Below are 57,671 nucleotides of genomic sequence, written 5' to 3' on the forward strand. Positions count from 1 at the left end.
ATAACCGTGTTGAGTTGCTTGATAACACTAATCTCATTTAGCCGGTCGCCGATTTTATCAAAGCCTACCCGGCTCAGCACGCGGCCCACTACTAATGCAACCAATCGGGCAACTAATACACCGATGAGCATGATGAGAATGGCTCCGAGAATGCGCGGAACAAACTCAACAAACTGATCGATTAGGGTTTGAAAAGTATTGATTAAGACTTGGGTGAGATTGGGGAGTTGTTTCATGATTCAATGGTAGAGAGTTATTCCTGCGGCTGATGCGGGAAATCGGCCAGAGCAGAAGCCATACTAAACAGTTCACCTACGTATAGCTGAATGATTGTCATGGTGTTGCGAATCGTATCGATCTCCGACACGATCTGCTCTTTCATGTGGGGCGGACAGGTATCTGTCGGCTCTAAAGCTTTGAATGGATTCGTTTCCATTATCGTTCAGCGAAACGGCCCAGCATCGACATCGCGGCTTTGAAGGCCATTAACAGCCAGAAAACTGCTCCTTCGAGGTAGTATTTGCGCAACTTATCGCGTGAACGTTTCAGCCGCATTTTCACCGCGCTTTCGGTTAACCCATTTACGTCGGCGATTTCACGAATACTGATATCATCCTGATACTTCATCAACAACATCATCTGCTCATCGGGCGGTAGCTGATACATGGCTCGTTGCAATTGTTGTGCTTCATATTCAGCCATTTCAGCCAAATCATCGCTGTCGCTAACATCCTCCATATGCTCCCAACCCTCATCGACATATACCTCCCGGCGTTGGCCAGATGCCCGAATCTGATCTGTACAATGATTATACGTAATTGAATACAACCAGGTCGAAAAACGGGCCTGTTCACGAAAGCTACCTAATTTGATGACCACCTTTAAAAAAACGTCGTGAGCCAGATCTTCGGCCCGCATAGGATCTTTAGTAAACGAAAGGCACTTTCGGTATACTTTATCGCAGTAACGTTCATATAGTCGCTCAAAATATTTATTCTGCTGCGTCTCAACGTATAAGCGAACCAAATCCTCGTCCGAATAATCTTTCATGTTTCTCCCTGATGGTCGATTTGACAGGCAAAAGTGAGGAAAGTAACGGTTGTATAGCCAACAACTGCAAAACTTACGCCAAACATTGGTTTCGCAGCCAATACATCACAATTAACCACTTCCGCCCAAATGTTGGGGACTTGCCCCTGAAACCGAAGTCCCGAGACGATAAGCCGATGGACTTGCTACGGATAAGAGAGGTATTTCTTGAGTCAACCAATGTCAGCGTGCCCCCACAGAGTACGCTTTTGTAGATGAGAAACTGGCGAAGCTGATTGAACCGCATCAGCGGACCGGTCCAATTGGAGTGCTTGCTATGCTGAGACTTCCAAAGCCGTTTTTCTTCCTGGCGAATATACTTACTGATTCCTGTCAGGTCTTCAAGAGCGATTGCGCGACGGGTTGCATTAGCCTTCGTAACAAGCTGTTTGGAAATTAGGTGGTTGGTGCTGGTCTGGAAATACTTCTGTTTGCCAGCGAGTTTTTTGAGTCGTCGTTTAGCCGACTTCGTGCCAGGCCGATTGAAGAACACCTCGGCGTTTGGCGTACCATTGGCGCCGGACCTCAAGCTCAGAACCGGAGAACAGTAGTACCGCGCTTTGCGAAAGTCAGATTACTTAAATAAGAATGGTCGCTCAGTAGTACGCTTATTGATTGGCGACCTCCGGGATTTCGGCAATCCGCAGGCGGGTGGCTCCAACGGGCAGCAACGTCACAGTCTCAACCGGCTCCGTCGAAGCAACTGGACTTTGGGGCAGCGGGTCGGTCAGGCCGAAGTTATTGGGTTTCCAGTTCAGGATTCGCCGACCGTTGGCGGTGAGCCGGACGGGGCAGAAGTCCGGGTCCCAGGGCAATTGCCCGGCCCCGATGGGTTTGCCCGCAAACTTGAAGGCTTTCGTCGCGTCGCTGCCCAACACTAAGCCGTAGTTCCAGGGCGATGACGCCCGGATTTCGTAGGAATACCAGCCGTTCGGAGTCGGTTTGGGGGTGTGCATACTCGTAAAGGGCTTCCAGTCTTCCTTCACGGCGAGTGCGTAAACAAGCGGCCCCCGTTCCACCGACAGCGCGTTGTTTTGCCAGCGCGTTATCTGCGGAGTCATCGGCAGGCGCAGCGTCACGCGGTCGCCGGGTTTCCAGGTCTGGTTGAGGGTTAAAAACGTGTCGGGGCTGGGGTGTCCGGCTGGTTTACCGTTGACTCGCACTTCGGCGTTTTTGCACCAGCCCGGAATTCGCAATTGCAACGGAAACGCCATTGGCCGGGCTGGTTGCAATACCAGTGTAATCTGGTCGGAGAATGGATAATCTGTTTCTTCCCGAATCGTGATGGCCTGACCGTTAGCGAGTCTGGTAGTCAACACCGAAGGGGCGTACACAGCAGCGATGAGGCCGTTGCCATCCGCTGTTTTCAGCCATAGGTGTTCGGTCAGCAGTGGGTAGCCCATGTGCATATTGACCGTACAGCAGGGGTAACCTGAAATCACGCCGTAGGTCAGTACGTCGCCGTTGTGGGGGTTCGGGAATGGACGCGGTTGCACCGTAGCTGACACCGAATTGGGCAGGATATAGTACGGATGCGTCTCAAACTGCGGGTCGAAAAAGGCAGGCAGCGCGTTATAGGCGGCCCGTTCAAGTACGTCGCCCAGTGCAGCATCGCCGAAGACGCGCAGGTTATACTCCATCGAGTGCATAAACTCGACGGTCTGACAGGTTTCGGAGCCTTTCGAGCAGCCCATTGCCCGCACTTTCTCGTCGCCGACGGGAACGCCCCATACCTGCCAGTGGTATTTTTTCAGATTGTTCAGCCCTGTGTAAAACGCCTGTTTGTCGCTCGCTCGCCCACCCGATAACTGATACGCTAAGGCCGGGAACTTCAGTCCATGCGCGATATTGACGCCGTGAATCGGGCTATCGTCGAGCCAGCGGGTCGTGTCGATGTCGGTTCGTTGATCGACAGGGCCGGTTTTCTCAAAGAACGACACCCAGGGGTTTGTCTGGCTTTCGACCAGCCGGGCCAGAGCGAGTAGTTCGGGCTGTTTGGTTTTGCGGTAAAGCCACAGGATACTGCTGATGTCTTCGCCCCCCCGCGCCATCGCCCAGCTTTTCAGCGGTTTAGCTTTCAGGTGCCCGGCCTCGAAAGCGTAGTACTGTTGCAGGAACGGAATCACGCGGGCATCGCCGGTGGTCTCGTAGTGCGAAATCATGATCTGCGCTACTAACCAGCGCGGCCACCAGTCCTCGTCTTTCTGTGGCCCAAAATAACCATCGGCTCGCTGGCTTTTCAGAATCGCTTCGATCCACCGATTAGTTTTGGCAAGCATGGCCGGGTGTTGCGTTACGTAGGCCAGTGACTGAATACCACGCAGGTAGTACGGCCCCCGCTCCCAGGCTTCGCCGGTGCCGCCGAGCCAGGCCGAATTAGTGCCAACGTCGTCCCAAATCTCGTCTAAATGCCCCGACAAGCCCGAAATCTGGCGGTTGAGTTGCGTTTTGAGCCAACCTTCGGCCCGAATCTGCCCCGCAGGAATTTTTTCATAAACGGGCGGTACAAGAGTTGGTTGGGCCAGCCCGGTCAGCGGCAGCAAAGGCAGGCAGGCCAGCAGACAGTTTGACAAAAGCTGGTTTATGGGTTTCATGAAAATTGGATGCATAGTTGATTATTGATCGCTCAGTAGTGGTTGAATGGTCAGCCCGTTGGCCATGACGACACGGCAACCGAATACGCCACTGGCAATGGCTCCCCGTTGCGGCTGGAAGCGTACAGTCAGTTTGCCGTCGGGTCGGCGGAACGCATCGGGAATGAGGATGACTTCGTCGTAGAAGAGTGTTTCGTGTCGTTTGTCGCCGAGATTTTTGGTAGCAACTTTTACGTCATTGACATAAATATCGAGCAGTCCGTCTGGCTGCGGTCCCCAGGCTCCTTCCCACGTACCGCCCCAGAACTGGCACACCAGAAACACCGGAGCCAAACCGCCCGCTTTCAAATCGTAGCTGAACCAGCCCGTTGGCCCCGCCGTGCGGAAGGTTCGGAAGTTGGTCGTACTACGTCGGGTGTCGGCACCGCGCAGCCCATGCCGCACTTCGTCGGTGCTATCACCGGTTGCGACCGCATCGAGCAGATTCGTATAGCGGCTTTGCTGATATTGCTGCCAGTCGGCGGGCGAAAACATATCCCAATAGATAGAATACCGCTGACGGTTGACCCGGTAAAAAGGCAGCAGCGTGATGGGTTCGGCATTGGCGTCGGGCCGCGCCCGAAAACGCACGTCCGGCCCAGTCATCGGCTCAATCCAAGTTTCAGGCCGGGTTTTGTCGGCCACGAAGCGGGGTAGCTGGCGGAGTTCGGGCTTGTGTTCGTAACCTAAGTGATTACTGTTGAACGGGCTGATACCTTCGTCAGCCAAGTTACCCAACGTTCCGGCCAGCACCAGCGGACCATACAGAATAGCCGCTACGTTAGGATTGTCGGGCGTGGTTTCGATTCGGAGCTGGCGGGGTAGCACCAGTGTCAGGCGGTCGTTTTTGCGCCACCGACGCGTCAGGCTCAGGTAATCGGCTTCGGTATCGACGGCAACGGGCTTTCCGTTGAGCAACAACGTAGCGCGGCCTCGCGCCCAAATCGGGTTTCGCAGCGAGAGCGTAAATGACTGTTTACCAGCCTGCTCGATGGTAAACCGCATAGTATCACTTTCGGGAAAACGGCCTTCCTGCCGAAGTTGAAAGCCTCGCTCGGCCCACGTCAGCCGCGACGGCACGTAGAGGTTTACGAACACATCGCGGTCGGTATGGGCGTAGAGAGCCGTTTCGTACTGACCGGGATTTTCCATGCCCGACCCAACGCAACACCAGTTCGACTCATGCGGAGTGCTGAAGGTTTTGAAGAAGCCCGGCTTGGTCGAAAGGTAATAACAGAACATCCCGGTTTCGGGATCGATGGCGGCTAAGATGTGGTTGTACAGCGCGCGTTCGTAATAGTCCATGTAGCGCACCTCGCCCGTTCGACGGTAAAGCTGGTGAGCCAGTTTGAGCATGTTGTACGTATTGCAGGTTTCCGCCGAACTCGCCCCGATACGCCGGGATACTTGCCGGGCCGGGCCAAACCGCTCGTACTCGCTGTTACCGCCAATGACTAACGTATGGTCGCGCAGCACAATGTCGAAAAAATTAGAGGCCGACCGTCCGGCTGCTGTGTCGCCCGCTACTTCGTTGAGCCGTTCGTAGCCGATAAACTTCGGCACCTGCGCGTTGGCGTGGTGCGGGTACAGCATATCGCGGCCTTCGAGCAGGGGCCGGTACACGCGCTGATGGATAAACTTCCGGGCCGCCGTGAGGTATTTCGTATCACGATTGAGGGCGTACACGTCGGCCAGCACTTCGGTCATGCCAGCATGTTCAACGTCGAGCGATTGCTGAAACGTGCTGTCGGCGATGGGCAGAACGAGGTCATAAGTCCAGTCGGCCAGCCGGATGAGCGTTTGGCGGGCCTTTTCGTTACCCGCGTAGTGGTAGGCATCGCGCAGCCCGGCCATGAGCTTGTGGACACTGTACCAGGGATTGCCGCCATTGACAAACGGAAACTCCGGCCCCGCCGACTGGTAGCGGAACACCCCCCGGCGCATGAGTTCAAACTGTTCGATCTGGTCTTTATTGACAAAAATACCGCCATCCTGTCGCTGTTGCTGGCATAGTGCCAGTTCATCCACTACGTCGTTTACACGCTCGCGCAGGGCTTCGTTGCCTGTAGTGGCCCACATCATCGAACAGGCCGAGAGGTAATGCCCCGGCAAAATGGCCACACCCGATTCCCAGCCACCGTAGTGGTCGCCTTTGGGCAGCAAACCAACTGCCTGCCGGGGCCAGTGCATCAGGCGGTCAGGGTTGAGCGAGAGCAGGTAGGCCGCATCTTTCTGCTTCGCTTCATAAAATCGGCTGAACTGCCTTTCGCCGGGCAGTAGCCGAACGGCGGAGAGCGAAAACGCCTGTCGGTTAGCCGGTTGCAGTGTCCGCGTTTGGGCCTTAGCCGGAACAATCAGAGCCAGACAACTCAGGGCTATCAAATAAATTTGAGGTAAATGCATGACGAATCGGACAAAAAGACCCCCTCAACCGAGAGGGTCTTTGCATTACTAACCTATGATTGTTTTGTGGCTCAGTAGCCGGGATTTTGCTTCAGCAGTGGGTTCTTGGACAACTGCTGATCGGGAATGGGGTACAGGTCGCGCTTTTTGTCTTTGACCGTTTTAAACCGCCACGTACCGTTACCAAACTTATCGAAGCGGACGAGGTCATTGCGTCGCCAGTTCTCGAAATAAAACTCCCGGCCCCGCTCGGCCAGAATTTCGTCGAGCGTTAGCGTTGCAGTGGTGTAGGCTGGTAGCCCGGCACGGGCGCGAACGGCGTTAAAGTTGGTCAATGCACCGCTTATGTTACCCGACCGGAAGGCCGCTTCGCCCCGCATCATCAGTACGTCGGCGTAGCGCAGTACCGGAAAGTTATTATCCTGCAATCGGTATTTATTGCCCGACTGCATCCCAAATTTCACCATGCGGGCACCGTCGTTATCGTCGGCCTGTTGCAGGCTGGTCCAGTTGGCGTTCAGGATCAGCGGTTTGCCGTTGTAAATAATGGGTTGCCCCGATGCGTCGTACTGAGGCCCGGCAATCCACCCCTGTTTACGGATGTCTCTGTCATCGAAGGAGTTATAGAAATCGGCGATGGCACTAAAGCCGTTCCAAGGCGACTCCGACAGCCCGTATTTGTCTTTCAGGCCGGGGTGCATCGTAAACAGGTTCGGACTCATACCCGTGAAATCGTCGTAGCGGTAGTCGGTTTTGTCGTAGGGAATCACGAAGATGTTTTCGATGTAACTCCCATTGGCTCGATTGTCGGGCGAGAAGTCGGCGAAATAGTTTTTGTTCAAGGCGAATTTGCCGGACGCAATGACCGCGTCGCACTGCGTGAGTACATCGCTCCAGCGGGCCGTGCCGGTATATACCTGTGCGTTAAGGTACAGTTTCGCCAGTAGCGTCTGGGCCGTTTCGCGGGTAAATTTCGAGTACGTCTGCGGATGATTGGTCGGCTTCAGTACCGGAATAATGGCTTTCAGTTCAGACTCGATAAAGTTGAACACCTCCGTGCGGCTGCTTTGCGCTACGTCGCCAGTGGCCGTCGTTTCGGTCTTGATAGGTACGTTTCCGAAATTGTCGCAGAGCAGGTAATAGAAAAATGCCCGCAGCCCGCGCAGTTCGGCCAGTGCCGACTCTTTTCCCGCTACCTGTGTCTGCGACGCGTTCAGAATGCTCAGCGTGTTGTTGCAGGTGGCAATGCCCGTGTAGCACCAGTCCCACGTATCGTTCAGGTCGGGGGCAGTGGCGTTCCAGGTATGGTTGGCTAAATAAATCCAGCGGCCATTATCGAACCAGGCCCCTCCGCCCCGCGTCGGAGCCGTAAACTCGTCGGTGCTCGCATTGAGCGGCATGTAGATTTCCCGGTCATAATACAGCAGCAATCCCCGGTACGCGTTGCCGATAACGGTCTGGAACTCATCGTCGGCGGTGGGGTATTTCTGAGCATCCAAGCTATTATACAGGTCCGACTCCAGGCTACAGGCATTGATCATAACCGTCAGCACAGCCACCGTCAGCAGTGAAAATATTTTTTTCATGAGAGTAAAGTCGTTGTCGGTTAGAAAGATGCATTCAGGCCCACCGAAACGGTACGGGCGCGGGGATAGAAGAAAAAGTCGTCGAGACCAAAGGCAAGGTTGTCCGACGCATTGCTGGGCGAACCGTAGGTATTGGTCGTAGTGCCTGCCCGTACTTCGGGGTCTAAGCCCGAATACTTCGTAATCAGCAGCAGATTCTGCCCGGCAGCATAGAACCGCACCGACCGAATCCAGGTCTTTTGCAACCGCAGCGTGTAGCCCAGATTCAGGTTGTCGAGCCGCACGAACGAGCCACTCTCTACGTATCGGCTCGATACGGCCCCGGCTACTTTCAGGTTAGCATTGTCGCCCTCGAACGCCGACCGATAGACATTGGTAGGGTGCAGGTCGCCCGCCCGGAACGTAGTCGGGTTGTCGAAGACCATCCTGCCGGCGTTATAGACCTTCTGACCGAGCGACGAGCGGAAGAACACCGTCAGGTCGAAGTTTTTGTACGTAAAGGCATTGGTCCAGCCGAGCGTTACTTTCGGCTGGGCATTGCCGATGTTCTGCTTGGTAGCCTGACCGGGATCGGTCGTCGGGGCCAGTGTATTGCCCTGTGCGTCAAATCGTTCGTAGAGTGGCTGGCCTTTATCGTTCAGCCCCACTTCTTTCGGCGCGTAGAACGTACCCACCGGCAAGCCTTCTTTCAGCACAGCATAAGGGCCGTAGCCGTTCGTACCGCCATAGATAACCCCGTATCGAATGCCATCTGCCGGAAACGTCAGCCCATCGCCCGACAACCGCACAATTTTGTTGACGTTATGAGCCATATTGAACGAGGTACGCCAGGTGAAGTCGCTCTTGTCGATGGCGGCAAAATCGAGCGAGAGTTCAACACCCCGGTTGTTCATGGTGCCAATGTTGGCTAAGAAGCTGTTGGTGATGTAAGTTAGCCCATCGCCGTAGCGGTCGCCCGGATTCACTGAGTAATTGAACAGCAGATTGCGGGTGTTTTTGTTGTAGAGTTCGATGGCACCCGTCAGCCGATTGTTCAGCAAACCAAAGTCCACGCCGATATTGGTCGTAGCCGAGGTTTCCCATTTCAGGTTGGGGTTGGCATTCTGCGAAAAGAAATACGCCGTTTTGAACTGAATCGGGTTGTTGGGGTCGGTGGTGGGGCTGGCGTAGTTGCCCGATGCACCATACAGCAGCCGCGACGCGTAGTCGGAGATGCCGTTCTGGTTGCCCGTCACGCCGTAGCCAACCCGCAGTTTCAGGTTCGAGATGAGCCGGTTGTTCTGTAAAAACGGCTCATTCGTCAGGTTCCAGCCTACCGACACCGACGGAAAATAGCCGTAGCGGTTGTTGTTGCCAAACCGCGACGACCCATCGCGCCGGAAGTTGGCCGTCAGCAAATATTTGTCGCGGTAGCTGTAGTTGACCCGCGCCAGCAGCCCGTCGAGCTTCGATTCCGACTTGTACGAATAGATGTCGTTCTTAGTCAGGGTCTGATTGGCCGAACCGAGGTTATTGAACGAAAACTGGTCGGGAAAATCCTGCGCCTGCAAACCAAAACCTTCGGTTGTCAACTGCTGATACGTATAACCCACCAACGCCCCGATGGTATGCGACCCAGCCGTTTTGTTGTAGGCCAGCGTGTACTCAACCAGTCGGTCACTCACTTCATCGCTGCTCTGCCGACCATACGACACCTGCGTGTTGGTTTGCCCGTTGATGGCAAAAAACGTTTTGGGTCGGAAATAGCCGTAGGTGTTGTTATAGACACTGTACGACGTATTGACACCCGCTTTCAGGCCGGGCAGCACTTCCAGTATCACTTTCAGGTTGCCCAGCAACTGTGTTTCGCGCCCCTGATTGGTTGGTACGGTCAGGGCTTTGTACGGTGTTACGTTGTTGAAGCTGATGGGCGGGGCATTCAGGCTACCGTCGGCATTATAAACGGGTTCGGTCGGGAAATAGCCCACCGCGCTGGTAAAGGCTGCGTAATCGACAAACTGTTTGTTGTACTGATTGGCCGACAGGTTTAGCTGTACGTCGAGCCGGTCGTTCAGGCCGCGCTGCGTGAGATTGAGCCGGGTGTTCAGCCGGTCGAGTCCCGAATTGAGCGCGATACCCGGCTGCTTCAGATACGCTACCGACCCCCGATAATTGAATGTGGAGGAACCGCCCGAAACGCCGAGGTTGTGGCTCATGCTCACCGCCGTGCGCGTGATGGTCTTGAACCAGTCGGTGCGGGCCGTTGACGTGTTGGGATTGCCGGGATTCAGCTCGTTGTATTTCGCTACGTATTCGTCGGGGCTGAGTACGTTGGGCAGTTTATAAGGCGAATCGAAGCCTATGTAAGTGTTGTAATCAATCGCAGTACGCCCCGAACGACCGCGCTTGGTGGTGATGATAATCACGCCGTTGGCCCCTCTCGACCCGTAAATAGCCGAGGCCGATGCATCTTTGAGTACGTCGAACTTTTCAATGTCTTCGGGCGCAACGGCATTGAGTGAAGCTCCCAGTACGCCATCAATCACAATCAGCGGCTCGGCAGAGGCCGTCAGCGACGCAATGCCCCGCAGCCGAATCACGGGTCGGTTGTTGGTCGGGTCGCTGTTGTTGGTAAAAATATTCAGCCCGGCCACGCGCCCCTGCACCGCCTGAAGCGGGTTGTTAATAACGCCCGTGTTGAAATCTTTGCTGGTAATGGTGGCCGTAGCTCCCGTTACATCGGCCTTGCGCTGGGTGCCGTAGCCTACCACAACCACCTCGTTCAGGGCCTGATTCGTTGGCACCAACTGTACGTTCAGGCTCGTCTGACTGTTGATAGCCACCTCCTGCGTAGCGTAGCCGATGTAGGAGAAGATCAGTGTTCCCTCGCTGTTGGGTATAGTCAGCGAGTATCGACCCTGCGCGTTGGTAGCCGTACCAATGGTAGTGCCTTTCAGCAGGATATTCACGCCCGGCAACCCATCGCCGTTTTCGCCCGTTACCGTACCGCTGATGGTCAGGGCCACGTTGTTGGTAGTAGTGAACGAGGGTACAGGGCTGTTTTCGATCAGCCCCATACCAGGATCGCGGGGCTTCACCACAATCTGGCGGCTGTAGGCCGAGTAATACAGATTGAGCGGAGTCAGCAGCCGGTCGAGTACCTGCCCCAGCGGTTCATTGGTGGCTTGAATACTGACCGGGCGGCCGACAGGTATTAGCCGGGTGTTGTATGAGAAGCGCACGTCGGCCTGTCGGCTCAGTTGTTCCAGAGCCGCTTCCAGATGAATGCGTTCCACCCGCAGCGTTACGCGCCGGTTGAGTAAACCCTGATTTTTCTGGGGGTAGGCTGTTGTGATGCCCGTACACCAGATTGCTATAACGAGCTGAATCACAGAAACCTTCATGATTCGGTACAGACAATCCCGCGACTGTCGTCGGTTTTTTGTAGTATTGTGCATGTTTTTGGGAATTTAGACGAGACTCGAAAACAGGCCCTTGGCGGGGCCATTCATTGGCCGGTGGTGTTGGCGCACTCCCGGCCTTTTTTGTGTTCGCAACGGTTAAGAGCAGAGCATGGGCGATTAGGGTTGTGTGAGATAAAAAGTTCTGGCTTTACGTTCATGGGCAACCGCGTCCACTAAACCGGATTCGGTTGCCATCCACCTCGTAGCGGGCATCGGGACCAATCACTTCGGCCAGCACCGAGAGTTTTTCGGTCAATGGCTCGTCGCCCAGTGTGGTTGTTACACGGCAGTTGGCAAAGCGAACAGCATCATAGTCAATGCGTATGCCATAGGTTTGAGCCACCTGATCCAGTACAGTCGTGATCGGAGCATCGTTGAACGAAAACGACTGCTGGTTTAATTTCCGGGCAAGGGCCGAAGGTTGTTGCACCGTTTCGGGTTGCAGGGTCTCGTCGGCAGGGCGAACTGTCACCTGCTGGTTAGCCTGAAGCGTAACGATACGTGGACTGGGGGCGGTCAGAGTCTGGTTGGCATACACCACTACACGTCCTGTTCGTACCTGAACAGAAGCCTGTTGGTCCAGCGCACGCACCAGAAAGCTGGTGCCCACTACGCGGGTGGTCAAGGTTTGGGTACGGACGAAAAAGGGTTGGTTGGGGTTTTTAGCGACCTCAAAAAACGCTTCGCCCACGAGTTCCACCTCCCGGCGGTCAGCCGCAAAACTGACCGGATGCCGCAGACTGCTGTTGGGCCGTAGATAAACCACACTGCCATCCGAAAGACTGATAAGCTGATCGGCTGCCGTTCGGTTGGCCTCCTTTATCCAGGCCGGGCCGCGTTCGGTCGGGCCGCGTTGAACACTCTTGTTTTCCGATTCTTTTTGTAAGAAGCCAATTGTGTTGTCAGCAGAACCAGCTCTTTCAGAGTTTATTAGCAGGAGCCAACTCACCAGCCCACCGACTACTGTAATAGCAGCCGCCACCCGCCAGTGGGTAAATGTTCGATGCCAGAGCGAAATCAGTTTGGGGTCTGCCCCAATAGGGTCTGTTTCGCGTTCGCGGATGGTATGCCAGGTGTTCGCAATAAGTTGCTGTACGTCGGTGTCCGCAACGGGCTGCTCGTGGAGGGCAGTTGCAGCCAGAAATTCAGCCCCCTGCCGGGCGGGTATCAGCAAAGCGGGGTGTTCATTCAGCCAGTGAGTGAATGGATGGTCCGGCTGCATAAACGCGCCAGACCGGACCCAGTCCCGAAATGTCTCGTCGGCCAGAAACTCGTCGGCGGTTGAATAGTAGGCCCAGGCTTGCATGGCAAACTGCTTTGGTTTTATCCGTAGGAGTCAGAGCCATTAATCATGTACCCATGCCGGGCGAAAAAATTTTATGACGCAGGGGCAATACCTGACGCCACTAAGCCGAAGAGACAACTGAACAGTTCGGCAGAAAGGTTGTTGCGAAGCGAGGCTAACGTCCGCTGGAGCAGGTTCGATACCGACTGATACTGAAGGCCCATTACCTCGGCAATCTGGCTTTGGGTAAGATTCTGGTGGAATTTAAGATAAATCACCTCCCGCTGCCGGGCCGGTAGCTGATTGATGTATCGGTTTAGCTGGTCGATGCGGTATCGGCTTTCTTCATCAGCAATCCACTGCTGTTCAGCCGAAAAAACAAGCGTAAACTCGTTGGTCATTCGCTCATCCAGCGATTTACCAAATTTGGCATTTCGTTGTGCCAATCGCCCAATCCGGTGCCGCACAGATGCCAGTAGGTAAGCCTGTATAGATTCGATTGGTTGTGTTCGGTGTCGTTGGTGCCATAGCTCTATAAAAACATCCTGCACACTGTCTTTTACCAATTCGTCATCCAACGACCACTTCCGCCCGTAATTGATAAGTTGCCCGGTGTACCGTTGCATGAGCCGTGTAAAGGCTGACTCCTCATCCTCGCGAACCCATTGCCAGAGTTCATCGTCCGTAGCAGAATAACGTATCAGTTTGGGCATAGGCGCGTTCGTAACCGAAAGACATGGCCGAAGAGCCACCAGTTCTGCTCAAAAGTATAAAATTTCTGGACAGAGTACTAAACCTAAAAACAACCATATATTTTAACAAAAGCAGGCTTAAGAATATTCCTGAATAACTACGCGACTTTCTACTCCGCTTCTGGTGATTGTTTGACACTCCCCCCGCTAAAGCAGGGGAATTCTTACGCAACGCCCAGCCGCAAAGGTTCTGACCAGTCGCTTGTCGATGTGTTGGAGCAATTGGTCTTGTAAGGGCTGGAGATATTGCTGAATCTTAGCCTCGAGAAAGTCATTAATGGTTGGCTTTACAGCAGCCGTGGTGTTATTTTGGGGACATGGCTTGAGCATAAAAAAGACCTCCTTTCTGGCTTTGGCGTTGTGGTGATGCTCAAAGCTAAGAAAGGAGGTTCTCTTTTTGGGCCAGCCCTTAAAATTCGGAATGACTCATGTTCACAATCAATTTAACAGCACGTACTAACCAATAGCCACCCGTTTGAAGGCCGACACGGTCAACCCTTTGCTGGTTTTCTCTAACAACTGCGAAATCGTCAATGAGTTGTCTTTTACGAACTCCTGATTTAACAGCGTATTTTCTTTATAGAACTTATTCAGTTTACCCAGTGCAATCTTCTCCAGCATAGCCTCGGGCTTGCCTTCCTGACGAGCCTGCTCTTTGCCGATTTCAATTTCACGCTCGATCACCGTGGCATCGACTCCGTCTTTATCCAGTGCAATGGGTTTCATGGCGGCAATCTGCATAGCAATATCTTTGCCAACTTCCACCACGTCGGTGCCGTTGGTATTGCTCAGGCCGACCAGTACGCCGAGCTTACCATTCGAGTGGATATACGACACCACTTTATCGGCTGATACGCTCTCAAACGAAACGACATCGATCTTCTCGCCGATTTTACCCATCAGATCGGTAATATGATCCTGCAAGGTGCGGCCATCGGCCTGTGGGGTTGCCAGCAAAGCCTCTTTGTCGGTGGCGTGGGTTGCTACAGCCGTACTCATCACAGCCATTGCCAGGTTCTGAAAATCGGCTACTTTCGATACCGGCTCGGTTTCGCAGGCCAGGGCAATCACTCTGCCACTTGTGCCGTCTTCGCTTACGTGCGCCAGTACAATACCTTCGGCGGTCGCGTTATCGGCCCGCTTATCGGCTATTTTCTGACCCTGCTTACGCAGAATCTCCTTTGCTTTGTCAAAATCACCGTCGGCCTCGGTCAGGGCTTTTTTACAGTCCATCATGCCGGCTCCGGTCTCTTGCCGAAGTTTGTTTACGTCAGCAGCAGTAATTGCCATTGTTGAAACAGGTTTCAGTTGTTAAGTTTTCAGTTGTCTATAGCAGACTGATGTTCACGTTCGCATAACACCAGTCATATGTATTCACACAATAGCCCATAGCGGCTGCTACGGGCTATTATATAGTTGAGTTGTAAAGTTGTAGGGTTATGTAGTTGTAAAGTTGTTCGGCCCTATCTGGCGGGCGGATGCCAACTTTACAACTGTATAACTCTAAAACTCTATAACCTTATTATGCTTCCTGCTCGTCTTCAGCTACTTCGGCTACAGGAGCCGTTGCTTCAGGGGCAGCGGTTTCACCTTCGGCGCGGGCCTGAGCAAGGTCTTCAACCCGCTTGGCTTCTTCCTCCTCCTGAACGCGCTGATCGTCTTTATCCTGCTTACGCTCCATAAGGCCCTCTTCGATGGCTCGCCCAATAGCCAGCGTGATGAGCGCGATGGATTTGTAAGCATCGTCGTTGGCGGGAATGGCGAAATCTACCTCATCGGGGTTCGAGTTGGTATCGCACATAGCAAACACAGGAATACCCAGCCGATGCGCTTCGGCTACGGCAATGTGTTCACGCTTCACATCCACCACGAACAAAGCAGCAGGCAGGCGGGTCAGGTCGGCAATACCGCCCAATACGCGCTCCAGTTTCTCTTTTTCGCGGCTTCTGGTCAAACGCTCGCGCTTGGCAATGCTCTTGACGGTCTCCTCGTCTTTCAGCATTTTGTCAAGCGTCTGCATTTTTTTCAACGACTTGCGGATTGTGGCGAAGTTGGTGAGCATACCACCCTGCCAACGGTCGGTAACGTAGGGCATCTTCAGGCGACGCGCTTCTTCCGAAACAATTTCCTGCGCCTGTTTTTTAGTTGCCACGAACATCACCTTGCGGCCCGAGCGTACAATGCCTTTAATAGCATTGCAGGCTTCATCGAGAGCAGCAACCGTTTTGTTGAGGTCAATAATGTGGATGCCGTTTTTCTCCATGAAGATATACGGAGCCATCCGGGGGTCCCACTTACGCGTTAAGTGTCCGAAGTGTACACCAGCGTCGAGGAGGTCTTTATATTCGATTTGTGCCATTTCCGAAAAATGAACAATGTGAAATGAAAAATGTGTGTTACGCAGCACCGCGCATCGGCATCATCTAAGCGCAGTCTGGACTTTTACCGTGAACAGTCATCAGTAAGCAGCCAACAGTTGTGTACCTGTAGAGCGCATCGCGCAACTGTTGGTTGTTGACTGATAACTGAAATTAGCGTTTCGAGAACTGGAACCGACGACGGGCTTTGGCGCGACCGTATTTTTTCCGTTCTACCATACGCGAATCCCGTGTCAGGAAGCCTTCTTTCTTGAGGGCCGGGCGGAACTCAGCGTTGAGTTCGACCAATGCGCGGGCAATTGCCATGCGGGTTGCTTCGGCCTGACCGGCCACACCCCCACCACGAACGTTTACCTTCACATCGTAGCCACCTACGCCATTTACGGTCGCAAAGGGCTGGTTCAGAATAATTTGCAGTACTTCGGTAGGGAAATATTGTTTGTAATCTTTCCCGTTTACCGTGATAGCCCCGTTGCCTGCCGACATATAAATGCGGCTAATGGCGGTTTTCCGGCGGCCAATGGTGTTAATACGATCCATTCGTCTGTGCCTTAGAATTTAACGACTGTGGGTTGCTGTGCATCGTGGGGGTGTTTTTCACCGGCGTAAACGTGCAGGTTGGTGAACAACCGGCGACCCAGACGATTTTTGGGCAACATACCGCGCACGGCATGTTCGATGATCCGCTCCGGGTGCTTTTCGAGCAGCAGCCGGGGCGATGCGAAACGTTGACCACCGGGATAGCCCGTGTGCCGAACGTACACTTTGTCGGTCATCTTCGAGCCGGTCAGGCGCACCTTGTCGGCATTGATGACGATCACGTTATCCCCGCAATCAACGTGGGGCGTGAAGTTGGTTTTGTGCTTGCCGCGAATCAGGCGGGCAATCTGGCTGGCTAACCGGCCAAGTACTTCGCCTTGTGCGTCAACCACAACCCAATCCTTCTGCGCCGTTTCTTTGTTGGCAGAGATAGTTTTGTAACTGAGCGTATTCACTGTTATGGAGACTAATTGGTTGATTTCTACTGATTTATGCGTACAGAGAACGCACCCGTCCTCAAACGGGAGTGCAAATATAGGGGGTATCACGCTGAAAAACAAAGCAATGCCCCAAATTGTAAAAGCATTCAGACAAAGCCGGTTTCACACAAAAAAATGTTCATACCCTATGTAGGGTAGTTTTGTACAAAATTGTCTGTAAATCATTATAGACGACTTTGTACGAACCCTTCCCCATGAACCAACCGGCCAACGCTTCCGACGTACCCGTTCTGCTGCCGGCATCTGACCCAACGGTATCGTCGGTGCGTATGATTGACGACGAAGCCTTAGTGCGCCAACTGTTTCAGACCAATCCCGAGCAGGGCTGTAGCTGGCTGTTCAGGCGGTATCATGCCCCGCTCTGCAACCACGCTCTGCGGTTCGTTTATACAAGGGAAGTGGCCGAAGACATTGTGGGTGAGGTCTTTTGTAACTTCTGGACCGAACGGGCGTTCGAGCGTATAACGACCTCATACCGGGCATATCTGTTCAAAGCCGTGCGCAACCGGGCCTACAATTACCTGCGCTGGGAGTTTGCCCGCCGGGGCGACGAACTCGACACCGCCGGTTCGTTTCCCGATGGCGCGTCGGCTGCGCTGAAAGATACCGACCCGACTTCACCCGCCGACGCCCTCCAATTCGATGAACTCTATGCAACCATCAATCAAACCATTGCCGACCTGCCCCCGCAGTGTCGCCGGGTGTTTCTGATGAGCCGCTTCGAGCAGAAACCCTACCGCGACATTGCCGACGAACTGGGCATCAGTGTAAAAGCCGTCGAAGCTAACGTCAGCCGGGCACTCACCACCCTGCGCCGGGTACTTAAAAATGGATTTCTTGCCTTCCTCTTTTTCCTAAGTATGTATTGATGTAGGGTGAAACGGTGCTGGCTTGTCTCTGATAAGTAGGCCGCTTATCCCATTCATCCTTCTAATTATCACCCCATGACCCCCGCTAATCTGGAATACATCCTCTATGAGTTGTTTGCCGGTCGGGCAACGCCCCTTCAAAAGAAATTAATTGAAGGCTGGCTGCGCGAACCGGGCAACGAGGAGGTGTATTATTACTACGTTGCCAAATGGGAAACCGAACACCGGCAGTACGACCCCGACACACCCACGGCCTTGAGCGACTACGAAGCGTTCATAGCCGGGCGAAAACCGTTTGCCTACCAAAGCCAATCCGGCAATCAACAGCCCGTTGTTCGGCAGCTCAACAGCCGCTGGGTCTGGCGTATTGCGGCATCTATACTGCTCGTGGCCGGGCTGTGGCTGACCCGCGCAACCTGGGCCTATGAACGCTACAGCGTTCCGTTCGGACAAATGCGGGCCGTGCCTTTGAGGGATGGCAGCACCGTTACGCTCAACGCCCATTCAACGCTGCGGGTGCCGCGTTTTGCCGCTCTTCGGCGGATGCTGGGCCGTACTGATCGCGAAGTGTGGCTCGACGGTGAAGGTTTTTTTAGCATTGCCCGCACAACTGATAATCAGCGATTTGTAGTTCATACGTCGCGGCTGGACGTGCAGGTGCTGGGTACGAAGTTCAACGTCAGTACACGCCGGGGCAAAACCGAAGTGGTGTTGAACGAAGGTAAGGTTCAGCTTTTTACTCGTCCGGGAGGGCAGGAGAAACCGCGTTCGTTGCTGATGCAGCCGGGCGATCTGGCGAGCCTGACGCCCGGCGATACGCTCTTCCGTAAAACGACCGTGAAGCCCGAAGTCCGCACGGCCTGGCGCACGAATCGGCTCGTTTTCGATGAAACGCCCCTCAGTCAGGTGGCCCAGCAAATTGAAGATTACTACGGTATTCGGGTCGTTATCGGCAACCGCGAACTGGCCCGGCGCGAACTGACCGGCACCCTGCCCAATAATGATTTGAACGTAGTGCTGAAAACCCTCTCGGTATCGTATAACCTCGCCGTCGACCGGCAGGATGACCGAATTATTCTGCGGTGAAACGCCCTTTTAACCAACCTGTATGAACTACTATTATCGAACCGGACTTTGGTGCAGCGTATTGACATTGGTACTTTGCCAACAAATACCTGCACTGGCCCAGGAAACCGTTTCGACCCGACACCGGCTCGAAACGGCCCCTGGCAATAAACAGCGGCCCCTGCGCGACGCCCTGCTTGACCTTGAACGACGCTTTAAGGTGTACTTTACCTACGAAAGCCGCCTGATTCGTAGCAAAACCGTGCGGGCCGACCTCCAACCCGAAGCAACGCTCGACGCCAGTCTGCTACAGGTGTTGCAACCGCACGGTCTACGCTACGAACGCATTAGCCCCACGTACTACTCTATCGTAAACGAAAGTGCGAAAACACCTGCTCACCTCAACCGCAAAACCGCCGACATTGGCGTTGGACCGCTGTTAAATACCAGCGTTGTTCGCCCCACCGAATTGGGCCGGACAACCGATGCGCTGACCTTACCGGGGCGCATAGCCGATATGACGCAACAGACGGTTTCGGGTGTAGTGACAGATGAAAACAACGCGCCCATGGTGGGCGTAACAGTAGCCGAAAAAGGAACCACAAACGGTACCGTTACCGACAACCGGGGCCGCTACAGTCTGAGCGTTCGCGACGAGCGGGCTACGCTGGTGTTTTCGTTTATCGGGTATGCAGCCCGCGAAGTAGTTGTTGGTAATCAGACGGTTATTAATCCGAAACTTGCCCCCGACACCAAAGCTCTTAACGAAGTGGTCGTGGTGGGCTACGGCACCCAACGCCGGGCCAGTGTAACGGGCGCGGTCGATCAGGTGGGGCAGGAGGCTATTCAGGGGCGGCCCGTCATCAACGTATCGCAGGCATTGCAGGGTATTTCGCCGAACCTCGTGGTGCAGCAAAATTCTGCCGAACCGGGGGCACCACTCAACATCAACATTCGGGGAATCAGCACATTAGGCAACAACAGCCCGCTCATCATTATCGACGGTATTCCCGGTTCGCTCGACGTGCTGAACCCGTCGGACATTGAAACGATTTCGGTGCTGAAAGATGCCGGGTCAGCCGCTATTTACGGGTCGCGGTCGGCCAACGGGGTGATTTTGGTGACGACCAAGAAAGGCTCGAAAACGGGCCGCACCAATGTCAGCTACAACGGCAGCTACGGCGTTCAGACGCCCGCGCTGCTGCGTCGGCCCGTGGAGTCGTGGGAATATGCCGTGCTGAAAAACGAAGCGTTGGTCAATTCCGGCCTGCCCGCGCCCTTCACACCCGACCAGATTGCCCAGTTCAACCGGCAGGGGTCTTACGGCTGGTACTTAGACGAGATTCTGAAGCAACAGGCTCCGCAGCAGAACCACAACCTGAGCGTGTCGGGTGGCAATGCGCAAACTACGTACCACATTTCGGCGGGTTATCTGAACCAGAACAGCCAGTTTAAAGGCCCTGATTTTGGTTTGAAACGCTACAACTACCGCCTGAATCTGACCCACCAGACCGGTCCCGTTCGGCTGACGAGCATTCTGGCCTACTCGCGAACGCAGATCAAAGAACACGCCTTCGACACGGGCTTCATTGTGGCCGATGCCGCCCGGATGCCCCGCACCTACCCCATCACCGACTCGCTGGGCCGCTACGTGCTGTCGCCGATTTTGTCGGAAAGCAACCCGCTGGCCCTGCTCGAAAAAGGCGGTACGCGGCAATACGACAACGATAACGTGTATGGCAACGTATCGGCAGAATGGGAAGTAGTGAAAGGCTTTAAACTGCGTGGGCTGTTCGGGGGCGAACTGAACGCCAACCACCAGTATCAGTTTCAGCGGGCCATCAACTACCTGCCCTACGTGGGCGGCACGGCCAACACGGCCAGCATCAAAGACGAAAACCAGAAGTCGCTGTTTACAAACCTGCAACTGATGGCGCAGTACGACACGCAGGTGAAACAACACGCCATCAGTGCCTTGCTCGGCTTCTCGAACGAAGGCTACACCAGCCAGTTCAACCGGGTCGAAAAACGCGACGTCGACAACGATCTTGGCACCGACCTGTCGCGCACGGTGGTGCTGCCCAGCACGGTAAATACCAACGCCAACACGGATTTCCGCACGGGTCAAAACGCGCTGTCGAGCGTATTCGGGCGGGTGAATTACTCATTTGCCGACCGCTACATTGCTGAATTTAACTTCCGTTACGATGGTTCGTCGCGCTTTGCGGCTGGCAACCGGTGGGGCTTTTTTCCGTCGGTGGCAGCAGCGTGGCGGCTGACCGAAGAGAGCTTCGCACGCGGCCTGCGCGACCGTTTCGGCGACTGGAAACTGCGGGCGTCGTTTGGGGTGCTGGGCAATCAGAACGTGGGCGATTTTCAGTACCAAAGCACTTATTTCGCTGTGCCAAACGTGTATGCCTTCAACAACGCGCCAGTGGCTGGCACGGGCATCAGCCTGGCAAACCCCAACATTACCTGGGAACGGGCGCAGACGTTTAACCTCGGTTTAGACGCGGCTGTGCTGCGAAACCGGCTGACGTTCTCGCTCGATTACTTCGACAAGCTGACCCGCGACATTCTTATCAACCCCTCGGTGCCGGGCCTGTTTGGCGGCAATCAGGGCACCATCAACGGCGCGTTTCCCAATGCCGTGCCCGACTTCAACGCGGCTCAGGTACGCAATCAGGGTTGGGAAGTGTCGGCTACGTACCGGCAAACCGTTGGGCAGGCCCGCCACAGCCTGACGCTGAACGTGGCCGACAGCCGCAACCGCGTGGTTCGGCTCGATGGGCAGACCAACATCAACCAGATTGGCGAGTTGGCAATCATTTTGAAAGAGGGGTTGCCGGTGCGGTCGTATTTTGGGTATCAGACCGATGGCTACTTTCAGAACCTCGAACAGTTGCAGACCGGGCCATTTCCGTCGTTCGTGAATCAGGCCGATTTGCGACCGGGCGACATCCGTTACAAAGACCAGAACGGCGATGGCATCATCAACGAAAACGACCGGGTGGTGCTGGGCAATCCGTTTCCGCGCTACACCTTCGGGGCCACCTACAACGTGACCTGGAAAGGCTTCGACCTCAACCTGTTTGTGCAGGGCGTTGGTCGGCGGGCCATGTTTTTGCGGGGCGAAGCGTTCCAGCCCTTCCACGGTCCCTACGTCGATGCCATTTTCAAGCACCAGACCGATTACTGGACACCCGTAAGCCCCAACGCGGCTTACCCGCGCCTGACTATCGGTTCGGCCTCGAACAATAACTACGGCGTTGGCTCTAATTTTTTCCTGCAAAACGCAGCATATGCCCGGCTGAAAAACGTGCAGTTCGGCTATACGCTGCCGGGTACGCTGACCCGCAAAATCGGCCTGAGTCGCGCCCGCATCTATTACACCGGACAGAACCTCGTGACGCTGACCCGGATGCAGGTGGGTATCGACCCTGAATCGTCGGAGTTTAACAGCAACCTCGGCTATGCCGATGGCAAAGCCAACAGCGGTCGCATTTACCCGAATCCCATGTTCAACGGACTTGGCCTGGATTTAACATTTTAAACCCCACCCCAACCCCTCCCCAGAAGGGAGGGGCCAAAACCATCCGGAGGCAAAGCCCCTCCCTTCTGGGGAGGGGTTGGGGTGGGGTAACTGACAAACGAACCATGAAACGAACCTACACATACATAGCCCTGCTAACTGGCGCGTTGTGGCTGGGGGGCTGCAAAGACCTCGACCTGGCTCCGGCTAACCGCTTCACCGAGGCCAATTACTGGACTTCTGCCGACCGGGCGTTGAGCGTTCTCAACACGGCCTATGCGGGCCTGTTCAAGAGCGACTATTTTTTCTATAACGAGGCCCTGTCCGACAACGCCTTCAATCAGTTGGGCGATGCCGCCGGAGCCAACTCCATCGGGCGCGGCAGCTACAACGCGGCCCTGCCCCGGCTCAAAGACGAGTGGGATTTCCACTACGCGGGTATCAAAACGGTGCATATCCTGCAAGCCAACATCGACCGCGTACCGAACCTCGACCCGACTCTAAAAGCCCGGATTCTGGCCGAAGCGCGGGTTATTCGGGCGCATCACTATTTTCAGTTGATGACGTGGTTTGGCGACGTGCCGCTTCTCAAAGAAGATGTCTCGATTGAGCAATCGCGGTCGCTGACCCGGACGCCCCGCGCCGAAGTGCTGGCTTTTGTGCTGAGCGAATTAGATGCCGCAGCCGCAGCCTTGCCGACCAACGTACAGTACGCAGCCGCCGACAACGGGCGCATCACCAAAGGCGCGGCCCTTGCCCTGAAAGCGCGGGTGCTGCTCTACGAAAATCGCTGGCAGGAAGTAGCCACCACCTGCGAACAGCTCATCAACAACACCACCAATGGTACATACGGCCTGTTTCCGTCGTATAGCGGGTTATTTTTGCCGCAGAACGAAAACAGTCAGGAGTCGATTCTGGCGATGCAGTTTGCGCCAAACCTCGTGACCTGGAGCAACTTCCGCGACTTTGTGCCACTCACCATTGGCGACCGGGTGAACAACCTCGCGCCCACACAGGAATTGGTCAACGATTACCTGACCATCAACGGGCGCACCATTACGGAGGCCGGTTCGGGATTCGTAGAAGCCGATCAATACAACAACCGCGACCCGCGTCTGACCGCCACCATCGTGTATGACGCGTATCAGTGGACCAAACCTGACGGAACCACGAGTACCATCTTTATCCGGCCCGGCAGCACGCCCGTGGGGCAGGATGCCCGTAACGAATTCGGCAAACAGAACGCATCAACCACCGGCTACTACGTTCGGAAATACTACGACCCAACGTCGAACGCCAATTTTCAGTCAGGGCTGAACCTGATGCTGATTCGCTACGCCGACGTGCTGCTGATGTATGCCGAAGCCAAAAACGAACTGAATCAGTTGGATGCGGGCGTCTGGAACACCACCATCGGTGCACTGCGTCGGCGGGCGGGCTTCACCGATGCCAACGCGCTGAACTTCCCGGCGGGGGCCAATCAGGTTGCGCTGCGGGCAGTTGTCCGGCGCGAACGGCGGTCGGAACTGGCGATGGAAGGGCTGCGGATTTTCGACATTCGGCGGTGGCGCATCGCCGAAACGGTATTGAACGGCTTTGCGCGCGGAGCCAAATTTGGCGATCCCACCGTCGACAACGGCTACGCCCGCGTTGACCGGCGCAGCTTCGACCCGGCTAAAAACTACCTCTGGCCCATTCCGCAACTCGAACGCGATCTCAACACTAACTTGGCCCAAAATCCGGGCTGGTGATTTTCAGTAAACAGATAAACCGACAAACAACAGTCATGAAACGCATACTTACCTTTCTCCTTTTAGTTGGTGGCCTGGCGGGGCTGCTGACGCAGTGTACCGAGCCGGGCCGCGACCTCGACGTTACAATCAGCGACGTTGGTAACTTCTTCAGCCCCGACGACAACCGATTCGTGAAACTCCAGCCCGCTACGCCCGCTGCGGTGGTGTTCGAGTGGGGGCAGGCCCGCGCGCAGGATGGTACGCTGGTACTCTACGAAGTGGCTTTCGATAAAGAAACCGGCGATTTCTCGAAACCCATTTATAAAATTACGTCCGACAACAACGGCGTGTTGAACAAAGCCACTATCGCCCACCGCGACCTCAACCGAGTGGCAGCTTTGGCAGGCATCGGATCGCTGGGAACGGGCAAGCTGAAATGGACGGTGCTGGCGTCACGGGGCGTCAACGTGAAGCAGGCTGGTGCGTCGCGGATGTTGCAGGTTGAACGGCCAGCCGGTTTTGCCGATATTCCCGCCGATATTTTTCTGACCGGCGATGCCACCGAAGCCGGGGCCGATCTGGCGAAAGCCATTAAACTACGGGCCGTCCGTCCGGGCGAGTTCGAGGTTTACACCTCGCTCAAAGCGGGTACGTACCGCTTCGTCGACCGCACCACCGGCACACCAAAAGCGTTCTACATAGACGGCGTCAACATCAAGGAAAACGGCACGACAACCGTTACGGGGCCCTCGAAGGTGTACAAAGTAACGCTCGACTTCAACAACGCAGCCGCCCGCCTGACCGAAGTAAAATCGCTGGGGTTATGGTACAGCAACGACAACGCCGTGCGGTTTCCGCTCACCTACACGGGCAACGGCACCTGGACGCTGACCAACACCAAAATCGACTTTCCGGCAGTGCCCTGGGGCAAAGAGGAACGCTATAAATTTCGGCTTACCGTGGTAGGCGCCGATGGTAAAGACGCGTATGAGTGGTATGGTAGCAGCAACTCCGACAACTCCCGCGCCGATGCCAACAGCCCGGCAAGTTATTTTTATCTGTTCCCCATCGCTGAAAGTCAGTGGGATTACTCGTACAAATTCAACGGGGCCGTTGACGGCAAGAACGTTGATCTGCTGGTGTCACTGACTCCCACGGCGCAATATTTTCACCGGGTAACGATTAAGTAGTGAAAAATGTATAATGAAAAATGTGCAATGATGAGGTGATGGTGGCTATCTGATTGATTTCCGGCACTTTCATTATACGTTATACATTTTTCATTGTACACTTTGCATTATTCATTTACGTAGGTTGGTAGTGTATGAAACGTCCGGCACCGATTCGGGCGTTTCTTTTTCGTAACCGTCGCTCAACAATGATTCGTACCATGCTTTCCGCTTTCCTGATTATCTGCACGTTATCCAACTGCAAAGACCCGTCGGTTGGGCAGGGTGCCCTGCCGCCCACGCCCGCTTACGTGTTCGGGTGGGCAAACATTGCCGACAGCAGTACCGCCGTACTGAACACCGCTTTCTGGAACGCGGGCAGTCGCTATTACAACACCGACAATCGGGGCGATACGCAGTTTCAGTACTGGCCGCAGGCCCACGCGCTGGACGTACTTGTTGACGCCTACCAGCGCACCAGCGACGCCCGCTACGTGGCACTAATGAACGACTGGTTTGTGGGCGTAAACCGCGCCAATGGCAACACGTTTCTGAACGAATATTACGACGACATGGCCTGGAACGCGCTGGCGATGCTGCGGGCCTACGACGCCACGAAAGACCAGAAATGGCTCGATGCCACCCTGCGCGTCTGGGACGACATAAAAACCGGCTGGAACACCAGTCAGGGCGGGGGCATTGCCTGGCGGAAAGGACAACGCGATTACAAAAACACGCCGTCCAACGGCCCATCGGCCATATTGGCAATCCGGCTGTACCAACGCCTGAAACGCCCCGACGACCTTGCCTGGGCCAACCGCATTTACGACTGGCTGAAACGAACGCTCGTAGACGAACAAACCGGACTGGTGTACGACGGTATCAACCGAACCGGCAACGGGCAGATTGACCTGAACTGGAAATTCACCTACTGCCAGGGCGTCTGGATTGGGGCGGGGCTGGAACTCTACCGCCAAACCGGCAACGCCGTGTACCTGAACGACGCCCTGAAAACCGCCAACAACGCCCTCAGCGATCCGGGCCTGACCACGGGCGGGCTAATGCGCGACGAAGGTGAAGGCGATGGCGGTCTGTTCAAAGGAATTCTGGTGCGCTACCTGACGCTGCTCGCCCTCGAACCCGACGCACCGCAAACCACCCGGAGCCGCTACGTTAGCTACCTGAAATTCAACGCCGAAACGCTCTGGCGCAACGGTACTACCCGCCCGGCCCTGCTCTTCGGCCCGAACTGGAACGCCCGCGTCGGCAACCGTACCGAACTCAAAACCCAACTCAGCGGAGCCATGCTGATGGAGGCAATGGCCCTGCTCAAAAGCCGAAATGCGCTGTGATAAATGAGTTAAACGCAGAGGTGCAGAGAATAACGCAGAGGACGCAAAGATTTCTCTGTTTTCTCTGCGTCATTCTCTGCACCTCTGCGTTTCATCTCTCCTGTCAGCACAAACTATTCACCGAACTGCCTGCCACTGAAACGGGCATTGCGTTTCAGAATGAAGTGCACGATACCGACTCGCTCAATATTCTGACCTACCCGTATTTCTACAACGGCGGTGGCGTGGCCCTCGCCGATTTCGACCGCGACGGGCTGACCGATATTTTTTTTACGGCGAACCGGCGGGGTGGCAACCGGCTATACCGCAACCGGGGCAATTTTCGCTTTACCGACGAGACAGCGCGGGCGGGCGTTTCGGGCATGGCACACTGGACTACCGGCGCGACCGTGACCGACCTAAATGCCGATGGCTGGCCCGACCTGTACGTTTGCGCCGTGAACCTGTCGGGCTTGCCGCCGTCGCGCAATCAACTGTTTATCAACCAGAAAAACGGCACCTTTCGCGACGAAGCAGGCCGCTACGGACTTGATTTTCAAGGCCATTCAACGCAGGCCGTTTTCTTTGATTACGACCACGACAACGACCTCGACTGTTTTCTGCTGAACCACACCATCGACCTGCGCGACGACTACCGCGATGCCTCGGCCCGGCTTACGCCCGATGCACAGTCGGGCAGCAAACTGTTTGAAAATCAGAATGGTCGGTTCGTTGACGTAACTGAGCGGGCGGGGCTGTATCCGGGTGCTTCCTACGGCTTAGGCGTGGCTGTGGGCGACCTCAACAACGACGGTTGGGACGACATCTACGTTGGCAACGATTTTCGCGAGAATGATTATTGTTATATAGCGAACCCCACCCCAACCCCTCCCCAGAAGGGAGGGGCTTTGCCGCCGGATGATTTTGGCCCCTCCCTTCTGGGGAGGGGTTGGGGTGGGGTCACGTTCGCCGAGCAGGGCCGCACCTTGTTTGCCCATCACAGCCGGTTTTCGATGGGCTGCACCATCGGCGATTATAACAACGACGGGCGCAACGACATCGTCACGCTCGATATGCTGCCCGCCGACGAACGGGTATTGAAAGCTTCATTAGGCGACGACGAGGTGGACACCTACACCTACAAACAAAGCTTCGGCTTCCACGACCAACTTTCGCGCAATACCGTTCAGACCAACCTCGGCAACGGCCTGTTCAGCGACCGTGCGCTGCTGTTGGGCGTGGCCGCTACCGACTGGAGTTGGGCACCGCTGCTGGCCGATTTCACCAACGATGGCCGCGCCGATCTGCTGATTACCAACGGCATCCAACACCGAACCAACGACCTCGATTTCATTAAATTCATTGGCGATAATCATCGAACGACACAAGTAGCCAATCGGCAGCGGCTGACGGAGTTAATTGCCCAAATGCCGGAGGGCCGCGTGGCCGACTGTTTCTTTGAAAACACTGGCAACCGCTTCACTGACCGCTCTGCCAATGCGGGTTTCGACCGGCCCACGCTCAGCAACGGAGCCGCCTACGCCGACCTCGACAACGATGGCGACCTCGACATTGTTATCAACCGCGTGAACGAACCGGCAGGCATCTACCGCAACGACGCACCCAAACGCAACTACCTGCAAATCAATCTACAAGGTCTGGTAGGCAATTCGATGGGTGTCGGTACGCGGGTCGACGTTTGGAGCCGGGGGCAGTGCCGTAGCGTACATCAGATGCCGACGCGCGGGTTTCTGTCGTCGGTGTGGCCGGTGCTGCACATTGGTTTAGACACGGCGACCGTGGCCGACAGTGTGGTGGTGCGCTGGCCGGATGGCAACCGGCAAATAGTGCAAAACGTGAAAGCCAATCAGCGCATCGACATTCTCTTTGCTGAACAACCGCGTCAAAGCAAAGTCATTTCAGCAAGGCCATATCCTGGAGCTATGGCATTACGGGCGGATACGCTCTGGCAGCACCGCGAAAATATGTTCAACGACTTCGCCGTGAACCCGTTCATCCCACACAAAGTCTCGACGCAAGGCCCCCGACTGGCCGTGGGCGACGTGAACGGCGACGATTTAGACGACTTTTACGTTTGCGGAGCCAAACAGCAACCCGGTGCCTTGTTCGTGCAATCGCCAACGGGCGGATTTCGCCAAACCAATCAGGCCGAATTTCTGGCCGATGCGATTCATGAAGACGTTGACGCGCTGTTTTTCGATGCCGACGCCGACCGCGACCTTGACCTGTATGTGGTCAGTGGCGGTAATGAAGCGTTCGGCACCGACAGCGCACTGGCCGACCGGCTTTACCGCAACGACGGGTGTGGTAACTTTCAGAAAGACAATAACTTACCACCTATGTACGAAAACAAAAGCTGCGTTCGGGCCACCGATTTTAACCGCGACGGTGTGCCGGATTTGTTTGTGGGCGGGCGCGTAAATGCCCGGCAGTACGGTGCCATGCCAACGTCGGTGTTATTGACGAGAGCAAGGAGTAAGGTAAAGGGGTTTACGGTGAATGCGTTGAATCTGGGGATGGTGACAGACGCGCAATGGACCGACCTGAACGCCGACGGCTGGCCCGATCTGGTGGTGGTGGGCCATTGGATGCCCGTTACAGTGCTGATGAACGAACGCGGGCAGCTCGGTCAGCCAACGCCCCTCGCCAACAGCAGCGGCCTTTGGAACTGTCTCGTACCACTCGACGCCGACCACGATGGTGACACCGATTTTCTGGCGGGCAACTGGGGTCTGAACAGCAAACTCAACGCCCTGCCCCTGCGGCTCTATCTGGCCGACCCCGACCAGAACGGCGAAACCGACGCCCTGCTGACCGTTACGCGCAACGGTCGCAATTACCCATTTCTGGGCAAAGACAAACTTGAAAGCCGGTTGCCGTACCTGAAAAAGAAGTACTTGTACTACCGCGAACAGGCGGGCCTGACCGCATCCGAACTATTCGGCAGTACCTTGACCAACGCCCGACAACTGAGCGTAGAAATGCTGATGTCGTGCCTGTTGCGGAATAAAAACGGTAGGCTCGTGGCCGAGCCGCTGCCCAACGCGCTGCAAACCGCGCCCATTTTTTGTTTTGCCCCACTCGAAAAGGGATTGATGCTGGCGGGCGGCAACTTCTACGACGTGCTACCTTACGAGGGCCGTTACGATGCCCTGCCTCCTACCCTGTTTTCGCCCCAAACCGGCCTTGTTCGGAATTATCTGCCCCTGAGCGGTCAACTGCGCGATGCCAAACGTATTCGGCTTGCCAACGGTCAGTATGCCCTGTTGCTGGCGTTCAACAACGGCCCGTTGCGGTTGGTGCAGGAGAAACTCATTTTCCCGCAGGTAGTAACCGAATCACGAAGTTTTTGAGTGGATTCTTTTTGATGACTTTCACTAACTGACCATTTTCGTAGGTGTATTCATCTGCGCGACCATCACGCCGGGCAGCAAGGTAGCTGCCTTTGGGTGTGCGGCTAATCGCGGAAAAATCACCGAAATACTCGGCATAGGCCCGCTTGTGGTGGGTTGGTTCGGTGAAATAGAGGTCTGTGATTGTATAATCGATCAGGGCGCGTTCGGTGGTTGTCAGGTCGTGTTTGTACTGCTGCGCGACGATGTCGTAATGATCGCCTTTCCACTCCGTGCGCGACACATAATCGCCCCGGTTAGTATGCGTTTCTACCGTTGACCGCATCAACTGACCCTGCCGAACCAGATTATCGACTTTGTAATAAATTTTCAGCTTGTAGATCAGAAAGTTAACCTTTACGTCGCTGATGAGCGTGTAAAACCATTGACCATCAGGCTGTATTTTCCGGGTGGCGGTCAGAGTGCCGACCTGCGCCCCCGCTACCTCAATGGCGTACCGGCGCGTTTCGGCAGTTTCTTTTTGTGCATACGTTACGGATGGGCAAATAGTTAGCAAAAGTAGAAGACACGCAACTACGAGATGGTTAATCGTCACAATGAAACGTTTTCTGCAAAGCTACAAACTCTGCGCTACTTCCGTATTCCCGGCGTTTAAACCCCTCTCACATGCACGCCATCGTTCCCCAGAATAATCGGCATAGGGTCGAGAACGCGGCTACTGGGGTCGGCGGTTTCCAAGTTCAGCACCCCGCGCGGGCAAACCGACGAGCATACGCCACAACCCACACACGACGACCGCACGATGTCCTGACCGCGCTGCGCGTACCAGCGCACGTCGATACCCATTTCGCAGTAGGCCGAGCAGTTGCCACACGAAATGCACTGCCCGCCGTTGGTAGTAATCCGAAAGCGCGACTTAAACCGCTGAACCAAACCGAGATAAGCCGCCAGCGGGCACCCAAACCGGCACCAGACGCGGTTGCCCAAAAGCGGGTAGAAGCCCGTACCGACTACGCCCGAAAACAACCCGCCAATCCAGAATCCGTAGGTTGAGCGCAAACTATACGAGTCTAAGAAACCAAGTAAACTCGACTGCCCGGTTGCGTAGGTGTACACCACGGCCAGCGTCATCACTACGGCAAACACCAGTACACTATGCACCACTACGCGTTCTATTTTCCAGGCAACCAGACGTTTGTCAGACAGTTGGCGGTAGGGGTCGCCGAGGGTTTCGGCCAGGCCACCGCAGCCGCATACCCACGAGCAGTACCAGCGTTTGCCGTAAAAATAGGTCAGCACCGGCACACCGATGAGCCACAGGGCCGTACCCCAGACAAGCAGAAAAATCCCGAACGTACCGGCCTTGATTTTTTCGTCGATGCGGTAATCGAAGTAGAACGAATAATCGAGCGGCCAGATGTTTTTCAGGTCGATGGCGGGTTGGTGCAAAAAGGCCAGCAGTTCGGGAATCAGAAACGCGAAGCATGTCTGGAAAAACATGACCGACACTGTGCGGAGTTGCTGGTAGCGGTTGTGCCGGTATTTGATGAGCATCCGGACGCCCATCACCAGAATAGCAGCCGTGTATAAGGTGCCGTACACGAACCACTGACTGGCCGGTTGGCCGTTGAGGGCACGGCTGAGCGGGTCGAACAGAATAAGCCAGTTGGTCAGGTATTCGGGGAAGAAATACAGCAGCACGTAAAAGCCAATCAGAAACGTACCGACGATGATGCCAATCCAGCCGCCGTTCGTAGCTGGGTTTTTAAAAATGCCGTTGTTACGTACTGTCGGCACGGCCCGATTTAGCTCTTTTTTACGGTTGGGAAGAATATAAAGCAACGCCCCCACGATGCCCAGCAATACGCTCAGCGCAAAAAACCAGCCGCTGTTTGCCGGGAAAAAGCCAGTGCTGGCGGCCCGTGCAATCGAAAACGCGTAGTTGTCGCCGATGACCTTGTCCCACTCCTTCCGCTGCCGGTAGCCTTCGTTCAGTTGATTGATGCGGGCTTTCAAATCGCTCACAAACCCAAACGAGTACGGGTACGTTTTGCCCTGCATGTCGGCGGTGGCCTGCCGCAGCAGGTCGAGGTGTTCCTTTTTGACGGTCTGCGTCAGCACGGCGTCGGTTAGTCGGTACTGACTCAGCGTGAGTGTACCGACAAACGCGAGGAGGCCAACAATAAAGAGCGCGAGGCCGATGCGTTGAATAGGTTGCATAGGAGTTGTGGGTTGGGCTACGCAAACAACCGCGCCAGCCAGTTTCGTGAACGGTCTAACCGGAGTGTGTTATCGCTTTCGGCGACTACGAAATCGGCGAACTCCGGGTTAAAATTGGCTTCGCGGAGCCGGGCCAGTACATAACTCAGCGGCTGTTTGTCGCGAATCCAGCGGTCGACTACGGCGTGGCGCAGCCGCAGACCGAAACCGTGCAGGCCAACAACACGCTGCCCATCGGCTAAGTAATTAATCCGCAAACATTGTTCGCCGTTGGTGGCTTCCCAATACAGTGTTTGCTCACCCTCAGCCAGTTGGGCGTTTACGGTGCCGTAGGTCTGGTATTCAATATCGAAGAATTTGGCTGAGTTGAAAAAGACGCCCGGCTGGTAAGCGGTTCGCTTTCCGCAGAGAGTCTGGGCCAGCGTTTCGCCGTGCATCCGACCTGTGTACCAGATTTGCTCATTGGCTTTGCGCGGGGCACCGTCGCTGCCAAACACCGGCTCCCGAAACTCGTTGCAGTCGCCCACGGCGTACACGTTGGGAATGTTGGTCTCGAAAAATTCATTGACTAAAACGCCCCGCTTCACGTCGATGCCCGCTCCATCCAGCAACGAAACGTTCGGCGTTACGCCAATCGCCAACCCCACAAATTGACACGGCATCTCCCGCCCATCGGTCGTCACAATAGCCCGAACGCGACCCTGACTGTCGGGCAAAATCTCGCGGAGTTCGGTCTGCAACTGCAAATCGACACCGTGCCGACGCAGGTGCCGCCCAATTAACTCGCCCTCCTCAGCGGGTAGCACCGACGACCAGTAGGTTCGTTCGCGCACGAGCATCGTAACGGAAATATGCCGCGAGTGCAGCATTTCGGCCATTTCAACACCAATCAGGCCACCGCCCACCACTACGGCGTGGCTGATTCCCTGCGTATTGCGCTCCATCGCGTCGAGGTCGGGAAGACCATATAAACCCTGAACACCAGTCAGATACTGACCCGGCCAGCCGAAAAACGACGGTTTAGAGCCGGTAGCAATCACCAACTGATCGTAGCCCAGAAACGAGCCGTCGTCTAACCGAAGTTGTTTAGCATCGGTCTCTACAGCTTCGACCCGCGCCCGCTTTAAATCAATACGGTTTTTAGCCCAGAACCAGTCCTCGTAGGGCTTGGTGTGTTCGTATTTCAGGTGGCCCATGTAGATATACATCAGGGCCGTTCGCGAGAAAAAATGGTCTGACTCCGCCGAAATTACCGTAATGCGGTGGTCGGGGCTTTGCTGCCGAACGTGCCGGGCGGTGGTGATGCCAGCAATGCCGTTTCCGATGATGACGAGGTGCGACACACTACTGTTCGTTCAGGTTCCAGTTGTAATCCAGAAACGAAATCTTCGTGCTGGGGCTAATCTTGGTGTTTGCGTATTTATTCACCCACTTCACCACCGACTGCCCGTTGTCGTTCCAGTCGCCTTTGTACCAGTCGAAATACTTGGACAGTTGGGCGGCATCTTTACCGATTTTGTTTTTGCTCGCATTATTCAGAAAATCGCTGCCCTGATCGTCTAACTGCTTATCGAGTTTGTCGGCGGTAAAGGCTTCGTTGCGAAGGCGTGGGCAGGAGATAGACGCACACACGAGGGCGAAGTGAATGCGCGGGTCGTCGAATTTTTTCCGCAACGTGCCATGTTCGATGTTATCGAGGCTGATGGTCTCGTTGCCGATTTTGATGAATTTTTTAGCCCAGGGCGTTGTCACGAACGGAATTTTGATGCTGGAGCCGATGTCTTTGATACTTTTGAGCGGATAATGGTCCAGAATGAGCCGAATCGTGTAGGCGTTATACGCGTTGATCCAGTACGCCATCTGCTCGTTTTTGGGCCACGACGCCGTTGGCGGGTTCTTACTCAGCATATCCAAATACTGGTTAAACGCCTTCTCGTCTTTCTTAAAGCCCTTATAATCAACGAGTCCTTTGGCATCGACGTGTTTTCTCAGCAGTTGGTCGTAGGCTCCGTGATCGACTGGCGCGGCTGCTGGTTCGCGAAACGCCGTTAATGCGCTGAACAACAGCACAATCAATGGTAGCGTAATGATGGTCTTCGTTTTCATAATCGATTTTATGTTCACCTTTACTTACGACAAACAAACATAGATGGTTTTGCGGGTATCTTTTGTCGCGTAACCGACAAAACCCAACGGCTTGTTTCGTCGTAGGTACTTAACCCCACCCCCGTCCCCTCCCCGTTAGGGAGGGGTGAAGCTTGTGAAGCTTCGCGCTCCTCACCCCTCCCTAACGGGGAGGGGACGGGGGTGGGGTTGCTTTCTAAAGTTATGCTTACAGCCGCTAACCTGCTCGTTTCATTATCCCTGCTTGCTATGCCCGACAGCGTACCGAAGCGATTTAGTTTGCTGCCTTTGCCGCTTATTTACTACACGCCGGAAACCCGGCTGGCCTACGGCATTGCCGCTACGGCTACCTTCCGGTGTCGGCGCGATTCGCTCGACAGCCGCCCGTCGCAAGTTACGCTGGGCATTGCTCACACCCAGAACAATCAACTGCTGTTTTACCTGCCGTTTCAGGTTTTTTACGACCACGACCGCTACTACATCAACGGTGAAGCGGGCTACTACCGATACAATTATTTTTTCTACGGGGCCGGTCAGCGTGAAGTACCCGAAGAGCTGTACGGCGTCAATTTTCCGCGTATCCGGGTCAATGCATTCCGGCGGGTTGCGCCCCGGCTCAAGCAGGGTAAACTCTACGCCGGGCTGCGCTATCAGTACGAAGATTATCACGTTACCGATGTTAACCCCGACGGGCTGCTGGCTACCGGCACCGTGCCGGGCGGGTTGGGCAGTCGCCTGAGCGGGGGCGGGCTGGGCCTATTTTTCGATAGCCGCGACCGGGTCTTTTTCCCAACCAAAGGCATGATTGCCGACCTCACGTTTCTGTACCGCAACCGCGCCGTTGGTACAGGCCGCAACGCCACTGCCGAACCGCTGGCATTCGACCGCTACGTGGCCGACGTGTCGTCGTATCACGAGCTGGGGCGGTGGGCGGTGCTGGCCATCAACTACTTTGCAAGTTTTACCAGCGGCACGTCGCCTTTCAACGCCATGTCGTTGCTGGGCAGCGGTCGTCGGTTGCGTGGGTATTATGAAGGTCGGTTTCGCGATCAGAACGCGGCCCTCCTGCAAACCGAAGTGCGGTTCGACCTCTACAAACGCTTCGGCGCGGTGGTGTTTGGTGCCGTGGGCATTCTGGGCGATAGTCGGCAGTTGCTGCGGCCCAACGATCCCAAAGGAGCCTACGGAGCCGGCTTGCGGTTCACCATCAACCGGCGCGACCATGTAAATATCCGGCTCGATTACGGATTAGGCAATCAATCGAGCGGCCTGTATTTGACCATCGGCGAAGCTTTTTAAAGGATGAAACTCAGTATAATTATTCCTACCCAGAACGAAAGCGGCCACATTGGTCAGGTCGTTCGGGATTTACGGCAGCACGGCGGCAATCGGCTGACCGACATTCTGGTCATTGACGCCAACAGCACCGACAACACCGCCGACGAAGCCCGCTGCGCCGGAGCTACCGTAGTCGTAACCAACCAAACCGGGCGGGCGGCTCAGATGAACCTCGGTGCCAAACACGCTACTGGCAACGTGCTGTACTTTGTTCATGCCGACGTGGGCATCAACCCCGATTTTGTAGCCGACATCGAACAGGCACTACAAGCCGGTTATGAAGCAGGCTGTTACCGGTTCCGGTTCGATTCGGCGCACCCAATGCTACGGGTCAACAGTTACGGCACCCGGTTTTCGGGGCTGATGAGCCGGGGGGGCGACCAAACGCTGTTTATCACCCGCTCGCTGTTCGACCGGCTGAATGGCTTTGATGAACACTACGTCATTATGGAAGACTTCGATATCATCCGGCGCATTCGACAGGTGACGCGGTTTGCCATTATCCCGAAAGACGTACTCGTGTCGGCCCGGAAATACGAAACCAACAGTTGGCTACGGGTGCAACTCGCCAATCTGACGGCTTTTTTGCTGTTTTTTCTGCGCGTGGCTCCTACGCGTATCGCCCGCACCTACAAAGCTATGCTCAACTACCGCTGATGCCAACCGTTTTGCTTACCGGCGCGACTGGCTTTCTGGGTAGCCACCTCCTCGGCGAACTGCGTCGGCGCAATTACCATGTCCGGGCGTTGGTCCGAACAGCGACTACGCACCTGCCCGCCGATGCACGTACAGCACTCATCACGGGCGACATGACCGACCCTGTAGCCGTAAAGCAGGCAATGGACGGCTGCGACGCCGTGATTCACGCGGCTGCGCTGGCACAGGCAAACCCCGCCCGCAACCCGGCCCTCTGGACTGCAAACCTCACCGGCACCGAAACGCTGCTCGAAGCCGCCCGGCACGTTCCACTCACGCGCTTTGTGTACGTCGGCACGGCCAATTCATTTGGTTTCGGTACCCGCGACCAACCCGGCGACGAAACCCGCCCTTACGTGGGACACCGCTACGGGTCTGATTACATGGACAGCAAACGGGCAGCCATGGAGCGCGTTGAACAGGCCGTTCGCCACTGGAACCTGCCCGCCGTGCTGGTGCATCCAACCTTTATGCTCGGCCCGCATGACCGCAAGCCGACGTCGGGGCAGATGCTGCTCGAACTCCACCGGGGTCGGGTTATTGGCTATCCGGCAGGTGGCAAAAATTACGTACACGTGCAGGATGTGGCCGTAGCTACCGTCAACGCGCTGACGCAGGGGCGCATGGGCGAATCGTATATTCTGGGCAATCAGAACCTGAGTTATCAGGAAGCCTTCGCGCTTATGGCCCGCACCATGGAGGTTCCGCCCCCGCGCTGGCCCATTCCGCCCGTGCTGGCCCAGCTATACGGTCGCGGTTGCGACGCGTGGACACGTCTGAGCGGTCGGCCCGCGCTGGTAAACGCGGCTATGGTAGCTGTGGCGAACGACGGTCATTATTTTTCGTCGCAAAAGGCGATTCGGGAACTGGGTTTGCCCCAAACGCCCATTGAGCAGGCTGTTGCCGAGGCTTATCAATGGTTTAAACAGAACGGTTATGTTGACAAACGAACTTGACACCCGGACGCAACCGACGCGCCAAAAAACTCTTTCTAATGGCCCGTTTGCGGGAAAGATCGCCATCGTAACCGGTTCTGAATCGGGCATTGGCCGGGAAACGGCGCGGGCGTTGTGCCGGGCCGGGGCATCGGTCGTGCTAAATGGCCGGTCGAAAGAGCGGCTGGCCCAAACCGTGGCCGACCTGACCCGCGAGGGCTACAGCGTGGCCGGGTGCGTAGCCGACGTGACCGTTTTTGCCGACTGCGAACGACTCGTGCAAACCGCGCTCAACACCTTCGGGCGCATCGACATCCTGATTACCAACGCCAGTATTTCGATGCGGGCGTACTTCGCCGACATGCAGCCCGACGTGTTTCAGCGCGTACTCGACAGCAACGTGTATGGCACGGTCTATCCGCTCAAAGCCGCTCTGCCACACCTGATTGATACGGCGGGCAGCGTTACGTTTATCTCCTCGATTTCGGCCCTGAACGGAATGCCAAGCGGGTCGGCTTACTGCGCCGGGAAAGCCGCCGTAGCAAACCTCGCCCACACGCTCCGGCTCGAACTGGCCGACACCGGGCTGCACATCGGCGTGGTGCATATTGGCTTCACACAAAACGACCCCGATAAGCGCGTACTCGACGCCGACGGTCGGCCCGTGCCGATAGCGCATCGGCCACCCCGGCTCCAAAAAACGCAGGCGCAGGTGGCCGATATTATTCTCAAACACGTTCGCCAACGACGCAGACGTACCATTGTTTCGGGCTTAGGCAAACTGAACGCCTTCCTGAACACCATTGCCCCCCGGCTGGCCGACTGGATTGTGCTGACCACCCTCCGACGCTGGCGGAACCTCTACGAGTAAGCGGCTAACGTTTTACAGCGCAGTTAGTGGATTGACGACCTTGAGACCAGTGATATGCGTGAAATCCCCAACGTTATTCGTGTACAGGGCGAAACCATTCAACAAAGCCGTTGCCGCAATGATTGAATCACCAGTAGACATCTTTTTGGTCTGGCGTAGCGCAATGGCCTGATCGATAACAAGGCGGGTGATTGGAATTATTTTCGCCACGCGGAATACGCCTTCCAGATACACCTTGTCATCGGCTGTCAGACGTTGGTAGCCCAGTGTTTCCAACTTTGTTATGATTGAAACGCAGGAGTCGATCTCTAAAATGAGTGGTCGTAGATAAGCATAGTCTACTTTAGCTGCATAAATGACCAAATTAGAATCCAGTATTTTCATCATTCATCCCGAAATGGCAACTTACGATCCTGGCGCGACTCTTGAAGATGTTCCAGCATAGCATCCAAATCCATGTTTGGGCTTCCACGGAGAACAGCATTCCGCGCTTGTACTGCATCCTCATCCGTCAGGTTATTTACCGTTCGCAGCTCAATAGCGATCAACTGGAGGTCAGCTAAGTCTTCCAGAAGGCGGATAGCTTTTGGATTTAATATCTCCACAGAATACGTCTCCATAAACAATGCGATTTTAAATCGTTTGTTTGTTGTTTTTCCACGCAAATTGGTGATTTATGTTCAGAAAAGCAATCTGTACGCCACCCTCAAAACAAGTACCGGACACCAAACTGAAACTGGCGGGGCGGGGCCGCATTCCTGCGAACGATACCGGCTTCGGGCGGGCCAACCTGAATCTGATTGCTCTGCGTGGCATTGTTCGAGTAGCCGCTCAGATTCACCGTGTTCAGCACGTTGAAGACATCGGCACGAACTTCAATCCGGCCTTTTTCGCCGTACACCCGGAACTGGTACTGCGCGCTCAGATCAACCGTTTTTGACCACGGTAGCCGGTCGCTGTTGCGCGATTGGCCGGGGTGGCGGTCGGAATTGCCCACGTAAGCGTCGCCAAACGCGCTGCCGTCGCCGTTGAGGTCATTAGTGAAAATACGCTGGTTGGTTGGGGTTAGTATGGGTTGTCCTTTGCTGTTCACGATGAAATACCGCGACGCATCGGGAATGCGGTTGATAGGCTGTCCGCTTTGCAGCAGAGCCGCCACCGTAACCGTCAGGTTTTTGACCGGGTAATAGTTGAAAATACCATTGATAATGTGTCGGCGGTCGTTGATGCTCGGTCCCCACTCGGCAGCAAAATTGTTGGCGTCCATTGCCCGGAAGTTGATGTCTTCGGTATTGTTTTTGAGCGACGAGAGCGTGTAAATCAGCCGGTAGGCAAACGGGCTGTTGCCGACCCGGTCGCGTTGCAGGTTGAAACTCAGCGCGTAGTATTTCGACTCGCCCGCCGTTTCGGTCATCACCACGCTCTGTGCCACGCCCGTTACGCGCTGCCCATCGATGAGGGCAAAGCCGCCGGGATAAATGGGCAAGGGGCGCGTCGAATCGGCCCAGGCCGACGACCGGGCTACGCCGTTCTGTCCGCTCAGGTCGTAATTCCAGGCCACTGGCGCGTTCAGGTTGCGGGTGCGAAACAGGTTGCGCGAGTGATTGTACACGGCATCGACATAAAACAGCGTATTCGTATTAATCTGGTACTGATAGCCCACCGACGCCTGCACAGTGTATGGGTTCTGATAGCCGTTGGGGTTCAGAATCCGGCGTTCACCACTAAACAGGTTGCGCTGCCCGGCAAAGCTGCTGGCGGGTGGCCCCTGCAAATACCGAATCGGCACGCCCGCGTTGCTGCTGCCGCCTACCGACAGATTCCCATCGAACGTGACCCGGTCCAGGTCGGTCGATGCGGGCAAAATCCCCTGATTGACAAAATAGTGCAGTTCACGCCGAAAGTCGGGCGAGCTGTTGTTTTGCTGGAGTGCATCGCTGTAGATGGCGTACAGAATTTTGTCGTAGAACAGGCCAATGCCGCCCCGCAGGGTGCTGCGTCCGCCTAATTTGTAATTGGCACTGAAGCGGGGCGCAATGTTGTTGAAATCGCCCGATGCGGCCCCGCCTTTCGAGAGATTGTCGTAGTCGTAGCGCAGGCCGAGCGTCAGGTTCAGCTTGTCGTTCACCGACCACTGATCTTCCAGATAAGCACTGACAATGTTCTGCGTTTTGCCGAACGATGCGGGCCGCAGCTCGACCGAGTAGCCCAGCACCCGCGCATCGGCAGGAATATCGGTTGGACTGAGCGACGAGCCAAGATTTCGGCTGCGCAACACGTTCAGTTGTTCGGCGGTGAGTTGCACGGTGTAACTGCCATTCGGGTTGCCCCCACCCGACAGTTGGTGGTTGCCGCTGATGAGTTCGGCCCCGGTCCGGATGGTGTGGTTGCCCCGGTAGAACGTCAGTTTCTGCTGTAGTTGAAACGTATTTTCGACCTGATCGAACACGTAGCCGGGGTGGCCGAGCGCGGCAATGGCTACACCCTGCTGATCGAGTACGGTCACGTTCGGGCTGTTGGGGTCAACAGGCCGGGCGTAGTTCCAGCGAAAGCGGGCGTATTGCAGGTTCGTTTCCGACGTGAATCGGTCGGTCGAATAGATGTTTTTGTTCGCGATGGTCAGCGAGTTGCGGTCCTGCGCGTTGGCCGCCGATGGAAACGCGATACCGCCCGTTAGCCCGCCCGCCTGCCGCCCAATGGCAATCAGACCCACGTTGGCCCGCAGCGACGAGTGGAAGCGCGTACTCCAGAACTGATCGAGCTTGGCCGAGAAATAGTTAAAGCTGTTGTTGCCCCGAACGATTTCATTTACACCCAACGCCGGAGCCGTTAAGGCATTGTCTTTCAGGTCGGTCGTGTGTTCGTAGTTGACGTAGTAAAACGTTTTGTTTTGTACTAATGCGCCACCGATGGCGAAGCCGCCCTGATACCGCTGAAAGCCGTTCTGCACCTGATTGCCCGACAAATCGCGTTGCGGATAAGGCGTTGTTCCGTCGATGCCGGGGCCGGGTCGCGTCAGAAAAAACGCTTCGCCCGTGGTTTGGTTACTGCCCGACCGCGACGTGAGGTTGATGATGCCGTTGCCCGTATTGCCAAACTCGACGGTGTAGTTGTTGGTCAGCACCGAGATGTTCCGTACAAACCCAATGGGCATGGCAAACCGCTGTCCGCCCAGAAACCGCTCGTTATTGTCTTGCCCGTCAATCAAGTAATTGTTAAACAGGCCGTTGGCTCCGTTGATGCTGACGTTGGGAGCTTCGGGGAAAAAGCCCGTAGCCTGGCTCACGTTGGGCAAGCGGAACAGTACCCGCGTAATGTCGCGACCTTCTACAGGCAACTCCTGCACCTGCCGCGCACTAATCTCCGACGATACTTCGGCGTTGATGGTGTTGATGCGCGACGTGCTGGTGCCGCGCACGTTCACCTCGCTAAGCGTTCGTTCGGTTTTGGTAGGCAGCAACAGCGTAACCGAGCGGCTGGCGTTGGTGCGTAGCTCGATATTGTCGGACGTGGCTTCGAGGTAATCGCCTTCTTCGCGGGTGAAGATGCGGTAGGTTCCGTTGAGGGGCAGGGCCGTAAACTGCAACTGCCCCTGCGCGTTGGTGCGGGCCGACGTAGACAGACCGATAGCCGGGTTTTCGAGATAAACGGTCACGCCCGATACCGGGGTTTGGCGCGTCAGTTGCAGTACCGTAACGTTGACGCTGTTCTGGGCCAGAGCCGTAGTGACTCCGCAGATGAGGAGGATTGTGTTGATGTAAAAAAAACGTTTCATAGAGACTAATAGGTACTTGCCGAAATTTACGTGCCAGACGGTTTTTTAGATTGTCCGAAACCGATTTGGCGGCAATTACGTATCGGATTCTACTACAAACTGTCATGTTGCTGACCAAACTGCACTCAATGCTCAATCATACGCTGATTATTTTTGTCAAAAACCCCGTTCCAGGCACCGTAAAAACGCGCATTGCCCGCACTGCTGGCGATGAAGCCGCCGTTCGGGTCTATGAACACCTGGTAGACTACACGCGGCAGCTTGTTGCAAGCGTAGATTGCCGCCGGGTTGTTTATTACGGCGATTTCATTAACCCCGACGACGGCTGGAACGCCTACGCGAAACATCTCCAAACCGGCACTGACCTCGGCGAACGAATGCAAAACGCCTTTTCAGAACAGTTTGCCGAAGAAACCGACAAACTAATTATCATCGGCAGCGATTGTTTTGAGATTACGCCACAGCACATCGAACAGGGGTTTGCGGCTCTTGACCTTGCCGACATCGTGATTGGCCCGGCTACAGATGGCGGCTATTACCTATTGGGAATGAAGCAGTTGCATCCGTTTCTGTTTACCGATATGCCCTGGAGCCAACCCGACCTGCGCCAGCGAACCGAGCAGGTCGTTGCCCAACACGGTCTGCGCATGGCCCGGCTCGATGAATTGTCCGACATTGACGAATGGACCGATTATCAACGATATTTGAGCGGGGATGGAACACGGATTAAACGGATTTAACAGATCACCACGGATTTTTGAGTTAACTAAAGCTTTGAATCTGTGAAAATCCGTTTCATCCGTGTTCCATCTCATCCCCATCCGTATAATCCGTGTTCCATCCCAATATCCTTGTCATAATACCGGCGTTTAACGAGGAAAACTCGGTCGGGAAAGTCGTGCGCGAGATTCCGGCGGGGCTGGCAGCCGAAGTTGTGGTCGTAAACAACAACTCGAACGACCAAACCGCTGTTGAAGCCGCCCGCGCCGGGGCCACCGTGCTGCACGAACCCATACAGGGCTACGGACGCGCCTGTTTGCGCGGTATTGCCTACGCCCAAACCCGCCAACCCGCCCCCGACATTATTGTGTTCATCGACGCTGACTACTCTGATTACCCCGCCGAAATGCCCGCACTTGTCAAACCGATTCTGGACAACCGGGCCGATCTCGTGATTGGCTCGCGGGCGTTGGGCAACCGGCAACGGGGGTCTATGACACCGCAGCAAGTAGTTGGCAACTGGCTGGCAACAACGCTGTTGCGCTGGCTCTATGGCGCGACATTCACGGATTTGGGGCCGTTTCGGGCCGTGCGCTACAGCACATTGCTCGCCCTCGACATGCGCGACCAAACCTACGGCTGGACGGTGGAGATGCAAGTAAAAGCCGCCAAACTCGGTTTTCGGAGCGTTGAAGTACCCGTTAGTTACCGACCGCGCATCGGGCATTCCAAAATTTCGGGAACGGTGAAAGGCACGGTGCTGGCGGGCTACAAAATTATTACTACTATTTTCAAGTACTGGCAATGAACCAACCCCCGCAATTGCCATTTCGGTTAGGGTGGCTCGGCCTGTCGGCGGGTTTGTATGGCCTGCTGGGTTATGGCGTACAGCGCGAACAGTTTCCGCTGCTTATCACGCTCTACGCGCTGCTGTTCTGGGGTTATTTGCTGCGCGTTCGTCCGCTCTCGTTGCCTTCGACTGATGCCGAATCGCAACTATCCGACCGTCTGCTGTTTGGCGCGGCTATCGCGTTTCGGCTGCTGCTGCTGCCTGCTATGCCGCACTTTTCCGACGATTTTGTGCGGTTCATCTGGGACGGTCGGTTGCTGGCAAATGGCTTCAATCCGTATCTGTATCTGCCCCGTCAACTGCTGCAAACGCCTATCGCTGCTTCGGCGGGCCTTACCGACGAGTTATTTTACCAACTCAACTCACCCGATTATTACACGGTTTATCCGCCCCTGAATCAGTTCTTCTTTGCCATTGCGGCCTGGTTGTCGCCGGTCAGCATTCAGGGAAGCGTGATAGGTCTTCGCGTACCGATTCTGCTGGCCGACATAGGCAGCATCTGGCTGATGATGAAGCTATTGCGCCAATCAGGCCGCAACCCGAATCTGGCGTTGTTATACGCCCTGAACCCGCTGGTGATTCTGGAACTGACGGGTAATTTACATTTTGAAGGTGTTGTTATTTTCTTTGTGCTGCTGGCCGCGTGGCTATTCGTAACAGTCCGGCTGAACTGGTCGGCGGTAGCATTTGGGTTGGCCGTCAGTACGAAGCTTCTGCCACTTATCCTGCTACCGATGCTGCTGCGCTACATGATTACGCGACGGGCCGTGCTGTATTGCTGCCTGGTAGGATTGGTTACGACTGGACTGTTTTTGCCGTTTGTCAGCATCGATTTGTTCCGAAACATCGGTACGAGTCTGAATCTGTACGTGCAGAAATTCGAGTTCAACGCCAGTATCTATTACCTCGTTCGGGAAGTTGGCTATTGGGTAAAAGGCTACAACATCATTGGCACAGCGGGCCTGGCCTTGTCGTTGCTGACTTTAGTCGGCATTCTGTACATGGCGAGCGGACGGTTTCAGCAATTGTCGGGCAACCGGGTGCTACTTACACTGACCTTATACTTCGCACTGGCAACCACCGTACATCCGTGGTACATCACCTCGCTGGTAGCCGCTGCGGTGTTTACGCGGTTCCGGTATCCGCTCATCTGGTCGGGCGCGGTCTGGCTGTCGTATGCCACCTACCAAACCGTACCGTACCAGGAAAATCTGTGGCTCACAGCCCTGTCGTATGGGCTGGTGGTGCTGGCGTTCTTTCGCGAACGTTTCGTAACGCGGGTGGAAGCCCGCTCTTGATGGTTATTGATACAGCAGCGCGGGTTTCCACCCGCGTTACGGAGTCAACCAGAACCGCATTGGTCAAACCAGTTCCTGCAACAGTCCCGGTACGTCGAGCGGGCGGGTGTACATGTCCAGCGAACCGTCGGGCTTCTGCGGCCATTGCGCCTGCGGACGGTCCCAATAGAGTTCTACCCCGTTCTGGTCGGGGTCGTTGAGGTAAATGGCTTCCGAAACGCCATGATCCGACGCGCCCGTAAGTGGGTAATTGGCATCGAGCAGGCGTTTGACAGCTACGGCCAAATCCCGGCGTGTTGGGTACAGAATGGCCGTATGAAACAACCCCGCCGACCGCACCGGAGCCGGTGGCCCGTCTTTGCTGTACCACGTATTCAGACCGATGTGATGATGGTAGCCACCCGCCGAAATGAAAGCCGCCTGATCGCCGTATAACGTTGTTACACTGAACCCCAGCAGATCACGGTAAAAAGATAATGCCCGGTTAAGGTCGGCCACTTTGAGGTGAACGTGACCGATGCGGGTCTGGGCCGGAATGGTGTAGGGTGTCATAACAAAATGCGGTTATCTTTAGGCATGAAACGCATTTTCTGGCTAAACGTTCTCCTCGGCTTGCTCATCAGCACCGCCCACGCCCAACCTGCCAAACGCCCCCGCGACTATGGTATTCGCTTCGGGGTAATACCCACCGGACCGCTTAACGCCATTACCGACGTGCCGGGCGTTCGGGTCGGGCAGGTCACGCTGCGGCAGGGTACAACCATCCGCACGGGCGTAACGGCCATCGTGCCGCATGGGGGAAATCTGTTTCAAGAGAAACTACCGGCGGCTATCTACATTGGCAACGGCTTCGGCAAACTGACCGGCTACAGTCAGGTCGAAGAACTCGGCACGCTCGAAACGCCCATCGTTTTGACCAACACGCTCAGTGTACCCACAGCCGCCGACGCCGTTATCGATTACACGCTAAACCAGCCCGGCAACGAGCAGGTGCGGTCGCTGAACCCGGTCGTCGGCGAAACCAACGACGGTTTTCTGAACGATATTCGCGGGCGGCACGTCACGCGGCAGCATGTTCTCGACGCCATCCGAAACGCCAAACCCGGCCCGGTCGAAGAAGGCAGCGTGGGGGCTGGCACCGGCACGGTTTGTTTTGGCTACAAAGGCGGCATTGGCACGGCCTCGCGCAGGCTACCGGCCTCGCTGGGCGGCTACACGGTGGGCGTGCTGGTGCAGACCAACTTCGGCGGGGTGTTGCAGATTGCCGGAGTGCCGGTGGGCGTTGCGTTAGGGCAGTACAGCTACAAAGAAAAGCTCGACGGTTCGTGCATGATGGTGGTGCTGACCGACGCGCCGGTAGACGCCCGCAACCTCAAACGATTAGCCAAGCGGGCCTTTCTGGGGCTGGGCCACACGGGCGGCATTGCCTCCAACGGCAGTGGCGACTACGTGATTGCCGTATCGACCGCCTACCAGATTCCGCACCAGAGCAGCAGCCCGTTCGATACGCTGAAACTCCTCCGCAACGACGACACCTCGCCCCTGTTCATGGCCGCCATCGAAGCCACCGAAGAAGCCATCATCAACTCGCTCTTTGCCGCCGGACAAAGCCCCGCCGACACCTTTTCGGGTACAGAAGGCCACAGCGTCAAGCCGCTGCCCGTGCAAAAGGTAGTGGAGATGGTGGGGAGGAAATAAAGAGTTGTCAGCGCAGGGCCAGAATACCGAAGGTTTCGGAGGGTGGTACGCGCAGATTCAGAAACTCAAATTTTGGATTAGCCTGCTGGGTGCGCAGCAACCCATATATTTTCTGGCTTTCTACATCCGACGACAGATAGTACTGCACCGACGTTTCTACATCAGCCTGTGCAAAAAGCTTGGTGTCATTGGGAATAATGGCCCGGCTGATGATGTCGAGTCGGTTGCGATGACTAAATACGACGCGGGCAAACTCACCACACCGCTGGGCGTGCATTACGTTGAACGGTAGAATTTGCAGATTACGCAGTGGCAAATCCTGAAGTTCGCCCTTGACGCAGTACTCGGCCACCGAAATAGTGGACATCAGCATGGGCATATCCTGCTGGATAAAATACCGAAAATAGCCATCGGCATGAGCAAACAACGGGTCTTGCTCATTCAGGAAACGCAGAAAAAAACTTGTGTCTAACAGTACAGCGTTACGCATCGTAGCTTCCTCTTAACTCGCGAAGCCAGGCATCCGGGTCTGCCGACTGCTCAGCACCCGCCCCCGACCGAACGTGGCCCAACCAACTTTTTTTAGCCCGCTCCCGTAGCGACGACAGATACGAGTCGTCGTAAGTTGGGTGGTAATCAATCAATTCAACAAAGCGCAGGTCGGAGCGGTCTAACTCGCCGGATTCTACGTGTTGCTTCCCCACAACCCGGACGCCGAACGACCTATACAGAATATTGTCTGGTAACTGTTCCAGCACTGAAATGGGCGTTTTTATAATGACTAAGCCGTAATCGTCGGTCGATACGTGAATATTAGCCCGGTCTTTACCGCCTGCATTTGTCACTTTTCCGTAGAAATAAAATTCGGCTTCGGCCCAAACCGACTCGGTACGGTAAAATTTGGTGTCTGGGTCGATGCGTAACTCATGGGTGTCGGTCTCTGAGGTACGGATACTGAACGTGTATCCGCGCTGCACGGCCATCGTCTGGAACGCTTCCAACGCCCTCGCCGTATTCAGTTCCAGAAAGTTAATATCCTGCCGCTGCGCCACCTGCCCGATCACGGCACCAAAACCAATTACGTATTGCAGCGACGTGCGGAACAAATGCCGAACAGAGCCTTCTTCTATACGATAGCTGATGGTAGGCCGGTCGCGCTTATCGGCGGGAAATAGCAATCCTTCTACCTGTTCGAGCACAGCCATCACCTCCCGAATATCGAAGTTATCGGGTTTGAGCGGCTGACTCCCCTTGGTGCCAGTAATCCGAATTTCTATCTGACCGGTTTTTTCCACGGGGCAAAATTAGGAAAAAGAGTAGTCCGTGAACTGCTTAAAATGAAAGAAAAGCAGCAAACCTCTTTATCCGTTTAGTTATGCTTTCTGAATATGAAAGTATCTTCGCTTTATGACTTGGGGCTTTTCAACAGCTTTCACGAATGTACGCGTACCATCGGGCTTGACTTCCATAATCTGCCCATTATCGGCTACTAAAACGCTATTGCCTGATGCCAGCGTTTGCCAATACGCCAGTCGGGTAGGCTATTTCAGCCAGTTCAGGAATGTGTTGCTCCAAGTAAGCAACGGCCTTTTCGGTAAGTTCCATATTTTAGTAGGAGTATACGCTTTGAGCAGTTTAATTTTGCTCCAGGTTGAAAATCACCCAAGGCCGTGGACATCGTTGGCAGTAAATTCGAAAAGCTACCTTACTCGCCCAGTACTTGGGAGTACCGATTTTGGAAGAGGCTAAAGTGATAGACCGAGTTCACGCGATTAATTCTGATCCCAACATTCTACTCTGATTTTAGCAACCAACTGGGACCATTGGCTTGATGTGTAGGGGAATGGTTTTTGGTTAAAATCGACTTCAAGTTTTTTTAGACGCTCTTTGTAAAATTCAAATTCTTTAGGGCCATCAAAAAGTTCTAAAGCTTCTTTGTAAGCTAATAGAAAGGCAATAATCGGTGTAACTGATAATAATCTACTGGTTTTATTGTTTATATCCCAGTCAGACTTAAACAGATCTTTAATTACCCCAAAATACAAACAAATATTGGATAGACAGTAATTTATGTAGCATTCATATGCATTATTCTCTTTGAAAACATTGCTACCTTCGTTGTCCTTTATCCAGTATCTATACAGATTGTATTTTGCCGGATCCAACTCAACCAAGTCCTGAATGCCATATTTTATAATTGATGAAGTTTTGATTCCTATATTATCAAAATCAGACAGTAAAAATAAACCTAAGAATGGCTGTCTAAAATTTAATCCATTAAGTACATTATTAGCTATTCCAGTAGGAGAATACGGATCGGCCAATGATTTTAGGTGTTGAATTAAAGAAGATTTCACTTTTTTCTGTTCACTGTTGATTTGCAAAAATATTTGACTCTCAAACTTCCTTTTTTCAATTTCACTAAACTCACCTTTCTTGAAGCATACACCTGTAATTAATAAGTGACGTTTAGCCCTTAACTTACTGATAGTTAATTCTAAAGGATCATTATCTCCTCCGTCATAGTGACTATATACTCTATGCTGTCCATCAATTATACCTATTGAATTTATTTTATAAGGGATATTTATAACCGCATTTTCTATCTTAGTGGCTGTGAATACATCCATCAACTTCTTCTGCGAATCCGCGGTTTTCTGACTAAACGTAACTTCGTCTGGCAAACTAACTATTATATTATTAACGAACGTTTGTTGGTTAGTAGCAAGAAACTCGCGAATCTTATCAACCTTAGATTTTTCTAACAAGCGTTGATAAAAGCCACTTTGTCCTTCCCAGCTTTCTTTTCTGAATACATATGCACACCTCATTAATTCCTCTGCTTTCATAGCAAAAGTTACAACCTGCATACCATCTGGAAAGCCTGAACTGTACTCTGGCAAAATAATCGCAGTTTCAATATTAGCATTAAAGCTTGTACTTCCACTTTCACCACCAATATCCGTTAAATCAATACCTAAAAACTTATATAGTTCATATTTAGCTGTACGTTTAATAATGGAACTAATTCTAGAAAAATACTTCAAATTTCTACTATCTATAAATTTGAATTTTGCAAAAGTCTGTCTAAGAGTTGAGTCTACGTTTCCTGCTGATATATATATATAAAAGTGTTTATACTGATATGGTTTGTAATCGTAAAATTTATCAAATTTATCTGGACCTTCGCTTTTGAGCCATGCGACTGCTTCAGCAAAATGTTCAGTAACTTTTTCGTAAAAAAAGTATTTAGTTTTCAAATGATTACTATCATTCGTTGTGATGGTTTCTTCGACAAACAATAAAATATTTTCAAATAAAAAAACGCTATCAAACTCTCCTTTTTGTCCACCAAAAACTTTATGCTTGCCATCAGTTCTGACATATTCAAATCCCATAGATTTGAATATGTTCATGATTGATTTATGCAAAAGTTTCCGCTTGCTTTTCTTCAAACGCTCATCTGTTGATAACTTTGCAGACTTCTTCTTGATTTTTTTGGCTTTATTTAACATGACTACTCCAGAACTTTTAGCTCAATATCAGAGTAAATAAAATTGTACATTTCCTCCCTTTTGCCTATGTTAGGAAATTTACATGGCGAAGTATATGCATAAAATCGATTATATCGATACTTATAAAGTCTGATATCCATGAATTTCTCATAAAAAGGAATTTCCTTTTCTATGTGTAATATAGGTTTCACTTTCGCTTGTTGAATCAGAAACTTTAATGCTTTATCTTCAAGATCGATTTTTGGAGTCACACCATTCTCCATGACGTAGATTTCCACAATATTATTTTCTGTTAAATTGTCTTTTGTTACATATAAAAATTGATGATTGTTACTTTTATTGACATGTTGACACACAGCAGAGGCCACTTTCATTTTACGTAGCTTGTTATTAAGAATTGCATAATTTTCTAAACCAACAGAATGCTTTTCTTTAACCTTTTGACGATCGGTCCAGTGTTTTTTAGCTCCTAACAAAACTTGTTCCTCAAATGTCTTTTTGTATTGAGCGTTAATATCTATTCCGAAAGAGAAACGGCTCATCACACTGGCAATAGCTAAAACTGTCCCTGAACCAGCAAACGGGTCAAAAACCACATCACCTTCATTGCTAGCAATAGAAATTATTTTTTCAACCAGTGGAAACGGAAAAGGACATAGATGCTTTTGTACGTTGTTCCCCCACCCCCTCATTGGTGTAATAAATGACCATATATTAGAGGGAGCTTTGCCATTGGGGTTGTAACGTTCTGGATATGTTTTCCACCATTTTTTTAGATCATTTATTTCACGTACTTCGTCAAAATTGAAAGTAAAATTTTCTCCCTTCGCGAAGAAAATAATATACTCAAACTCATTTTTGAAAGACCCTTTGCCATTCCAAGGCATGCTCTTTTCTTTATCCCATATAACTATCTCTTTCAACTTCCAGCTGTGATCAGTATTTTCTTTGATTTCGTTAATTAAATCAAAAGGTAAGAGCTTGAGTTCGCCATTCCTTCTAAATGTATCAACCACAAGCCACAAAGTCGCATTCTCATTAGCTAAGTCGTAACAACTTTGTAGAACTCCGACCACATCACTTATATAATCGTTGTATTTTTGCTTGAAGCCTATTTGAGAATAGTGATTATCATAGTTCAAAACGTCAAAATAAGGCGGTGAAGTAATAATCAGATCGGGTCGCTTAAGTTGGTTTTCGATGAAAATTTCTTGTAGTCTTCTTGAATCATCAACAATATACTGCGGAGTCAACATTTTGATTATCAGCAATTAACAGATAAAAACTCTTCACTAACTTATCCAAACACAAATATAGCCTAAAATAACCTAAAACATTAATTTTAAGCCTACATATCAGCAGTCTAAGAAAGTATTCATCCATATCTTGGATAGGTATTGACACAAAAGTATTACCTCCATCAATACTCATTACTACTTCTCAAACACAAACAAATCATTAAACGCCCACTGCCCGTTTTTCAACTCTCCACGTTGAATGACGAGTTGGTTGGGTTTGCGCCGTTCGTAGATGATGCGGATGTTGCCGTCTTCTCGCTCGAACAGGGCGCGGTCTTGTCCCGCACTGATAAAGCGGTAGCGGTCGGCTTTGTCTTTTTCTTCTACTCCAATCAGGCCGGGTTTGAAGTGCTTCACCATCGCCACGGGGCCGGTATCGGTCTGCTCGAAAACAAACAGCTCGTAGAGCGTGGCTTTGTTGTCTTTCATCATGCGGATGTAGCCTATGATGTTGTCACCTGCCGGGGCCGTCCACGACGCTTCGATGGGGCCGCCGTTAAAGGCACCGAGCCAATGACCTTCGAGCATCGCTACATCGGCGAGGGAGCCGGAGCGGGCGGGTGCAGTCTGGGCAAAGGCAACTTCCATAGTCAGCACTGCCAGAACGGATAGAGCGGTATTAAGAAAGAGTAAGGAACGTAGACGCATACACGAAGAGGGTTAAATCTGTATTACCCTATAAACGCACAACTGCGCTGATCGTACTCGTTTCGTCGGCCAGCTTACGAAAATTTGATAGTAATACTTACAAAACAAACAATACGTTTGAAATCTAAGTATTTATACTTTATATTGCTCAACATAGGCATTGCCTAATATTACTTAAGCACCGTGTTTCAATAAGTACAATTATATAGTCAATAAACTCAATTCATGCCCCTCTCGCCTATGAAACAAGCCTTACTTGCTCTTTTCCTGTTTATCTGCGTTGCCGGATACGCACAACGAATTCGGATCGATACCGAAGCCGGGCCGATTGTACTGGAACTTTACCCCGCCAAAGCCCCCGGCACAGTTGCTAATTTTCTGCGCTACGTAGATGATAAACGTTACGACGGAGCCACCTTCTACCGGGTCGTGCGGATGGACAATCAGGCCACCAGCCCGGTAAAAATCGAAGTGATTCAGGGCGGTTTACGCGCCGATTCAACGCGCATGTTTCCGCCCATCGCGCAGGAAACTACGCAGAAAACCGGCCTGAAACACCTCGATGGTACGCTCTCGATGGCGCGGGGCAAACCCGACAGTGGTGCGTCCGAATTTTTTATCTGCATCAACGCCCAGCCCGAACTCGACTTCGGCGGCAAACGCAACCCCGACGGACAGGGATTTGCCGCCTTCGGTCAGGTCATCGAAGGTATGGACGTGGTGCGCCGGATTCAGCAGGGCGAAACTGGTCAGGACGGTCCCACCAATGCCTATTCAAATCCCATGCAATTACTCAAAAAGCCGGTTGTGATACGCAGCGTCCGGCGCATGTAATTTTTACTACCAACTCACCCACATGAAACACCCACTACTACTCTTCTTGATCGGCTTGTTTATTCAGGCCAATGCCCAGACACGTACCATTTCGGGCCGTGTTACCTCACCCGAAAACGAAGCCCTGCCAGGCGTCAACGTGGTCATCAAGGGGGCCACAACTGGCACCGTCACCAAAGCCGATGGCACGTATCAACTGACTGTACCGGCCTCGGCCAAAACGCTCGTATTCTCGTTTATCGGCTATAAAACCGCCGACGTTGCCATTGACGGACGCAGTTCGCTCGACGTGAAATTAGTGGCCGACCTAACCAACCTGAACGAAGTAGTTGTGACGGCCAACGCCATTGTGCGGGAGAAAAAGGAACTCGGCTACGCTGTTTCGACAGTGGGCGGCTCCGAACTCGTGAAAGCCCGCGACCCGAACGTACTCAACTCGCTGGCGGGGCGCGTGGCCGGGGTGCGTATCTCGCAGCAGTCGGGTACGCCGGGCGGCTCGACAAGGGTCATGATTCGCGGGGCCAACTCGCTGTCGAGTTCGAGCGAACCGCTGTTTGTGGTCGATGGGATACCGATTTCCAACTCGTCGTTCAACGGCTCCGAAACCGACATCGTGACGGGGGGCGTTGACGTGGGCAACCGCGCTGGCGACCTCAACCCCGACGATATCGAGAGCATGAACGTATTGAAAGGCGCGGCTGCGTCGGCACTGTATGGCTCCCGCGCCCGCAACGGCGTTATTGTGATTACGACCAAACGCGGCAAACCGGGAGCGAAGAAGATGAACGTGACCGTCAACTCGTCGTACCGGACCGACAACGTGCTGCGTGTACCAGACCTGCAAACCCAGTTTGCACAGGGCAATCTCGGCGTTTATAACCCGCAATTGGGCAACGGCTGGGGACCGGCGGTATCGAGCATTACGGGGCCGGTACTCGACTACAAGGGCGAAACCGTACAACGGTTGAACGTGTATCCGCAAAACTGGCGCAACTTCTTCGTGACGGGTCACACACTTATCAACAGCGCGTCTATCGACGGTGCCAGCGAACAGGGCGACTATCGGATGGGCTATACCAACCTGCGGCAAACGGGCGTAGTACCGGGGTCAGAACTGGGCCGGAACACGTTTGCGATCAATGCCGGGCGCAAAATTACCGACCGGCTGACCTCGCGGGCGTGGCTCAACTACGTGCGTACTACCAGCGACGGACGCCCACAGCAAGGCTCGAATACAACCAACATCATTTCAACGATTCTGTCGGGATTGCCCATCACGGTCGATATCAACGAACTGCGTGACAACCTCTTTGCCCCGCCAACACAGGCCGTTCCTACCGGCTGGACGGGCGATCTGGCCCGATCTATCGACCTCAATGGTGTGCAGAACAACCCGTATTTCGTTACGACGTTTAACCGGTTCAGCAACTCGGTCGACCGGATGTATGGCGGCACCAGCCTGAGCTACGACGTGGCTCCGTGGTTCAACGTAACGGCGCGGGCCGGTACAGACTTCTTTACCGAAACGCGCCGGTCGGTGTCGCGCCGGGGTACGCGCGGGCGGCTCAATGGGCAGTTCGACACCAACGAAATTTACGAGCGCGAACTGCAAACCGACCTTATCGGCACCGTGACGCGGCAAATCACGCCGAACTGGACGTTCAAAGGCATTGTAGGCCACCAGTTTAACCAGCGCACCATTCGACGGTCGAGGGTGCAGTCGGAAGGGTTGAACATCGATCAGTTGTACACCTTTGCCAACGCACAGTCGAACGTAGCGTCGAACTTCTACAGCCGTCGCGAAATCTTCGGCGTTTATGGCGATTTCAGCTTCGACTACCGCAACTTCCTGTTTCTGAACGTAACGGGCCGTAACGACTGGAGCAGTACGTTGCCAGTGAATAACAACTCGTATTTCTACCCGTCGGCCAGTGTGTCGTTTGTGCTGAGTGAAGCGTTTCCAAACCTCGGCATCGTGAAAAACGATATTCTGAGCTACGCCAAACTGCGGGCCAACTACGCCAACGTGGGTTCGGACGAGGACCCATACCAGCTCGCGTTTACGTACAACCCGCTCACGCAGGCCAACGACATTTATACGTTCAACATTCTGTATCCCATTGGCGGGGCATCGGCCTTTGGGGCTACCAACGTGCTGCCGCCAACCAACCTCCGTCCGCAACAGCAGACCTCGTATGAGTTTGGTACGGAGTTGAAATTTTTCGGCGGTCGCGTCGGCCTCGATCTGACGTATTACCGGAATCTGAACTACGACCAGATTATTTCGATTGCCGTTCCGCAATCGACTGGCTACTCGGCCCGGCGGCTCAACGTGGGCGAAATTTCCAATACGGGCGTCGAAGCCATGCTGACCGTTACGCCCCTGCAAACGCGGTCGGGCTTCCGCTGGGATGCGGCTGTTAATTTCAACCGCAACCGCAACCGCGTGGAATCGCTGGCCCCCGGCCTAACCGAATTTGTGACAACGTCGGGCGATGGCTTCGGTATTTTCGTGGTGGCGCGGCCCGGCGAAACGTTTAACATTCAGGGCGTTGGCTGGCTGCGCGACCCACAGGGTAATATTGTTATTAACCCCACCACGGGCCTGCGAACGCCGGGACCGCGCAAACTGCTCGGCAATATTTATCCCGACTGGACAATGGGGATCAACAACAGTTTTTCGTATAAAGGAATTGATTTCAGTTTCCTGATCGACATGCGGAAAGGGGGCGTTATCAACTCGCAAACGGTTGGTATTGTGCGGGGTAGCGGGCTTGCCGCCGAAACCGCCGTGAATAACCGGACGCCGTTTATCGACCCCGGCGTGATTCGTAATACCGATGGCACGTTCCGGCCCAACGACCGGCCCGTTGCCAGTGTGCAACAATACTGGAGTCAGTTAGACAACTCGGTAAGCCCGGAAAACAACACCTTCGACGGTTCGTACACCAAACTGCGCGAGGTGCGGCTGGCCTACTCGTTGCCCCGTGCGCTGGTGAACCGGACGCCCTTTGGCAACATTGCCGTGGGTCTGGAAGGCCGGAACCTCTGGATTATTCACTCGAACGTACCGCACATCGATCCTGAAGCCAACGTACTCGGCACTGGCCTGATTGGCGAAGGTTTGGAGCGCGGCAGCATTCCCAGCAGCCGCAGCGTTGGTGCCAACTTACGATTTACGTTTTAGAAAACAATCATGAAAAAACTACTCTTCGCCAGCCTGACGCTGGCAACCCTCTCTACCGGCTGTTTTAAAAACAGCGACCTCAACATCGACCCCAACCGCTCGACAACGGTTGACCCGGCCCTGCTATTTTCGGGAGCCAGTACACAGTTTTCGCTGCTGCGCGTGGCCGAACTGACCTGGCCCGTCGCGCTCATGAACCAGATGTGGGCGTCGGGCGGTCGGTGGGGGCTGGCGCAGGCCCAGTACGATCAGACCCGTATCCGCACAGCCTGGGGGCGCACCTACACCGACGTGCTGAAAAACCTCGACGTAGCCATTCGCGTGGCCGAACAGGCTCAGCCAGTCAACAAAAATGCCGTGGCGCAGTGTAAGATTCTGAAGGCGTTTGCGTATTCACAAACGTCGCTGCTCTGGGGCGACATTCCGTTTTCGGAGGCCGCGTCGGGGCAGGTCGATCTGCCGAAATTCGACAAACAGGCCGACGTGCTGAACGGCTGTATTGCCCTGCTCGATGAAGCCATTGCCCAAATCGACCCGGCCAGCAAGGGCATCATTGCGCCTAATGATCTGTATTACGGGGGCGACATGGCGAAATGGCGCAAGTTTGCCAACTCGCTCAAACTCCGCATCCTATTCTCGATGGTCGATGCCGACCCGTCGAAGGGTGCGGCCATTGGTCAGCTAATTTCGGGCGGCAATTTGATTGCGTCGAACGCTGACGCAATGCAGTTTCGGTACTTCAACCAACCCGGTCGGCAGAACCCGCGCTTCTCGTTCACGGCCATTTTTCGGGGCGGGGTTCAGTCGGACTGGTATTGCTCAAAACCCGTGTACGACCTGCTCGTTTCGCTCAACGACCCGCGCATTCCGTACTTTTTCCAGCCTGGCCCGGCGGCTGGCCCTAACGAGTACATTGCCCTGAACAGCGTAGAAACGTACACCACCAAATCGGCGTTGGTGAACATGAACCTGCTGCGCCCCGACCTGCCCGAGGTGTCGTTCTCCTATTCGGAGCAACTGCTGTTCGAGGCCGAAGCCATCGCTCGTGGGTTTGCGCCGGGCGGCTTCGGTCTGGCTACGCAGCGGATGCGGGCGGGCGTTCGGGAGTCGCTGCTGTCGTTTGGCGTACCAGCCGCGCAGGCCGACACCTACGCCAACGGTCTGCCCGCACTCACAGCCGCCAATCATCGCACGACGCTATCGCAACAGCAATACCTCGACCTGTTCATGCGCCCCGTGGAAGGCTGGACCCAGCATCGCCGGTCGGGGGTAATCGGGCAGGAGGTTCCGGCCATGAGTGCCCCACAGGGCGCACCCGTCTCGGGCCTTGTGCGCCGGTTGTTATACCGCAGCGAAGAGATCAACTCCAATCCAAACACGCCAACAGGCTTGGCGGTAGATGCTCCGCAATGGTTTGATAAATAGAGCGATAGCGAAGCGGCTCCTGAGATTTCGGGAGCCGCTTCGCTATTATTCGTACATCGTTCAAAACAACTTTTCATTCGGCGGCTTAACACCTTTCATGCGCAGGTATACGGTTGCTTGTCCCCGGTGATGCGTCTGGTGTTCAAACGCTTTGGCATAGGCCAGCTCGCGCGGTATTTCACGGTTGCCCATTTTTACGTTCTCCGCTAACTGCGCGTCTGTCAGCCCTTTCAGCCCGTCGATAACGAAGTCATAGCTTTCCATGACCACTTTCGTCAGCGCGGCTTTAGTCTTCAGGTCGTCCATTTTCTCCAGACTCTTACCCGTATACGGATTGGGCTTGCCGGTTGCACTGGCAGCAAAACCGAAGTTCGCACTGGCTAAGTGCAACATCTGCTCGGCAAAACTGCGCACGTCGGGCGTGGGCTTGTAACCCGTACCGTCTTCAGGCATGGCATCGAGGTACTCCTTCGTGTAGTCTTTGGCACGCTGCCAGTCGGCCACCAACTGACTAACGCTGGTCATGGGCCGGTAGCTGCTCAACATCGTCAGCGCAA

Annotated in this window: 45 protein-coding genes (2 of these 45 only partly in view); 18 read left to right on the forward strand and 27 right to left on the reverse strand. The window is 54.2% G+C overall.

All coding sequences use genetic code 11. From position 1 onward, the window contains the following. The 13 genes from AWR27_RS17740 to rplM all read right to left on the reverse strand — a co-directional run. Positions 1-236, reverse strand: partial view of a mechanosensitive ion channel family protein gene (locus AWR27_RS17740; RefSeq protein ID WP_077132433.1) — the beginning only. The gene continues 592 nt to the left of window position 1, outside the view; only the first 236 of its 828 coding nucleotides appear in the window; the start codon lies at positions 234-236; its stop codon lies off the left edge, out of view. A 17-nt stretch (positions 237-253) separates the two neighbouring features. Next, positions 254-436 carry a hypothetical protein gene (locus AWR27_RS17745; protein ID WP_077132434.1) on the reverse strand — a complete coding sequence of 61 codons (183 nt, stop codon included), beginning with the start codon at positions 434-436 and terminating at the stop codon, positions 254-256. Continuing rightward, positions 436-1,050 carry an RNA polymerase sigma factor gene (locus AWR27_RS17750; protein ID WP_077132435.1) on the reverse strand — a complete coding sequence of 205 codons (615 nt, stop codon included), beginning with the start codon at positions 1,048-1,050 and terminating at the stop codon, positions 436-438. The genes AWR27_RS17745 and AWR27_RS17750 overlap by 1 nt, the downstream gene beginning before the upstream one ends. A gap of 647 nt (positions 1,051-1,697) precedes the next feature. Continuing rightward, on the reverse strand, positions 1,698-3,698 hold the full coding sequence (locus AWR27_RS17760) for a beta-L-arabinofuranosidase domain-containing protein (protein ID WP_077132437.1): 2,001 nt from the start codon (positions 3,696-3,698) through the stop codon (positions 1,698-1,700). Between the two features lie 6 nt (positions 3,699-3,704). After that, the gene (locus AWR27_RS17765; RefSeq protein WP_083732895.1) at positions 3,705-6,125 is read right to left on the reverse strand and encodes a beta-L-arabinofuranosidase domain-containing protein; all 2,421 of its coding nucleotides are present in this window, start codon (positions 6,123-6,125) and stop codon (positions 3,705-3,707) included. Positions 6,126-6,196: 71 nt separating this feature from the next. Continuing rightward, positions 6,197-7,711 (reverse strand): RagB/SusD family nutrient uptake outer membrane protein, encoded by a 1,515-nt coding sequence (locus AWR27_RS17770; RefSeq protein ID WP_077132439.1) that lies wholly within the window; start codon positions 7,709-7,711, stop codon positions 6,197-6,199. A gap of 20 nt (positions 7,712-7,731) precedes the next feature. After that, complete coding sequence (locus AWR27_RS17775; RefSeq protein ID WP_083732896.1) at positions 7,732-11,148, reverse strand: TonB-dependent receptor; 3,417 nt, start codon at positions 11,146-11,148, stop codon at positions 7,732-7,734. A gap of 160 nt (positions 11,149-11,308) precedes the next feature. After that, on the reverse strand, positions 11,309-12,460 hold the full coding sequence (locus tag AWR27_RS17780) for a FecR family protein (RefSeq protein WP_077132441.1): 1,152 nt from the start codon (positions 12,458-12,460) through the stop codon (positions 11,309-11,311). A gap of 71 nt (positions 12,461-12,531) precedes the next feature. After that, positions 12,532-13,152 (reverse strand): RNA polymerase sigma factor, encoded by a 621-nt coding sequence (locus tag AWR27_RS17785; protein WP_077132442.1) that lies wholly within the window; start codon positions 13,150-13,152, stop codon positions 12,532-12,534. 495 nt (positions 13,153-13,647) lie between these two features. After that, entirely contained in the window at positions 13,648-14,481 is an 834-nt protein-coding gene (gene tsf, locus AWR27_RS17795) for a translation elongation factor Ts (RefSeq protein WP_077132444.1), read from the reverse strand. A gap of 232 nt (positions 14,482-14,713) precedes the next feature. After that, a complete protein-coding gene (gene rpsB, locus AWR27_RS17800; RefSeq protein WP_077134055.1) occupies positions 14,714-15,550 on the reverse strand; it encodes a 30S ribosomal protein S2 in 837 nt (278 codons plus the stop codon). 172 nt (positions 15,551-15,722) lie between these two features. Beyond that, the gene (gene rpsI / locus AWR27_RS17805) at positions 15,723-16,109 is read right to left on the reverse strand and encodes a 30S ribosomal protein S9 (protein ID WP_077132445.1); all 387 of its coding nucleotides are present in this window, start codon (positions 16,107-16,109) and stop codon (positions 15,723-15,725) included. Positions 16,110-16,120: 11 nt separating this feature from the next. Further along, a complete protein-coding gene (gene rplM, locus AWR27_RS17810) occupies positions 16,121-16,564 on the reverse strand; it encodes a 50S ribosomal protein L13 (RefSeq protein ID WP_077132446.1) in 444 nt (147 codons plus the stop codon). 221 nt (positions 16,565-16,785) lie between these two features. Here rplM and AWR27_RS17815 point away from each other — a divergent pair, with 221 nt between their 5' ends. From AWR27_RS17815 to AWR27_RS17845, 7 genes are all read left to right on the forward strand, one after another. Next, positions 16,786-17,478: an RNA polymerase sigma-70 factor gene (locus AWR27_RS17815; RefSeq protein WP_232325865.1), complete on the forward strand. Its 693-nt coding sequence runs from the start codon at positions 16,786-16,788 to the stop codon at positions 17,476-17,478. A gap of 75 nt (positions 17,479-17,553) precedes the next feature. Further along, entirely contained in the window at positions 17,554-18,564 is a 1,011-nt protein-coding gene (locus AWR27_RS17820; protein WP_077132447.1) for a FecR family protein, read from the forward strand. A 22-nt stretch (positions 18,565-18,586) separates the two neighbouring features. Further along, positions 18,587-22,096 carry a SusC/RagA family TonB-linked outer membrane protein gene (locus AWR27_RS17825; protein ID WP_077132448.1) on the forward strand — a complete coding sequence of 1,170 codons (3,510 nt, stop codon included), beginning with the start codon at positions 18,587-18,589 and terminating at the stop codon, positions 22,094-22,096. Between the two features lie 104 nt (positions 22,097-22,200). Next, on the forward strand, positions 22,201-23,826 hold the full coding sequence (locus AWR27_RS17830; RefSeq protein ID WP_077132449.1) for a RagB/SusD family nutrient uptake outer membrane protein: 1,626 nt from the start codon (positions 22,201-22,203) through the stop codon (positions 23,824-23,826). Between the two features lie 35 nt (positions 23,827-23,861). Continuing rightward, positions 23,862-24,998: a SusE domain-containing protein gene (locus AWR27_RS17835; protein ID WP_077134057.1), complete on the forward strand. Its 1,137-nt coding sequence runs from the start codon at positions 23,862-23,864 to the stop codon at positions 24,996-24,998. A gap of 200 nt (positions 24,999-25,198) precedes the next feature. Then, positions 25,199-26,329, forward strand: coding sequence for a glycoside hydrolase family 76 protein (locus AWR27_RS17840; protein WP_083733022.1), 1,131 nt, complete (start codon positions 25,199-25,201; stop codon positions 26,327-26,329). Positions 26,330-26,493: 164 nt separating this feature from the next. After that, positions 26,494-29,682, forward strand: a complete 3,189-nt coding sequence (locus tag AWR27_RS17845) for a VCBS repeat-containing protein (protein ID WP_157579259.1) — start codon at positions 26,494-26,496, stop codon at positions 29,680-29,682. On the opposite strand, the gene AWR27_RS17850 is transcribed toward AWR27_RS17845, so the two are convergent. From AWR27_RS17850 to AWR27_RS17865, 4 genes are all read right to left on the reverse strand, one after another. Continuing rightward, positions 29,642-30,238, reverse strand: coding sequence for a DUF6134 family protein (locus AWR27_RS17850; protein WP_157579260.1), 597 nt, complete (start codon positions 30,236-30,238; stop codon positions 29,642-29,644). The two genes, AWR27_RS17845 and AWR27_RS17850, sit on opposite strands and share 41 nt — an antisense overlap. Positions 30,239-30,333: 95 nt before the next feature. Beyond that, positions 30,334-31,902 (reverse strand): 4Fe-4S binding protein, encoded by a 1,569-nt coding sequence (locus tag AWR27_RS17855; RefSeq protein WP_077132453.1) that lies wholly within the window; start codon positions 31,900-31,902, stop codon positions 30,334-30,336. A 17-nt stretch (positions 31,903-31,919) separates the two neighbouring features. Continuing rightward, entirely contained in the window at positions 31,920-33,245 is a 1,326-nt protein-coding gene (locus tag AWR27_RS17860; protein WP_077132454.1) for an NAD(P)/FAD-dependent oxidoreductase, read from the reverse strand. A gap of 1 nt (position 33,246) precedes the next feature. Continuing rightward, positions 33,247-34,008, reverse strand: a complete 762-nt coding sequence (locus tag AWR27_RS17865) for a DUF547 domain-containing protein (RefSeq protein WP_077134058.1) — start codon at positions 34,006-34,008, stop codon at positions 33,247-33,249. 222 nt (positions 34,009-34,230) lie between these two features. Between AWR27_RS17865 and AWR27_RS17870 the strand changes: the two genes are divergently transcribed. From AWR27_RS17870 to AWR27_RS17885, 4 genes are read left to right on the forward strand one after another with little or no spacing between them, the layout of a single operon-like run. After that, on the forward strand, positions 34,231-35,325 hold the full coding sequence (locus tag AWR27_RS17870) for a BamA/TamA family outer membrane protein (RefSeq protein ID WP_077132455.1): 1,095 nt from the start codon (positions 34,231-34,233) through the stop codon (positions 35,323-35,325). Between the two features lie 3 nt (positions 35,326-35,328). Beyond that, positions 35,329-36,021: a TIGR04283 family arsenosugar biosynthesis glycosyltransferase gene (locus tag AWR27_RS17875; protein WP_077132456.1), complete on the forward strand. Its 693-nt coding sequence runs from the start codon at positions 35,329-35,331 to the stop codon at positions 36,019-36,021. After that, positions 36,021-37,016 (forward strand): NAD-dependent epimerase/dehydratase family protein, encoded by a 996-nt coding sequence (locus AWR27_RS17880; protein ID WP_077132457.1) that lies wholly within the window; start codon positions 36,021-36,023, stop codon positions 37,014-37,016. The genes AWR27_RS17875 and AWR27_RS17880 overlap by 1 nt, the downstream gene beginning before the upstream one ends. Continuing rightward, on the forward strand, positions 36,997-37,866 hold the full coding sequence (locus AWR27_RS17885; RefSeq protein WP_083732897.1) for an SDR family oxidoreductase: 870 nt from the start codon (positions 36,997-36,999) through the stop codon (positions 37,864-37,866). The genes AWR27_RS17880 and AWR27_RS17885 overlap by 20 nt, the downstream gene beginning before the upstream one ends. 12 nt (positions 37,867-37,878) lie before the next feature. Here AWR27_RS17885 and AWR27_RS17890 read toward each other — a convergent pair whose 3' ends face one another. From AWR27_RS17890 to AWR27_RS17900, 3 genes are all read right to left on the reverse strand, one after another. Continuing rightward, positions 37,879-38,253: a type II toxin-antitoxin system VapC family toxin gene (locus AWR27_RS17890; RefSeq protein ID WP_083732898.1), complete on the reverse strand. Its 375-nt coding sequence runs from the start codon at positions 38,251-38,253 to the stop codon at positions 37,879-37,881. Then, positions 38,250-38,486 carry a hypothetical protein gene (locus AWR27_RS17895; protein ID WP_077132458.1) on the reverse strand — a complete coding sequence of 79 codons (237 nt, stop codon included), beginning with the start codon at positions 38,484-38,486 and terminating at the stop codon, positions 38,250-38,252. The genes AWR27_RS17890 and AWR27_RS17895 overlap by 4 nt, the downstream gene beginning before the upstream one ends. A gap of 86 nt (positions 38,487-38,572) precedes the next feature. Further along, positions 38,573-41,641 (reverse strand): TonB-dependent receptor, encoded by a 3,069-nt coding sequence (locus AWR27_RS17900; protein ID WP_077132459.1) that lies wholly within the window; start codon positions 41,639-41,641, stop codon positions 38,573-38,575. Positions 41,642-41,745: 104 nt separating this feature from the next. On the opposite strand from AWR27_RS17900, the gene AWR27_RS17905 reads away from it, so the two are divergent. From AWR27_RS17905 to AWR27_RS17915, 3 genes are all read left to right on the forward strand, one after another. Beyond that, entirely contained in the window at positions 41,746-42,381 is a 636-nt protein-coding gene (locus AWR27_RS17905) for a TIGR04282 family arsenosugar biosynthesis glycosyltransferase (RefSeq protein WP_232325866.1), read from the forward strand. A 92-nt stretch (positions 42,382-42,473) separates the two neighbouring features. After that, positions 42,474-43,169, forward strand: coding sequence for a glycosyltransferase family 2 protein (locus AWR27_RS17910; RefSeq protein ID WP_077132460.1), 696 nt, complete (start codon positions 42,474-42,476; stop codon positions 43,167-43,169). Then, the gene (locus AWR27_RS17915) at positions 43,166-44,509 is read left to right on the forward strand and encodes an MptA/MptB family glycosyltransferase (protein WP_077132461.1); all 1,344 of its coding nucleotides are present in this window, start codon (positions 43,166-43,168) and stop codon (positions 44,507-44,509) included. Before AWR27_RS17910 ends, AWR27_RS17915 begins: the two co-directional genes overlap by 4 nt. 63 nt (positions 44,510-44,572) lie before the next feature. On the opposite strand, the gene AWR27_RS17920 is transcribed toward AWR27_RS17915, so the two are convergent. Beyond that, complete coding sequence (locus AWR27_RS17920; RefSeq protein WP_077132462.1) at positions 44,573-45,061, reverse strand: VOC family protein; 489 nt, start codon at positions 45,059-45,061, stop codon at positions 44,573-44,575. 24 nt (positions 45,062-45,085) lie between these two features. Here AWR27_RS17920 and AWR27_RS17925 point away from each other — a divergent pair, with 24 nt between their 5' ends. Then, complete coding sequence (locus tag AWR27_RS17925; protein WP_077132463.1) at positions 45,086-46,207, forward strand: DmpA family aminopeptidase; 1,122 nt, start codon at positions 45,086-45,088, stop codon at positions 46,205-46,207. 7 nt (positions 46,208-46,214) lie between these two features. Here AWR27_RS17925 and AWR27_RS17930 read toward each other — a convergent pair whose 3' ends face one another. The 5 genes from AWR27_RS17930 to AWR27_RS17955 form a co-directional block, all read right to left on the reverse strand. Then, a complete protein-coding gene (locus AWR27_RS17930) occupies positions 46,215-46,697 on the reverse strand; it encodes a hypothetical protein (RefSeq protein ID WP_077132464.1) in 483 nt (160 codons plus the stop codon). Beyond that, a complete protein-coding gene (locus tag AWR27_RS17935; protein WP_077132465.1) occupies positions 46,690-47,502 on the reverse strand; it encodes a hypothetical protein in 813 nt (270 codons plus the stop codon). Before AWR27_RS17935 ends, AWR27_RS17930 begins: the two co-directional genes overlap by 8 nt. Positions 47,503-47,979: 477 nt before the next feature. Continuing rightward, on the reverse strand, positions 47,980-49,722 hold the full coding sequence (locus tag AWR27_RS17945) for a DGQHR domain-containing protein (protein WP_077132466.1): 1,743 nt from the start codon (positions 49,720-49,722) through the stop codon (positions 47,980-47,982). 2 nt (positions 49,723-49,724) lie between these two features. Beyond that, positions 49,725-50,978, reverse strand: coding sequence for a DNA-methyltransferase (locus AWR27_RS17950; protein WP_083732899.1), 1,254 nt, complete (start codon positions 50,976-50,978; stop codon positions 49,725-49,727). A gap of 177 nt (positions 50,979-51,155) precedes the next feature. Beyond that, positions 51,156-51,668: a DUF6265 family protein gene (locus AWR27_RS17955; protein WP_083732900.1), complete on the reverse strand. Its 513-nt coding sequence runs from the start codon at positions 51,666-51,668 to the stop codon at positions 51,156-51,158. A gap of 240 nt (positions 51,669-51,908) precedes the next feature. Here AWR27_RS17955 and AWR27_RS17960 point away from each other — a divergent pair, with 240 nt between their 5' ends. From AWR27_RS17960 to AWR27_RS17970, 3 genes are read left to right on the forward strand one after another with little or no spacing between them, the layout of a single operon-like run. After that, on the forward strand, positions 51,909-52,502 hold the full coding sequence (locus tag AWR27_RS17960) for a peptidylprolyl isomerase (protein WP_077132469.1): 594 nt from the start codon (positions 51,909-51,911) through the stop codon (positions 52,500-52,502). A 22-nt stretch (positions 52,503-52,524) separates the two neighbouring features. Continuing rightward, entirely contained in the window at positions 52,525-55,689 is a 3,165-nt protein-coding gene (locus AWR27_RS17965) for a SusC/RagA family TonB-linked outer membrane protein (RefSeq protein ID WP_077132470.1), read from the forward strand. A gap of 9 nt (positions 55,690-55,698) precedes the next feature. Further along, a complete protein-coding gene (locus AWR27_RS17970) occupies positions 55,699-57,114 on the forward strand; it encodes a SusD/RagB family nutrient-binding outer membrane lipoprotein (RefSeq protein WP_077132471.1) in 1,416 nt (471 codons plus the stop codon). Between the two features lie 60 nt (positions 57,115-57,174). Here the strand turns inward: AWR27_RS17970 and AWR27_RS17975 are convergent, their stop codons facing one another. Continuing rightward, a protein-coding gene (locus AWR27_RS17975) for a DinB family protein (protein WP_077132472.1) crosses the window boundary here: on the reverse strand, positions 57,175-57,671 show its 3' portion. 34 nt of this gene lie beyond the right edge of the window; the window shows 497 of its 531 coding nt (coding positions 35-531); the start codon falls outside the window, past its right edge — the gene reads right to left on this strand; the stop codon is at positions 57,175-57,177.

It is taken from the genome of Spirosoma montaniterrae, from assembly GCF_001988955.1.
GTDB lineage: Bacteria > Bacteroidota > Bacteroidia > Cytophagales > Spirosomataceae > Spirosoma > Spirosoma montaniterrae.

What these genes read in the sequence shown, in the direction of transcription:
- rpsB (WP_077134055.1), bottom strand. Translation starts at nt 15,550, where the DNA reads ATGGCACAAATCGAATATAAAGACCTCCTCGACGCTGGTGTACACTTC.
- AWR27_RS17915 (WP_077132461.1), top strand. Translation starts at nt 43,166, where the DNA reads ATGAACCAACCCCCGCAATTGCCATTTCGGTTAGGGTGGCTCGGCCTG.
- AWR27_RS17900 (WP_077132459.1), bottom strand. Translation starts at nt 41,641, where the DNA reads ATGAAACGTTTTTTTTACATCAACACAATCCTCCTCATCTGCGGAGTC.
- AWR27_RS17950 (WP_083732899.1), bottom strand. Translation starts at nt 50,978, where the DNA reads ATGTTGACTCCGCAGTATATTGTTGATGATTCAAGAAGACTACAAGAA.
- AWR27_RS17970 (WP_077132471.1), top strand. Translation starts at nt 55,699, where the DNA reads ATGAAAAAACTACTCTTCGCCAGCCTGACGCTGGCAACCCTCTCTACC.
- AWR27_RS17750 (WP_077132435.1), bottom strand. Translation starts at nt 1,050, where the DNA reads ATGAAAGATTATTCGGACGAGGATTTGGTTCGCTTATACGTTGAGACG.
- AWR27_RS17880 (WP_077132457.1), top strand. Translation starts at nt 36,021, where the DNA reads ATGCCAACCGTTTTGCTTACCGGCGCGACTGGCTTTCTGGGTAGCCAC.
- AWR27_RS17760 (WP_077132437.1), bottom strand. Translation starts at nt 3,698, where the DNA reads ATGCATCCAATTTTCATGAAACCCATAAACCAGCTTTTGTCAAACTGT.
- AWR27_RS17875 (WP_077132456.1), top strand. Translation starts at nt 35,329, where the DNA reads ATGAAACTCAGTATAATTATTCCTACCCAGAACGAAAGCGGCCACATT.
- AWR27_RS17945 (WP_077132466.1), bottom strand. Translation starts at nt 49,722, where the DNA reads ATGTTAAATAAAGCCAAAAAAATCAAGAAGAAGTCTGCAAAGTTATCA.
- AWR27_RS17920 (WP_077132462.1), bottom strand. Translation starts at nt 45,061, where the DNA reads ATGACACCCTACACCATTCCGGCCCAGACCCGCATCGGTCACGTTCAC.
- AWR27_RS17960 (WP_077132469.1), top strand. Translation starts at nt 51,909, where the DNA reads ATGAAACAAGCCTTACTTGCTCTTTTCCTGTTTATCTGCGTTGCCGGA.
- AWR27_RS17775 (WP_083732896.1), bottom strand. Translation starts at nt 11,148, where the DNA reads ATGCACAATACTACAAAAAACCGACGACAGTCGCGGGATTGTCTGTAC.
- rpsI (WP_077132445.1), bottom strand. Translation starts at nt 16,109, where the DNA reads ATGGATCGTATTAACACCATTGGCCGCCGGAAAACCGCCATTAGCCGC.
- AWR27_RS17835 (WP_077134057.1), top strand. Translation starts at nt 23,862, where the DNA reads ATGAAACGCATACTTACCTTTCTCCTTTTAGTTGGTGGCCTGGCGGGG.
- AWR27_RS17840 (WP_083733022.1), top strand. Translation starts at nt 25,199, where the DNA reads ATGCTTTCCGCTTTCCTGATTATCTGCACGTTATCCAACTGCAAAGAC.
- AWR27_RS17825 (WP_077132448.1), top strand. Translation starts at nt 18,587, where the DNA reads ATGAACTACTATTATCGAACCGGACTTTGGTGCAGCGTATTGACATTG.
- AWR27_RS17765 (WP_083732895.1), bottom strand. Translation starts at nt 6,125, where the DNA reads ATGCATTTACCTCAAATTTATTTGATAGCCCTGAGTTGTCTGGCTCTG.
- AWR27_RS17955 (WP_083732900.1), bottom strand. Translation starts at nt 51,668, where the DNA reads ATGCGTCTACGTTCCTTACTCTTTCTTAATACCGCTCTATCCGTTCTG.
- AWR27_RS17925 (WP_077132463.1), top strand. Translation starts at nt 45,086, where the DNA reads ATGAAACGCATTTTCTGGCTAAACGTTCTCCTCGGCTTGCTCATCAGC.
- AWR27_RS17780 (WP_077132441.1), bottom strand. Translation starts at nt 12,460, where the DNA reads ATGCAAGCCTGGGCCTACTATTCAACCGCCGACGAGTTTCTGGCCGAC.
- AWR27_RS17885 (WP_083732897.1), top strand. Translation starts at nt 36,997, where the DNA reads ATGTTGACAAACGAACTTGACACCCGGACGCAACCGACGCGCCAAAAA.
- AWR27_RS17895 (WP_077132458.1), bottom strand. Translation starts at nt 38,486, where the DNA reads ATGGAGACGTATTCTGTGGAGATATTAAATCCAAAAGCTATCCGCCTT.
- AWR27_RS17865 (WP_077134058.1), bottom strand. Translation starts at nt 34,008, where the DNA reads ATGAAAACGAAGACCATCATTACGCTACCATTGATTGTGCTGTTGTTC.
- AWR27_RS17785 (WP_077132442.1), bottom strand. Translation starts at nt 13,152, where the DNA reads ATGCCCAAACTGATACGTTATTCTGCTACGGACGATGAACTCTGGCAA.
- AWR27_RS17890 (WP_083732898.1), bottom strand. Translation starts at nt 38,253, where the DNA reads ATGATGAAAATACTGGATTCTAATTTGGTCATTTATGCAGCTAAAGTA.
- AWR27_RS17905 (WP_232325866.1), top strand. Translation starts at nt 41,746, where the DNA reads ATGTTGCTGACCAAACTGCACTCAATGCTCAATCATACGCTGATTATT.
- AWR27_RS17930 (WP_077132464.1), bottom strand. Translation starts at nt 46,697, where the DNA reads ATGCGTAACGCTGTACTGTTAGACACAAGTTTTTTTCTGCGTTTCCTG.
- AWR27_RS17855 (WP_077132453.1), bottom strand. Translation starts at nt 31,902, where the DNA reads ATGCAACCTATTCAACGCATCGGCCTCGCGCTCTTTATTGTTGGCCTC.
- AWR27_RS17870 (WP_077132455.1), top strand. Translation starts at nt 34,231, where the DNA reads ATGCTTACAGCCGCTAACCTGCTCGTTTCATTATCCCTGCTTGCTATG.
- AWR27_RS17965 (WP_077132470.1), top strand. Translation starts at nt 52,525, where the DNA reads ATGAAACACCCACTACTACTCTTCTTGATCGGCTTGTTTATTCAGGCC.
- AWR27_RS17745 (WP_077132434.1), bottom strand. Translation starts at nt 436, where the DNA reads ATGGAAACGAATCCATTCAAAGCTTTAGAGCCGACAGATACCTGTCCG.
- tsf (WP_077132444.1), bottom strand. Translation starts at nt 14,481, where the DNA reads ATGGCAATTACTGCTGCTGACGTAAACAAACTTCGGCAAGAGACCGGA.
- AWR27_RS17830 (WP_077132449.1), top strand. Translation starts at nt 22,201, where the DNA reads ATGAAACGAACCTACACATACATAGCCCTGCTAACTGGCGCGTTGTGG.
- AWR27_RS17770 (WP_077132439.1), bottom strand. Translation starts at nt 7,711, where the DNA reads ATGAAAAAAATATTTTCACTGCTGACGGTGGCTGTGCTGACGGTTATG.
- AWR27_RS17820 (WP_077132447.1), top strand. Translation starts at nt 17,554, where the DNA reads ATGACCCCCGCTAATCTGGAATACATCCTCTATGAGTTGTTTGCCGGT.